52 protein-coding genes and 9 pseudogenes (1 of these 61 only partly in view) are annotated in these 55,616 nt (G+C 60.9%); 29 read left to right on the top strand and 32 right to left on the bottom strand.

Features of this window, described 5'->3' with window-relative positions:
* The 3 genes from DEIPE_RS19535 to DEIPE_RS19525 form a co-directional block, all read left to right on the top strand.
* Positions 1-52, top strand: the 3' portion of a protein-coding gene (locus DEIPE_RS19535; RefSeq protein WP_015231302.1) for a dipeptide epimerase. Its footprint begins 998 nt before the window's first position; only the last 52 of its 1,050 coding nucleotides appear in the window; its start codon lies off the left edge, out of view; its stop codon occupies positions 50-52.
* A gap of 153 nt (positions 53-205) precedes the next feature.
* Entirely contained in the window at positions 206-1,021 is an 816-nt protein-coding gene (locus DEIPE_RS19530) for a MurR/RpiR family transcriptional regulator (protein WP_015231301.1), read from the top strand.
* 49 nt (positions 1,022-1,070) lie between these two features.
* Positions 1,071-1,937, top strand: a complete 867-nt coding sequence (locus DEIPE_RS19525) for a serine hydrolase (RefSeq protein ID WP_015231300.1) — start codon at positions 1,071-1,073, stop codon at positions 1,935-1,937.
* A 120-nt stretch (positions 1,938-2,057) separates the two neighbouring features.
* Here DEIPE_RS19525 and DEIPE_RS25135 read toward each other — a convergent pair.
* Positions 2,058-2,195: pseudogene (locus tag DEIPE_RS25135) on the bottom strand (IS4 family transposase); the annotation flags it as partial.
* A 396-nt stretch (positions 2,196-2,591) separates the two neighbouring features.
* On the opposite strand from DEIPE_RS25135, the gene DEIPE_RS19520 reads away from it, so the two are divergent.
* The 3 genes and pseudogenes from DEIPE_RS19520 to DEIPE_RS22655 all read left to right on the top strand — a co-directional run.
* Complete coding sequence (locus tag DEIPE_RS19520; RefSeq protein WP_015231299.1) at positions 2,592-3,887, top strand: IS701 family transposase; 1,296 nt, start codon at positions 2,592-2,594, stop codon at positions 3,885-3,887.
* Positions 3,888-3,929: 42 nt separating this feature from the next.
* Positions 3,930-4,310, top strand: coding sequence for a hypothetical protein (locus DEIPE_RS19515; RefSeq protein ID WP_015231298.1), 381 nt, complete (start codon positions 3,930-3,932; stop codon positions 4,308-4,310).
* 119 nt (positions 4,311-4,429) lie between these two features.
* Positions 4,430-5,224, top strand: a pseudogene (locus tag DEIPE_RS22655) (IS5 family transposase); the annotation flags it as partial.
* A gap of 368 nt (positions 5,225-5,592) precedes the next feature.
* Here DEIPE_RS22655 and DEIPE_RS19505 read toward each other — a convergent pair.
* On the bottom strand, positions 5,593-6,048 hold the full coding sequence (locus DEIPE_RS19505) for a sensor histidine kinase (RefSeq protein ID WP_245557677.1): 456 nt from the start codon (positions 6,046-6,048) through the stop codon (positions 5,593-5,595).
* Between the two features lie 85 nt (positions 6,049-6,133).
* Between DEIPE_RS19505 and DEIPE_RS19500 the strand changes: the two genes are divergently transcribed.
* On the top strand, positions 6,134-6,769 hold the full coding sequence (locus DEIPE_RS19500; protein ID WP_015231295.1) for a plasmid pRiA4b ORF-3 family protein: 636 nt from the start codon (positions 6,134-6,136) through the stop codon (positions 6,767-6,769).
* Here DEIPE_RS19500 and DEIPE_RS19495 read toward each other — a convergent pair.
* From DEIPE_RS19495 to DEIPE_RS19485, 3 genes are all read right to left on the bottom strand, one after another.
* On the bottom strand, positions 6,758-8,383 hold the full coding sequence (locus tag DEIPE_RS19495) for an ISL3 family transposase (RefSeq protein WP_015231294.1): 1,626 nt from the start codon (positions 8,381-8,383) through the stop codon (positions 6,758-6,760). The two genes, DEIPE_RS19500 and DEIPE_RS19495, sit on opposite strands and share 12 nt — an antisense overlap.
* A 61-nt stretch (positions 8,384-8,444) precedes the next feature.
* Positions 8,445-8,762 (bottom strand): hypothetical protein, encoded by a 318-nt coding sequence (locus DEIPE_RS19490; protein WP_015231293.1) that lies wholly within the window; start codon positions 8,760-8,762, stop codon positions 8,445-8,447.
* 596 nt (positions 8,763-9,358) lie between these two features.
* Positions 9,359-9,775 (bottom strand): IS5/IS1182 family transposase, encoded by a 417-nt coding sequence (locus DEIPE_RS19485; RefSeq protein ID WP_052326837.1) that lies wholly within the window; start codon positions 9,773-9,775, stop codon positions 9,359-9,361.
* Between the two features lie 163 nt (positions 9,776-9,938).
* On the opposite strand from DEIPE_RS19485, the gene DEIPE_RS23360 reads away from it, so the two are divergent.
* The 4 genes and pseudogenes from DEIPE_RS23360 to DEIPE_RS19465 form a co-directional block, all read left to right on the top strand.
* Positions 9,939-10,418: a GNAT family N-acetyltransferase gene (locus tag DEIPE_RS23360; protein WP_041231787.1), complete on the top strand. Its 480-nt coding sequence runs from the start codon at positions 9,939-9,941 to the stop codon at positions 10,416-10,418.
* Between the two features lie 177 nt (positions 10,419-10,595).
* Positions 10,596-11,030 carry a helix-turn-helix domain-containing protein gene (locus tag DEIPE_RS24200; protein WP_157449097.1) on the top strand — a complete coding sequence of 145 codons (435 nt, stop codon included), beginning with the start codon at positions 10,596-10,598 and terminating at the stop codon, positions 11,028-11,030.
* 349 nt (positions 11,031-11,379) lie between these two features.
* Entirely contained in the window at positions 11,380-11,694 is a 315-nt protein-coding gene (locus DEIPE_RS19470) for a transposase (RefSeq protein ID WP_015231291.1), read from the top strand.
* Positions 11,672-12,301: pseudogene (locus DEIPE_RS19465) on the top strand (IS3 family transposase); the annotation flags it as partial. The gene DEIPE_RS19470 and the pseudogene DEIPE_RS19465, both read left to right, overlap by 23 nt.
* A gap of 17 nt (positions 12,302-12,318) precedes the next feature.
* Here the strand turns inward: DEIPE_RS19465 and DEIPE_RS25130 are convergent.
* Positions 12,319-12,714 (bottom strand): annotated as a pseudogene (locus DEIPE_RS25130) (transposase family protein); the annotation flags it as partial.
* On the bottom strand, positions 12,641-12,979 hold the full coding sequence (locus tag DEIPE_RS25125) for a helix-turn-helix domain-containing protein (protein ID WP_245557687.1): 339 nt from the start codon (positions 12,977-12,979) through the stop codon (positions 12,641-12,643). The pseudogene DEIPE_RS25130 and the gene DEIPE_RS25125, both read right to left, overlap by 74 nt.
* 208 nt (positions 12,980-13,187) lie before the next feature.
* Between DEIPE_RS25125 and DEIPE_RS19450 the strand changes: the two are divergent.
* The 3 genes and pseudogenes from DEIPE_RS19450 to DEIPE_RS19440 form a co-directional block, all read left to right on the top strand.
* Positions 13,188-13,484, top strand: a pseudogene (locus tag DEIPE_RS19450) (transposase); the annotation flags it as partial.
* A gap of 932 nt (positions 13,485-14,416) precedes the next feature.
* Positions 14,417-14,869 carry a DEAD/DEAH box helicase family protein gene (locus DEIPE_RS24560; protein ID WP_169316627.1) on the top strand — a complete coding sequence of 151 codons (453 nt, stop codon included), beginning with the start codon at positions 14,417-14,419 and terminating at the stop codon, positions 14,867-14,869.
* Between the two features lie 11 nt (positions 14,870-14,880).
* Positions 14,881-18,786 carry a UvrD-helicase domain-containing protein gene (locus tag DEIPE_RS19440; protein WP_169316626.1) on the top strand — a complete coding sequence of 1,302 codons (3,906 nt, stop codon included), beginning with the start codon at positions 14,881-14,883 and terminating at the stop codon, positions 18,784-18,786.
* Between the two features lie 68 nt (positions 18,787-18,854).
* Here DEIPE_RS19440 and DEIPE_RS19435 read toward each other — a convergent pair whose 3' ends face one another.
* Positions 18,855-19,073, bottom strand: a complete 219-nt coding sequence (locus DEIPE_RS19435; RefSeq protein ID WP_015231290.1) for a hypothetical protein — start codon at positions 19,071-19,073, stop codon at positions 18,855-18,857.
* A 229-nt stretch (positions 19,074-19,302) separates the two neighbouring features.
* Between DEIPE_RS19435 and DEIPE_RS23355 the strand changes: the two genes are divergently transcribed.
* The 4 genes from DEIPE_RS23355 (at position 19,303) to DEIPE_RS24195 (ending at position 21,370) form a co-directional block, all read left to right on the top strand.
* Positions 19,303-20,058: a DUF6884 domain-containing protein gene (locus DEIPE_RS23355; protein ID WP_015231289.1), complete on the top strand. Its 756-nt coding sequence runs from the start codon at positions 19,303-19,305 to the stop codon at positions 20,056-20,058.
* A gap of 196 nt (positions 20,059-20,254) precedes the next feature.
* Positions 20,255-20,752, top strand: a complete 498-nt coding sequence (locus tag DEIPE_RS19425; RefSeq protein ID WP_015231288.1) for a GIY-YIG nuclease family protein — start codon at positions 20,255-20,257, stop codon at positions 20,750-20,752.
* Positions 20,749-21,255, top strand: a complete 507-nt coding sequence (locus tag DEIPE_RS19420; protein WP_015231287.1) for a hypothetical protein — start codon at positions 20,749-20,751, stop codon at positions 21,253-21,255. Before DEIPE_RS19425 ends, DEIPE_RS19420 begins: the two co-directional genes overlap by 4 nt.
* Entirely contained in the window at positions 21,233-21,370 is a 138-nt protein-coding gene (locus DEIPE_RS24195) for a hypothetical protein (protein ID WP_015231286.1), read from the top strand. The genes DEIPE_RS19420 and DEIPE_RS24195 overlap by 23 nt, the downstream gene beginning before the upstream one ends.
* 123 nt (positions 21,371-21,493) lie before the next feature.
* Here the strand turns inward: DEIPE_RS24195 and DEIPE_RS19415 are convergent, their stop codons facing one another.
* The 4 genes from DEIPE_RS19415 to DEIPE_RS19395 form a co-directional block, all read right to left on the bottom strand.
* Positions 21,494-22,303 (bottom strand): nucleotidyltransferase domain-containing protein, encoded by an 810-nt coding sequence (locus DEIPE_RS19415; protein WP_015231285.1) that lies wholly within the window; start codon positions 22,301-22,303, stop codon positions 21,494-21,496.
* A 788-nt stretch (positions 22,304-23,091) separates the two neighbouring features.
* Positions 23,092-24,084, bottom strand: coding sequence for an excalibur calcium-binding domain-containing protein (locus tag DEIPE_RS19405; protein ID WP_015231283.1), 993 nt, complete (start codon positions 24,082-24,084; stop codon positions 23,092-23,094).
* Positions 24,081-24,335, bottom strand: coding sequence for a DUF3006 domain-containing protein (locus tag DEIPE_RS19400; RefSeq protein WP_015231282.1), 255 nt, complete (start codon positions 24,333-24,335; stop codon positions 24,081-24,083). The genes DEIPE_RS19405 and DEIPE_RS19400 overlap by 4 nt, the downstream gene beginning before the upstream one ends.
* 55 nt (positions 24,336-24,390) lie before the next feature.
* Entirely contained in the window at positions 24,391-25,203 is an 813-nt protein-coding gene (locus tag DEIPE_RS19395) for a helix-turn-helix domain-containing protein (RefSeq protein WP_041231898.1), read from the bottom strand.
* A gap of 122 nt (positions 25,204-25,325) precedes the next feature.
* On the opposite strand from DEIPE_RS19395, the gene DEIPE_RS19390 reads away from it, so the two are divergent.
* Both DEIPE_RS19390 and DEIPE_RS19385 read left to right on the top strand, forming a co-directional pair.
* Positions 25,326-25,718, top strand: a complete 393-nt coding sequence (locus DEIPE_RS19390; RefSeq protein ID WP_015231280.1) for a nuclear transport factor 2 family protein — start codon at positions 25,326-25,328, stop codon at positions 25,716-25,718.
* Positions 25,705-26,103, top strand: a complete 399-nt coding sequence (locus DEIPE_RS19385) for a hypothetical protein (RefSeq protein ID WP_015231279.1) — start codon at positions 25,705-25,707, stop codon at positions 26,101-26,103. The genes DEIPE_RS19390 and DEIPE_RS19385 overlap by 14 nt, the downstream gene beginning before the upstream one ends.
* A gap of 263 nt (positions 26,104-26,366) precedes the next feature.
* On the opposite strand, the gene DEIPE_RS19380 is transcribed toward DEIPE_RS19385, so the two are convergent.
* Positions 26,367-26,876 carry an endonuclease NucS domain-containing protein gene (locus DEIPE_RS19380; protein ID WP_281168019.1) on the bottom strand — a complete coding sequence of 170 codons (510 nt, stop codon included), beginning with the start codon at positions 26,874-26,876 and terminating at the stop codon, positions 26,367-26,369.
* Positions 26,873-27,118, bottom strand: coding sequence for a PDDEXK family nuclease (locus tag DEIPE_RS25320; protein ID WP_281168018.1), 246 nt, complete (start codon positions 27,116-27,118; stop codon positions 26,873-26,875). The genes DEIPE_RS19380 and DEIPE_RS25320 overlap by 4 nt, the downstream gene beginning before the upstream one ends.
* A 78-nt stretch (positions 27,119-27,196) precedes the next feature.
* Between DEIPE_RS25320 and DEIPE_RS19375 the strand changes: the two genes are divergently transcribed.
* Positions 27,197-28,588: a serine hydrolase domain-containing protein gene (locus DEIPE_RS19375; RefSeq protein WP_015231278.1), complete on the top strand. Its 1,392-nt coding sequence runs from the start codon at positions 27,197-27,199 to the stop codon at positions 28,586-28,588.
* Positions 28,589-28,818: 230 nt separating this feature from the next.
* On the opposite strand, the gene topA is transcribed toward DEIPE_RS19375, so the two are convergent.
* Genes topA through DEIPE_RS19355 form a run of 4 tightly spaced genes read right to left on the bottom strand, consistent with a single transcriptional unit; the run spans position 28,819 to position 33,953 of the window.
* Positions 28,819-30,867, bottom strand: coding sequence for a type I DNA topoisomerase (gene topA / locus DEIPE_RS19370; protein WP_015231277.1), 2,049 nt, complete (start codon positions 30,865-30,867; stop codon positions 28,819-28,821).
* Between the two features lie 21 nt (positions 30,868-30,888).
* Entirely contained in the window at positions 30,889-31,278 is a 390-nt protein-coding gene (locus DEIPE_RS25610; RefSeq protein ID WP_015231276.1) for a DUF7079 family protein, read from the bottom strand.
* Between the two features lie 12 nt (positions 31,279-31,290).
* On the bottom strand, positions 31,291-32,529 hold the full coding sequence (locus tag DEIPE_RS19360; RefSeq protein ID WP_015231275.1) for a DUF790 family protein: 1,239 nt from the start codon (positions 32,527-32,529) through the stop codon (positions 31,291-31,293).
* Entirely contained in the window at positions 32,529-33,953 is a 1,425-nt protein-coding gene (locus tag DEIPE_RS19355) for a DEAD/DEAH box helicase family protein (protein WP_041231895.1), read from the bottom strand. The genes DEIPE_RS19360 and DEIPE_RS19355 overlap by 1 nt, the downstream gene beginning before the upstream one ends.
* 21 nt (positions 33,954-33,974) lie before the next feature.
* Between DEIPE_RS19355 and DEIPE_RS23350 the strand changes: the two are divergent.
* Positions 33,975-34,157: pseudogene (locus DEIPE_RS23350) on the top strand (Y-family DNA polymerase); the annotation flags it as partial.
* Between the two features lie 76 nt (positions 34,158-34,233).
* On the opposite strand, the gene DEIPE_RS19350 reads toward DEIPE_RS23350, so the two are convergent.
* The 8 genes from DEIPE_RS19350 to DEIPE_RS19315 all read right to left on the bottom strand — a co-directional run bounded on the left by DEIPE_RS19350 (position 34,234) and on the right by DEIPE_RS19315 (position 42,949).
* On the bottom strand, positions 34,234-35,001 hold the full coding sequence (locus tag DEIPE_RS19350; protein ID WP_015231273.1) for a 5-oxoprolinase subunit PxpA: 768 nt from the start codon (positions 34,999-35,001) through the stop codon (positions 34,234-34,236).
* A complete protein-coding gene (locus tag DEIPE_RS19345) occupies positions 34,998-36,014 on the bottom strand; it encodes a 5-oxoprolinase subunit C family protein (RefSeq protein ID WP_041231894.1) in 1,017 nt (338 codons plus the stop codon). Before DEIPE_RS19345 ends, DEIPE_RS19350 begins: the two co-directional genes overlap by 4 nt.
* Positions 36,014-36,682 (bottom strand): 5-oxoprolinase subunit PxpB, encoded by a 669-nt coding sequence (pxpB, locus tag DEIPE_RS19340; RefSeq protein WP_015231271.1) that lies wholly within the window; start codon positions 36,680-36,682, stop codon positions 36,014-36,016. The genes DEIPE_RS19345 and pxpB overlap by 1 nt, the downstream gene beginning before the upstream one ends.
* Before the next feature lie 199 nt (positions 36,683-36,881).
* Complete coding sequence (locus DEIPE_RS19335; RefSeq protein ID WP_015231270.1) at positions 36,882-38,831, bottom strand: M14 family zinc carboxypeptidase; 1,950 nt, start codon at positions 38,829-38,831, stop codon at positions 36,882-36,884.
* Positions 38,831-39,691, bottom strand: a complete 861-nt coding sequence (locus DEIPE_RS19330; protein ID WP_015231269.1) for an ABC transporter permease — start codon at positions 39,689-39,691, stop codon at positions 38,831-38,833. Before DEIPE_RS19330 ends, DEIPE_RS19335 begins: the two co-directional genes overlap by 1 nt.
* A 1-nt stretch (position 39,692) precedes the next feature.
* Positions 39,693-40,616 (bottom strand): nickel ABC transporter permease, encoded by a 924-nt coding sequence (gene nikB, locus DEIPE_RS19325; protein ID WP_015231268.1) that lies wholly within the window; start codon positions 40,614-40,616, stop codon positions 39,693-39,695.
* A 9-nt stretch (positions 40,617-40,625) separates the two neighbouring features.
* Entirely contained in the window at positions 40,626-42,131 is a 1,506-nt protein-coding gene (locus DEIPE_RS19320) for an ABC transporter substrate-binding protein (RefSeq protein WP_015231267.1), read from the bottom strand.
* A gap of 53 nt (positions 42,132-42,184) precedes the next feature.
* Entirely contained in the window at positions 42,185-42,949 is a 765-nt protein-coding gene (locus DEIPE_RS19315; protein WP_157449140.1) for an IclR family transcriptional regulator domain-containing protein, read from the bottom strand.
* A 213-nt stretch (positions 42,950-43,162) separates the two neighbouring features.
* On the opposite strand from DEIPE_RS19315, the gene DEIPE_RS19310 reads away from it, so the two are divergent.
* The 4 genes and pseudogenes from DEIPE_RS19310 (at position 43,163) to DEIPE_RS19295 (ending at position 46,914) form a co-directional block, all read left to right on the top strand.
* Complete coding sequence (locus DEIPE_RS19310; protein WP_015231265.1) at positions 43,163-44,065, top strand: proline iminopeptidase-family hydrolase; 903 nt, start codon at positions 43,163-43,165, stop codon at positions 44,063-44,065.
* A gap of 185 nt (positions 44,066-44,250) precedes the next feature.
* Positions 44,251-45,249 (top strand): annotated as a pseudogene (locus DEIPE_RS25425) (MFS transporter).
* Positions 45,231-46,137 (top strand): annotated as a pseudogene (locus DEIPE_RS23340) (IS5 family transposase). The pseudogenes DEIPE_RS25425 and DEIPE_RS23340 overlap by 19 nt, the downstream one beginning before the upstream one ends.
* A gap of 120 nt (positions 46,138-46,257) precedes the next feature.
* Positions 46,258-46,914 carry an IS3 family transposase gene (locus DEIPE_RS19295; protein ID WP_015231262.1) on the top strand — a complete coding sequence of 219 codons (657 nt, stop codon included), beginning with the start codon at positions 46,258-46,260 and terminating at the stop codon, positions 46,912-46,914.
* 19 nt (positions 46,915-46,933) lie between these two features.
* Here DEIPE_RS19295 and DEIPE_RS19290 read toward each other — a convergent pair whose 3' ends face one another.
* Positions 46,934-47,131 carry a hypothetical protein gene (locus DEIPE_RS19290; RefSeq protein ID WP_041231780.1) on the bottom strand — a complete coding sequence of 66 codons (198 nt, stop codon included), beginning with the start codon at positions 47,129-47,131 and terminating at the stop codon, positions 46,934-46,936.
* Between the two features lie 38 nt (positions 47,132-47,169).
* Here DEIPE_RS19290 and DEIPE_RS19285 point away from each other — a divergent pair.
* A pseudogene (locus tag DEIPE_RS19285) lies at positions 47,170-47,928 on the top strand (IS4 family transposase); the annotation flags it as partial.
* A gap of 173 nt (positions 47,929-48,101) precedes the next feature.
* Here the strand turns inward: DEIPE_RS19285 and DEIPE_RS19280 are convergent.
* From DEIPE_RS19280 to DEIPE_RS19270, 3 genes are all read right to left on the bottom strand, one after another.
* Positions 48,102-49,085, bottom strand: coding sequence for an IS110 family RNA-guided transposase (locus tag DEIPE_RS19280; RefSeq protein WP_015231260.1), 984 nt, complete (start codon positions 49,083-49,085; stop codon positions 48,102-48,104).
* Between the two features lie 230 nt (positions 49,086-49,315).
* The gene (locus tag DEIPE_RS19275) at positions 49,316-49,978 is read right to left on the bottom strand and encodes a DUF6766 family protein (RefSeq protein ID WP_015231259.1); all 663 of its coding nucleotides are present in this window, start codon (positions 49,976-49,978) and stop codon (positions 49,316-49,318) included.
* 247 nt (positions 49,979-50,225) lie between these two features.
* Entirely contained in the window at positions 50,226-51,011 is a 786-nt protein-coding gene (locus DEIPE_RS19270; protein ID WP_015231258.1) for an IS4 family transposase, read from the bottom strand.
* 33 nt (positions 51,012-51,044) lie between these two features.
* On the opposite strand from DEIPE_RS19270, the gene DEIPE_RS23335 reads away from it, so the two are divergent.
* Both DEIPE_RS23335 and DEIPE_RS25715 read left to right on the top strand, forming a co-directional pair.
* A complete protein-coding gene (locus DEIPE_RS23335; protein WP_157449095.1) occupies positions 51,045-51,365 on the top strand; it encodes a transposase in 321 nt (106 codons plus the stop codon).
* Positions 51,366-51,654: 289 nt separating this feature from the next.
* Positions 51,655-51,828 (top strand): hypothetical protein, encoded by a 174-nt coding sequence (locus tag DEIPE_RS25715; RefSeq protein WP_245557675.1) that lies wholly within the window; start codon positions 51,655-51,657, stop codon positions 51,826-51,828.
* A gap of 22 nt (positions 51,829-51,850) precedes the next feature.
* Here DEIPE_RS25715 and DEIPE_RS19260 read toward each other — a convergent pair whose 3' ends face one another.
* On the bottom strand, positions 51,851-52,543 hold the full coding sequence (locus DEIPE_RS19260; protein ID WP_015231257.1) for a hypothetical protein: 693 nt from the start codon (positions 52,541-52,543) through the stop codon (positions 51,851-51,853).
* Positions 52,544-52,684: 141 nt separating this feature from the next.
* Positions 52,685-55,357, bottom strand: coding sequence for a winged helix-turn-helix domain-containing protein (locus tag DEIPE_RS19255; protein ID WP_041231889.1), 2,673 nt, complete (start codon positions 55,355-55,357; stop codon positions 52,685-52,687).
* Between the last annotated feature and the right edge of the window lie 259 nt (positions 55,358-55,616).

The following is a 55,616-nucleotide window of genomic DNA, read 5'->3' as shown; positions in this document are numbered from 1 at the left end:
TTGGGGCGTACGCGCCGTCACTCACCACGTGCACGCCGAAACGCTACCCTGACATGCCGTGAATCCCAAGCGCGTTCACGAAGCCGAGCCTTCACGTGACGCCTACCTTTCATTGTGGCAGCATGATTCTCATGCTCAGCGTGCCAATTCAAAAAGCAGGACAAGGCATCCATTCATCGCGCCAGGTTCCCAGAGGCAACGCAGCATGATCCGCGAAGTGGTGAATGAACACTACACGCAATTGACGAGAAGCGAGCAGGCGATCGCGCAACTGCTGCTCGACCGCATGGAAGAAGTGCCTTTCCTGAACGCCACGGAAGTCGCGTTCGCGCTGAATCTCTACCCTTCGAGCGTGACACGCTTCGCGCAGAAGCTCGGCTTCAAAGGCTACCCTGACCTGCAACTCAGCGTCCGCAAAGAACTTCGCGCCGCGCCGCCGCAAGCCAGCAGCGCCACGAGCATCGTCGCGCGCCACCTGAGCAGCGAAACGAAAAACTTCGAGGAACTGCAGAAACTCGACGCTTCGTGCGTCGAACGAATGGTGGACTCGCTGGTGACCGCGCCGCAAGTCTGGATTTTCGGACCGCGCTCCAGCCTCGGCGTGGCTGACCTGATGGCGCACTTCCTGTCCTTCCTCAGGCCCGGCGTCAACCACCTTCCACCGTCCGTCGGGCATTTCCCGGAACGCCTGCTTGACGTCCGTCAAGGAGACGTTCTGCTGATGTTCACCTTGCAGCGCCACTCGACGCTCGCCACCCGCGTCGCTCAGGACGCCACGAACCGCGGCGCGACGCTCCTGATCGTCAGTGACGGCGGACCAGCCCCCATCAACACGCTCGCGTCGCAGCTCCTCACCGTCCCCGTCCGCGGAATTGGGGGATTCGTGTCCCTCACCGCCATGATGAGCGTATGCATCCTATTCGGCGTCGCCTGCGCCGAACGGCTCGGACCGGAACGCCTGCTCGACGCCGAAGCGCTGTGGGACCGCTTCGAACTGTACGAAAAACCGGACTCCCGCTGACAAAGCAAGGCACCACGTTCACATTTTCGAGAAAGAACAGGGTCCCTTCATGCCCACGACTATCCCCAAAACCATCCACGCGCTCCTGTCTCAGCATCCCGGCAAAGTCGCGATCCGCGTCGAAAGCCTTGAAGGACAGTTGCTGCTCAGCGAATCCGACACACACGTGTTCCCGTCCGCGTCCATTATCAAGGTGCCTCTCCTCGTGCGAGCCTTGCAACGCGTGGAACGAGGAGACTTCCAACTGCACGACCGGATCATCATGCGAAGCGAGGAACGCGTGACCGGATCGGGCATCCTGCGCGACCTCGACGGCGACCTCCAACTCACCCTGCGAGACGCGCTCACACTCATGATCATCGTGAGTGACAACACCGCAACGAACCTCGTCATCGAACAACTGAGCATCGACGACGTGAACGCCTTTCTCGCCGACGAAGGCATGCACGATACAGCCCTCATCGGCCTTCTCCAGGTGACACCCAACCGATTCACCGCACGGCAACGCGCCGGTGAACGCAACCGCACCACGGCACGCGACATGACGACGCTGCTGGGAAAACTCGCGCGCGGCGAACTGCTCAAACCCGAACTCACGAAAATTGCGCTGGACATCCTGGCAAGACAGCACTACAAGGACATCCTCGGGAGACACGTCCCCACCGACGAACACGGTGAAGCGGTGTACCGCGTGGCCAGCAAAACGGGATCCCTGCCAGGCGTGCGTCACGACGTCGGCATCGTATGGACTCCGGAACCACTGGTGCTCGCCGTCCTGAGCGAGGGAGGTCACGACCCGCTTTACCACCCCGACAACCACGAAGTGCAGCTTTTGGCGCGAGTGGCGCGCGCATTACTGACCGAACACGGAAGAATGCCCGATCCGCGTGACGGCAAGGCACGCTCAGCGGGATAAGCGGCGCCGGAAAAGCGTCCCTTTCCCAGCCGTTTCAAGTGACTGGCCCCATACGTGAACGCAGGTTCTTCTCAGGCCACGGCATTCTCCTTCTGGGCAACGGTCGTGGCCGCGGCCTAGCTACCCATCAAAACGTGGCATGAGCGCCGCGAGCGCACGCCACGACGACGTCGACGGCTGCAACAGCAGATCCTGCAAGGTATCCAACCCCAACCGGGATACACTCGCTGCCGTGTATCCATGCGCTTTGCGCCGCACGACTTCCCGACCAGTCAGCACCGCGCCCGTCAGTCACGCCTACCTGTACTTCGGCACTATTCGCTTGGGTATGCACTTTGGTCCGGAGGACCGCGTAGGACGTCGAACGTCGCCTTGACCGCGGCCTTTTTAGCTTCACGTGCATCGAGGCTGCACACGGCAGCTACGGAAGCGGATAATGTCATCATTCCCCAGCGCCTGCCGACCCATAACGTCTGGATGGCGGTGTGCAGTGACGTGCCAGCATCGAGTAAGGTACACAACTCGTGCTCAAGCCGCTGGTCTCGATTCGACGAGCGAAACACGGACATAACTTCAGCGTAACTATCTACACCCGCTTGGAGTGCGTCCTATTCATGATTTGTTGTTGTATTGCTCGCACACTGGACTTTTGCCATGCAGCCTCTTCAGTGGAAGACGATGTTCCAGCAGTGGTTTGAGCCCTTCCAGCAAGCTCTCAAACGCAAAGCCCAGCAGAAATGGGCCACCGTCTACCTGCAAGGCTTGTGCAGCAATGCCCACCGCAAAAGCATGCAGCCCATCGCGGAAGAAGTCGCACCTGGAAAGCATGACCGTGTGCAGCACTTCATCACCGACTCGCCCTGGGAAACTGCCCCTCTCGAAGTTGTTCTTGCCAGGAAGGCCGACGCGCTGCTGGGTGGGCCGGACGCCTGCCTGATCATCGACGATACCTGCCTCAGCAAATTTGGCAAACACTCCGTCGGGGTGACACGGCAGTATTCTGGGCAGGAAGGCAAAATCACTAACTGCCAGAGCCTGGTTTCACTAACGCTGGCCTGTAACGACGTTCCTGTGCCCGTGGCACTCCGACTGTTCTTGCCCAAGGAGTGGACGGACGATCCTGACCGTTGTAACCGAGCGGGCATTCCGGAAGATCAGCAACGTTATCGTCCCAAATGGCAGATGGCCCTCGCTGAGCTCGACCAGGTTCGCAAGAACGTCACGTTCGGCGTTGTTCTGGCTGATGCCGGGTACGGGATGAATGCTGAATTCCGCCAAGGGCTATCGCAGCGATGCCTGGTCTGGTCGGTTGGAATCCTGCGGACTCAGAAGGTGTACAGCACGGACGTGCGGCTGAGCCCCTACGAAGTGAAACGCAATGGGCGACCTCCAAAACGGCTTCCGATTCCGTCCGAGCAACGCGAGACGGTGGAAGCTGTGCTGGACCGCGTTGAATGGGAAACGATTACGTGGCGGGTGGGTACGAAAGGGCCGTTGACCGCCAAGTTCGCTGTCGCGCACGTTCGTACGGCGGATGGGGCAATGCTGCGGAACGGGCAGCACCTTCCCGGCGAGGAAGTGTGGATCATTGGCGAGGAACGCAAACCTGGGGAACGCAAGTACTATGCCAGCAACCTTCCCGCCAGCACGCCAAAAGGGCAGCTGGTGGAGATCACCAAAAGGCGTTGGTCCTGTGAATTGATGCACCGGGACGCCAAGGAAGAACTGGGCTTGGATCATTTCGAGGGGCGGTCATGGCGGGGACTGCATCACCACGCTTTGCTCTGCATGATCGCGCTGAACTTCCTGCAATGGCTTCGACGTCAGGGTAGTGAGTGCGCTGATGCCGCTACAGTTCCAGCGGTTCGGTTGCTTCTGAGTCGTGTGTTCAGTGGATGTGGTGGTTGCGCCGCGTGCCCGTTGGGGCCATTGTTTTCACAAGGCCCATAGTGCGTTCCGAACTCCTGTATTCCGCGTAAACTGCGGTTCGTAATGCCGGCGCCCTTATTGGATTCGCAACACCTTGACCTGTTCGGCTTTGTGCCGGGTTGGGTCAGTGTGGGAATCGTCACCCCACCGATTCTCCAGGAGCTCCTGGAGAAGTGGAGCGAGGGAGTAGATCTTAACCCTGAGCATTACCGCTGGGCGGCATTTACACGCTATGTCACACGGCAGAGACCCCTCTCCGAGGAGCTGTTTGATCAATTGTGGCTGCTAGGGGTAGAAGAGGCCGATCGTCCCATGGGTACGTCAATGCTGATGGAGTTGGTTTTGGAGCCCAACTGTCCTCGCTGGCTCTTGGAACGTGCGCTGACGTCAGGACGAGCTTCAGTAGTGAAGAATGCTGTCGCGAAGCTATCACAGTATCACTGAATTGACCTCCAGCTGCTATCCCTGATGAATAGTGCCGAAGTACAGCTACGGCGTGTTTGCAAAGCAGGAGTAATGATGCTCTCAGACGCAGGCGGTAACGTTCAACACCGTGTCAGCGTGACCTTTCAGACGAACAATGGGCCATCCTTCAACCCCTGCTCCCACCCCAACAGCCCAACACCGGTCGTCCCGCCTTTGACCACCGCTCCTTCCTCAACGGCATCCTCTGGATCCTCCGCACCGGAGCGCCGTGGCGCGATCTCCCAGAACGGTACGGCAAGTGGGCCAGCATCTACTCGCGCTTTCGGCGCTGGACGCTCGCGGGAATATGGGGACGCGTTCTGGCCGAACTGCAACGCATCGCGGATGCCAGCGGGTTGATCGACTGGGACAAGCACTACGTTGATGGCACGACCATCCGAGCTCACCAATGCGCTGCAGGCGCACCTGGTGGACAAGCGACACAAGCCCTTGGGCGTTCACGTGGTGGCTTCACTACCAAGATCCACCTCCGAGCCGAAGGTAACGGCAAACCACTGGTGTTCGTCCTCTCCAGCGGCGAGCGACACGAATCCCGCTACCTGGAGTGGCTTGTCGTACTCGGCAAGGTGAAACGACACGGTCCTGGCCGCCCTCGTTTCCGACCAAAGAAGCTCGTTGGGGACAAGGGCTATAGTTTCCCCAGCCTGAGGGACAAGTTGCGCCGGCGAGGCATCACGCCCGTCATCCCAACGAAAAGCAACCAAGAGAAAGACGACACGTTCGATCAGGCGCTGTACCGCGAGCGCAATAAGGTGGAACGGACCATCAACCGCTTGAAACGCTATCGCCGTGTCGCCACTCGGTACGAGAAGCTGGCCTGCATGTACGCAGGCCTGGTCCTGCTGGCATGCGTGCTGGAATGGCTGGCATGAGCTTTGCCAACACGCGTAGTCGGTTTCGGCATATGGTCTTCCTTTCTGAAGACTACGTCCCCTTCAATCCGCCCACAAAATTCTGGTCACCCTCGCAGAATGCTTACTTTGGGCAATACAACACGTCGTCTCCCTGACAAACACTCGTCACCAGCGCTGGTGCTAGCGAAGGACCGCAAACGATACCTGCACCACTGGAGGAACAACCCGCTCACTTCCGCATCAAAAAGTTGAGTGACATCAAGCCGTTCAGTCCTGACTGCCCACGTTTTCCTTGCCACTGACTTTTGCAACACGAGAACGCCGTATTCACCGCACACCCGTGGTCATTGTAAAACCCTTCGTTTCGCGCGTTCTGGAGGGCTCATTCACTGGGTCTGGGCAGCGAAAGGTCGGCTACCGAACTCCCTTGGCAGGCTGAACCAGAACGTCGCACCTTCGTTCGGCTTGCCTTCCGCCCACACTCGCCCCCCATGCCGCGTCACGATGCGCTTCACGTTGGCCAGGCCCAACCCTGCCCCTTCGAATTCCTCCAGGCGATGCAGCCGTGAAAAGGGCGCGAACAGCTTGTCCCCGAAGCGCGGGTCGAACCCTGACCCGTTGTCCCGTACGAACACGACCACCTCGTCCCCCTGCACCTCGGCGCCCACCTCAACCTGCGCCACCTCGTTCCGGCTGGTGTATTTCAGCGCGTTGCCCAGCAGGTTCGCCAGCACCTGCCGCAACAACTCCGCGTCCCCCTGTACGGACGGCAGGTCTCGCACGCACCACGTTACCGCGCGGTCCTCCCAGTCAGGCCGCAGATCCTCCCACGCGTCGCGCACGACCTCCGTCAAACTCACCGGGTCCAGCGAAGGGGCTCTCCCGCAGGTGATGTGCAGCTGAGCCAGGAATGGCAACAATAGAGCTATGCCACGCACCACCAAACCCAAAGGCGCACCAACCAAAGCGGCCAGTTCCCCAACTGAGGTGCATCAACTCAAAATCACCCTCAACGGCAGCAAACCCTCTGTCTGGCGTCGCATCCAGGTGCCCTCCACCTCCACCCTCGGGCAACTTCACGCCGCCATCCAGCTCGCCTTCGGCTGGACCAACTCCCACCTCCATGAATTCGAAATCGCCCAGCAGCGCTACACCATGGACCTGGCGGACGAATTCGACGACTTTGGCGGCATCGACGAAGATACCGTCACCCTTACCGCCGTGCTGCCCAAAGGCACCCGTGCCAAGTACCTGTATGACTTCGGGGATTCCTGGCAGCACACCATCCTCGTCGAAGACATCCTCCCCGCCGACCCGCAAGCCACCTACCCCACCTGTCTCACCGGCAAGAACGCCTGCCCACCCGAAGACTGCGGTGGGTTCTTCGGCTACGCGCAGATGCTTGAAGAGCTCCAGGATCCCGATCATCCGGAACATGAAACCTGGCTGGAATGGCTCGGCGGAGACTTCGACCCCAAAGCCTTTTCGGTCGACGAAGCCAATGCACGCCTGGCGCAGCTGGCCAAGCTACGCAAGGGACGCCGGGCAGCGTCACGCCAGTAATACTCGCGCTCGCAGCAGATCGAACTTGGCGCGTCCGTACATCTGGCGCTTCAAGTACTTCAGCCGTGTCACCTGCCCTTCGGTCTGTCCGTTACTCCACGGCTCCGTGAATGCGGCGAGCACAGCGTCATAATCAGCCGCCAGTCCTTTGGCGAAGCGTCGCAGTTCGGAAGCTACGCTCGCTTTCGCGTCGCTGAGCCAGGCCGCGAATCGTTGCGCATGATCCTCGCCTTGCTGATGGACCAGTTCCACGAAACGCTGCGCCAGGTCGTACACCCCCACTGAGACCGGGATGTTCTCGTGCAGTAACGCCAGGCGTCGAGCCTCGCTTTCACTCAATTTGGGGGCATCGCGAACGAACATCCACATGCCCTGCCGTGGGGTGTACAACCCAGCGAGTTTTGACTCTGGAACGGCAGGTTCGGCGTAACCGGAGTACTCCAGCACACCACGCTTCAACCACTGCACCGCGATATACACCGATGTGCGCGATCCCTGATAGCCACGCTCTTCCAATTCGTTGCACAGTTGATTCACCTGCAAATCAGGCGTGTCCCACCGCTCCACGATGTAAGGGACGAACGCACTCAAATCCGCCAGAGGCTTCTTTCGTTCCGGGAAGTGGCCCAGCGCGAGCCAGACCGTGATGGTCGAGCGGCTCAAGCCCACCTGCCGAGCTATGGAACGATAGCTGAAGCCCTGCTCATACAGTTCAACAGCATGTTCGTATTTGGCAAGGCGTTCTGCGCGGCGCTCGAAGACTGACTGCTGGTGCCGCATGTACCAGTTGTCCGTTGCTTTTTGGGCTTCAGCACCGTCATTTGGGTTGGGAAGAGGCAAGCTTGGTGCATTTTCTTCTCGAACCAGCAATGAACGGCGATGACGGGACAGCCAGTGTTCGACGGCTGTTCCGAGATTGGAGAGCAGATGCCAGCGATCAGCGATCTGCTTGGCGTTGGGTGCACCAGCGGCAATGCCACGGGCAAATTCAGGGCTGCGGTCCCGACTGACGATTTCTACGCCGGGATGGGCTTGCAACCAGGTGGCAAGCGTTTCAGCGGAGCGGTCTTTTAACACGTCGATGACGCAGTGTTGTTCAAGGTCGACGAGCAAGGCACCGAAGGTCTTGCCTTTCCGGAAGGAGAAGTCATCCACACCCAACACGCGTGGGGTGTTGAATTCTGGGAGCGGCTGGGCTCGGATGGCGCGCAGGAGGCTGTCTGGGCTGGTCGGCATTCGAAGTTGAATCAGCAGTCGCGCGGAGGCTTCACCGCCCAGCGCGAGCGCGACGGATGTTTGGGCAGCTTGGAGGCGGGTGGTGCGTTGAGCGTGAGGTTTGAGGAGTTCGGGCCAGGGTTCAGCGAAGGTCTGACGGGCACAGTTTGGGTTGAGGCAGCGGAATCGACGAACGTGCAAGAGCCACTTCACGCGCTGTTCGCCCAGAGGGGCGTCGTCTGGCGCGCGGGTGTAATGGCTATGAATGTGATGGCTTGGTTGCCCGCAGGCCGGACAGCAGACCTGTGTGCTGGTGCCGTGTAGGTGGAGGAGCAGGCCACCGTGATGCTGGTAGCTGCGGTCGATGGACAGCGTTGGGGGGAGGAGTAGAGCGTTCATTGCTCAGTGTTCGCTTTGCTGGCTTGACGTTCAAGCCGCCCATTCCTGGCTCAGCTGCACATCACCTGCGGGAGAGCCCAAGACTGTGGTGCGGCTTTTGGCGAGCGAGCGCGAGCGCCAGCGTCATGAGAAAACCAGCCAGGACGATCCACGCCAGCGCGTCAATGGAAACGAATAGGCGGTACAGGGCTGGGTTAGCCAGTGCAGCCGCGAAATCAGAGTACTCGAACCCGCCGAACCCCGAAGGGAGTGAGTTGCGTTCGGTGGCCGGGAGAACGAGGATGATGAAGAGAATCAAGAGCGCCAGATAGCTGAGGCCAGCCGCGAACGCCCAACGCGAGACGTACCGCAGCCAGTTCGGGTGCGTAGTGTGATCCATTGCTGTTCCTCCTGGAGAGCGAAGTTTCCGTAATCGTTTGTGTTCTGGGGAATGGTGCGCAGTCGCGTTGTCTGGCTTCGACACGTCACCTGCATGCCAGGGGCTTTGTCGTAGACACTGTTGGCGCCGGGCAAGCTCGTTGTGACGACTGAGCTTCTTACCATAACTTTATGAAGGGACGTGTCCCAGCGTCATCAGCGCAGTGTCCTGGCCGAAGTCCTGGTAATTTTGGGACATTGCCGGTCAACAAGGGGGCGGCAAGTCATTGGTGTTCGTGCTCTCAAGTGGCGAACGACACGAGTCCCGTTACCTCGAATGGCTTCTGGTACTCGGGGCCTCAACGGACACCCGCGCACCCAGCCCGCACCTGAGGGGGACTAAAGTGCGTCTGATAAAGCGCTGTTGCGGCGGAACTGTCTCAATTTGAAGGTCTCGTAGCGCAAGTGGGCTGTCCTCCATCCTGGATTGCCGGCAAGGCGTTCCTGCCCTGTTGGGGCAGCTCCCGTCTCCAATGGCGAATGGTCGCTGTAACGACATCAAAGGCGTGAGCAGCCACTCTACGGCCTATAAACGACGCAACGCCAATTCCTGGCGATTCATGCTCTGGCGAGTCGTCGAAGCATCAGCCGGATCATCACCTCGTACACCACCGCTTCAGCAGTTTCCACCAGTGCTTCGTCATCCTTTGCCAACCGTCTCGATTTGCCCAGCCAAGCGAAGGTCCGCTCGACGATCCACCTTTTTTTCAGTACGACGAAGCCAGCAGGAACCTCGATGGGAGCTGGCGCAGGGCTGTTCACTTCAACCCACGTTCCCTGCCACCCAGACCAGGGGTGCTTGATGATTTCCAGCTTCCAGCCCAGCTCTTCTTTCATCCAGTTCGCGAGTTTCCCGCTGTACCCCATGTCCGCGAAGACCACGTTCATGCGGGGAAACGTCGTTTTGAGGTTATCGAGCAGCAACGTGGCGCCAGATCGGTCCTGGATGTCAGCCTTGTGCACCTTCACCCGCATCACCAGCCCGAGCGTGAGTAAAGGGCATGTAGGAGAGCAGAGAAGGGTGTCGAATAACCGCGAATCGGGGTTGACAGGTGTGCAGTTTAGAACCATTCGAGCACTCGTGTGATCAGCGTGAGCAAAAATACCTGCCCGTTGGAACTGCGGTAGAGTCGAGCGCGTGCGCTTCTTCGAACCTCGTGATCATGATGTGTGTCTTGCTCTGCTGGACAGCAATACACCCGAGTTCTTTGCACCTCAGGAACGTGCAGACTACGTTCGTTTCCTTTGCACACATAGGGGACCTTACTTCGTCCTGGAACGGGATGGAGAAGTCGTGGCGTGCGGTGGCGTGGCTCTCTATCCGGATGATGCAGCTGGGGTGCAGCTCGACGTTGACTCAGCAGGGTTGACATGGGGAATGGTGCGCCGGGACCTGCATGCGCAGGGCCTCGGAACAGCATTGCTCGAAGCACGCATGATCTGGCTCAGGACGCATGCGCCTCAGGTTAAGGAGGTACGCCTCTCCACAAGTCAGTTCACGACGAAGTATTACGCACGACCTGGGTTCGAGGTGACGCGCATCACCCATGATGGGTTCGCACCAGGCGTGGACGCGATCGAAATGCGGTATGTGGTTGTGCCTCTGGCACGACCATAAAGTTATCAGGGCCCCGAAACAGCGGCAGGAGACACTGGGGTATGGGCCGCCTCAATTGCGCCTCCCGGCAGCACGATTGGGTGAATCCCCTGAACTGAGCAGTGAGTTGAACACTGTTGTTGCGTGGAACTGGACCAGCCGCACAGTGAGCCGAGCCCGTGTGAGAGAAGACAGAGCATGTCGGATTCGCTCCTTCCCCTGGAAAGCTTTGCCTGCCCTGCACCGCACTGTGAACAACACGGCCAACGCGGTCAGGGCAACCTCCGCGTCCGCAAACTCTACGGTGATGAGCAGCGCCGGCTGCTGAAGTGCCGCTCTTGTGGTACCGAGTTCAGCGAACGAAAAGGCACCCCCCTCTGGAACACCCGCGCTCCAGAAGACCAGCTGGTGAGTGCCGTGGAGCACCTGAGCGCCGGGAACGCCTTGAAGACCACCGCCAAACTGACCAAACTGCATCGCTCCACTGTCCGTCGTCTCGCCATCCTCACTGGTGTCCACGCTCAAGGACTTCATGACCAGCAGGCCAAGAACTCCAGCTCAGCGCGTTGCAGGCCGATGAGCGCTACGGCTTCGTTGAACGCAAAGGCCAGCGGCTCTGGGAAGCAACGGTGATTGAACCCAGGAGCAAGTTCCTGGTCCAGAGCGAACTCGGCCAACGGAACGAGGATCTGGGACGGAAGCTACTGCTTGGCGCTCGGCAACGACTGGCCAATCCCCATGACCTGGTGCTCTTCACCGATGGCTGGGCGGTGTACGAGTCCTTGTTTCCTGAGGTGTTTGGCGTTGCTTACCGTCCGCCTCGTCAAGGATCACAGGGTCGTTTCAAGAAAGTCCGCTTCCGGGTGCCCCGCACGCTGGCGCACGTGTTGATCGTGAAACGGCGGGAGGGGCGCCGGGTGGTGATGGTCTTGCTCGGGTTTGGTGGAAGGGGAGTTGAGTCTCAGCCAGAATGGGGACTGAGATGCCAAGACAAAGTGTCACTCACAGCGCGGAGTTCAAGCAGGAAGCCGTCCGGCTGGTCCTCAGCAGCGGGAAGAGCTGCGCTGAGGTCGCCCGCGACCTGGGAATCGCCGATTACCTGCTGGTCCGTTGGAAGCGACAGCACGAGGCGCGCGAAGCGTCAGGGAAACCCAGCTTCACCGGCCGGGGCGTTCCAGCCCGCTCCGCGCAGGAACTCCGCATCGCCCAGCTCGAACGTGAGCTTGAGATTGCGCGGCAGGAACGTGATGTCCTGAAAAAAGCCGTGGCCTATCTTGGGCAGAACGGACGCCCATGAGGACGCCTGCCCGCTTCTTCGCGAAGGAAAACCGCTAATCTATCGCTTCATCCAGGAACACCGCGATCAGTTTCCCCTGGAGCTGATGTGCCGGGTTCTGGAGGTCAGCGTGAGTGGCTATTTCGCCTGGCGGGGAAGGCCAGAAAGTGACCGTACACGCGAGGATCGGGCGTTGACCGAGTCGATCAGCAGCATTCACCGGCAGAGCCGAGAGACGTACGGTTCACCCAGGGTGCAAGTCGAGTTGCGGGAGCAGGGGAAGCATGTCAGCCGGGCACGTGTCACCCGGTTGATGAAGTCCGCTGGTCTCAAAGTGCGGCGTAAGCGAAAATTCCGCACGACGACCAATTCCAAGCATCGCCATCCTGTAGCCGAGAATCTGCTGGAGCGCGACTTCACGGCTGCGGCGCCGAATCAGAAGTGGTGCACGGACATCACGTATTTACCGACGCGTGAGGGCTGGCTGTACCTGGCCGTGGTGATGGATCTCTTCTCCAGGAAGGTCATCGGGTGGGCCATGCGGGAAACGTTGCACACCGAGCTGGTATTGGCCGCCTTGGAGCTGGCGGAGCAGGCTCGGCAGCCGGGGGAAGGGATGCTGCATCATTAGACCTCCTGCGAAAGTCATGACTGCACGTCAAGGGTGAGGTTGACGAGGGCGGCGATCAGGTGCAGGCGCAGCGCAAAGCGCCTGCGACGATGACGATACGTCTCCTTGAGCACCCGGAAGATCTTCAGCCATCGGATGACATGCTCGATCCTCTGGCGGAAGTGCGCTAGCACGCGGTTTTCGTGCCGCTGCTCTGCGCTGAGCGAGACGCGCGCTGTGGCTTTATGCGGGGTCAGCGAGAGCGTGTGATCGTGGGCGATGCCCTGATACCCGGCGTCGGCGATCAGAGCGGTTTCTTGGTGCACCCGAATGCCCGAGGCGCGCAGCAGCGTGAGGTCATGCGTCGCCCCACGACCGACCGCGACGCACAGGATGCGCCCGGTGAGGGCCTCGATCATCACTTGAATCTTCTGGGTGTGCCGCTTCTTCTTGCCGCTGTACCACGTCCGCTGTTTTTTTGGGTCGCTCGCACGGCACTTCGGACACGTCGACGAGGACCGCGCTGTACACCGTCTCGGTCGTCAGCGCCGAGCGACGCGGCAAGGAGAACTGGCCGCTGGCCAGCAAGGCGGCTTCGACACGCTCGACGGTGCGCAGCACCGTGGTCTCGTGCACGCCCCAGTCGTCGCCGAGGTGAGCTTGAGTGCGATACTCCCGCCAGAATTCCAGTGTCATGAGCAATTGCTCGTCCGGGGTGAGCGCTGCGGGACGGCCCGCCTTTGTCTTGGCCCGCTCGCGCTGATCAAGCACGTCGCGCATCGCCTCGAAGGTTTCGGGGTATACCCCGGTTCGCCGCTTGAACCGCACGCGGTTCAACTTCATCGTCCGTTCGTACCGCTCGTGCGCCATCCCCTACCCTAACCCACCACTTTCGCAGGAGGTCTATTCGGACCAAGGGGTGCAATATGCGTCTGGGACGTACCAGGAGGTGCTGGAGCGTCTGAATGCGGTGCAGAGTATGAGTCGCAAGGGGGAGTGCTGGGATAATGCCGCGCTGGAGAGCTTTTTCTCGACCTTGAAGATGGAACTCGACTTGGATGTAGCCCAGGGAACCCGGCAGTGGACCAGAACGCTGGTATTCGAGTGGGTAGAAGCCTTCTACAACCGTGAACGCCGTCATTCAAGCCTGGGGTACGTTTCGCCTCAGAAATTCGAAGAACAGTGGGCCAGACTCAACTGACCTTCCACGAAAGCCTTGCAATTCCACTTCGTCTCCAGCGCGTTGCAGCTTGTCTTGCGTGGGCAGGGCATGGTGCTCTTTTACAATCATGATGTACCCTCAGGGTACCCTGCTGGCCCCTCCATGCGGGGAAATAGAGAGCGGCCGTCCTTCCTATAAATGAGAAGCGTCGAAGTTCGAGAACGTTGCTTGTGTTCGCGCGGCCTCTCCTATAACGCGAATCTCGAATGGGGCTCTGATCCAGACTTGCGATAATTTATTTCTTTCGCATCTCGTGCTCCCTGCGAAGCACAAGTGTTGTTGGAATTTTGTGAGGGAAAATACATTATCTTTAAGATCAGCATGTCACTGAAGGACCCGCGCGTCCCGACCGTAGTTCCCATGAACCACGCGCGTCTTCCTTTGGCTCGCACGCCCGCTCCTCAAGTGCTGGGGAAGCACCCTGGTCGAGGTGCCCTGTGACAACAGCGATGACGGCGATGGTCGCGCTTGACCTCGAATTCGTGGGAGAAGATTTTAAGGTTGGTGCGCTTGTGTCAAGTGGAGGAGCGTGGACTTTCACGCTGGCGGACGTTGAGCACGCCGCTTACGCTCTTGAACAAGCAGGCGTCATTGTCGGACACAACATCCGCAAGTTCGACTTACCACGCCTCGCGCAGCTGCGTGGACGTCCGTGGCATCCGGGCTTAGACGCACGTACTCTCGACACACTTGAGTTGGCGAGCCTCGCCTTCCCAGGCCGTCCCTCTCAAGCGCTCGATAAGCTATATCGTGAGCACCATCACGCAAACGACCCAATTGCTGACAGCCATGAAGCCCTTGCTTTGGCAGAAGAAGCAAAGCGATCACTTGCGGACCTGCCTGCTGTCGTCTGTGCTGTTGCCCGGCGGCTCCTGCCGCTCGGGGCTTTGCGGGATCTACTTCCTGAGGGCGTGTCCGATTGGACGGCCGTGCAGGAGGCCCTCGGGGAACGCTCGGCAGACCGTTTGCGCGCGCACCTGGATACCCTTCCACCCGGTCAGCACGAGAATCTCGGCGCGGTTGTCTACCTTTACTGGGCCCTGCACCGGCACAGTCCGGATTGCCGCCGCCCCGCTTGGGTGGAATTAACCTTCCCCTCCTTCCGTGAAGCGGAACGCGCGCTCGGCCGGTTGGACACCTCCCAGGAAGCCCTCACCATGGAGCTCCGCTCTTTCTACGGGCCCACGTACGACTTCCGGGAGGGGCAACTCGAGATCGTGCAGGGCCTGTTGCGTGGCGAATGCGTTCCACTTGGTTTGCTCCCCACCGGTGGTGGGAAGAGCCTCACCTTTCAGTTCCCAGCGCTGCTGCTCAGCAAGCATTACCGTGCCCTCACCATTGTCGTGTCCCCCTGCAGGCCCTGATGGAGGACCAAGTGCTGAACTTGCAGGTGGCGTTACCCGGCTGGGGCGAGCGGGCCGCGTTCCTCAGCGCCGCGCAGACACCCGTGGAGCAACGAAAGGTCCTGGACAGCGTCTGGGAAGGCCGTGTGGATCTCCTGTACGTCAGCCCTGAACGCCTCCGCAACCCGGGCGTCTTACGCCTCCTTCGGCACCGCCGCCCTGCTCTGTGGGTGCTGGACGAGGCGCATACCTTCTCTCAGTGGGGCATGGACTTCCGACCGGACTTCCTGCGTCTCGCGCGTGCTATCCGTGAAATTCACGAAGGTGACGAGGCACCCCTACTCGGCCTCGTCACCGCAACCGCCACACACCGCGTTGCCGCAGACCTCGAGGGGAAGCTCGTTACGGTCCTGGGGGATGTTTTAAAGCGCCCCATGCGGCGCATCCCGCAGGACATTGAGTTTCAGTGGCGCGCTGAGATTCACACGGAAGTCGAGCGGCTCCCCAGAACGGAGCGCCTCGCGGCGATTCGGCAACGCCTGCAAGCCACTCGGGGGGAAGGCGTCGCAATCGTCTACGTGCAGAGCCGCAAACTCGCAGAGTCCTACGCGGAGCAGCTCGAGAAGGCCGGCTTCCGCGCCGCGGCATTCCATGCACGTGTCCTAAGTGGAACGAAGCAGCTGGTCCTGCAAGCCTTCAAGGAAGGAGAACTTGAGGTGGTCGTCGCGACCAGCGCGTTTGGGATGGGCATCGACCGTGCTGGGATTCACAGCGTGTATCACGCGGGGCCACCCTCCACGCCCGAATCATACCTGCAAGAGATCGGACGTGTCGCCCGAAAGACGGGAGAGCGAGGCCGGGCCGTGCTGTTTTGGGACGAGCAGGACTTTCAGTTCGCCTTTGACTTCGAACGGCAAAACCGCGTCGGAAACGAAAAGAACCTCAAGGACGTTTGGCACCTCGTCCGCAACCGCCTCAAGGAAGCCCCACCCGCCCGTTGGGTGTCGAGCTTCGAGTTCGCGCATGCCCTCTCGCAAGACGACCCGGAGGACCTCGTCACACAAGCGCGCGTGGCCCTCTACGCCCTTGAAGCGTTCGACCTGGTCCGCGAAGGCGAAAAGCAACCTGCCCGGTTGCACCTGCGCGTCTTGCAGAGTGATGAGCCGCCCGGTGTGGAAGGTGCGCCTTTGCTCGCTCACCTGCGTAAGCGCGGCGCTAAGCCCGGCGAGGAACTCGAGTTGGACGTGCGCGAAACGGCCCTGTTGGCGAGTTTGCGGCCCAGCAAAGTTGTGACCGCCGCCCGGCAACTCGTGAAGACTGGGCACGCTGCCTGGAGTTACCCAGTCACGTTGCGAGCCCGTTATGGGGGCCGGAAGGCACTCGACGTGGCCGCGGCCAGCTTGCGGGCATTTCTTGCGCATCTGGCGGAACACGAGGATGTGGACCTCAGCCGCATCCACCTACAAGCGGTCGAAGCGGACCTTGTACGCCGCAATAAAACCGCGCGCCTGGTTACCGCCTTCCGCGCCATCGCCGCACTCGGCATCGCCCGCACCCGCCGTGACGCTTTTACCGGGCATCTCGTTCCGAATGAGCATGCACCGCTCAAAGAGTGGACTTCGGAAGCGGAGCAGCGCATGCGTGGTCTGCGCGCCCTTGGTGACGACGTCCTCGCCGCACTGAACGAGCAGGCTGAGGGAGGCGTCGTCACGTTGAACGCCGTAGAACTTGATGCGCGCTATGGGGACGCCCTCGACGGACTCAACGCCATTGAGGGCCTGCTCGCGCTCGCGCAGCTCGGCGTGATTGATGTCGCCCGCGGGGATAGCGAGCAGGGCGGGGTGTTCTACCTGGAGCGCGGAGGAACCCCCAAGTACTCCCGAAAAGCATACGAGCCACTCAGCGCACACTACGCGGACCGAGCACGGCGACTGCACGCCATGCGTCACATCCTCCTTCAACCTGGGGAGGTCGAACGCGTCCGCATCATTCGCGACTACTTCACCCTCACCTTGAGTGAGTTCTGCGAGCGGCACTTCCAAGACCCAGAAGCGGCCAGCATGCCGCAACTGCCTGAGTATCAGCACCGCATTCTCGACGAGCTCAGCGACACGCAACGTCGTGTTGTGACGGATGACGAGAGTCGCGCGATCCTGGTGCTGGCCGGCCCGGGCTCCGGGAAGACCCGCACGGTCGTGCACCGCGTCGCGAATCTCGTCGTGCTGCGCGGCGTCCCCGCCGACCGCGTGCTGGTCCTGGCGTACAACCGTACGGCCGCTGCGGAAGTCCGTGAGCGCCTCGCAGCGCTCATTGGCCCCCTCGGCGTGCACGTCGACGTCCTCACCTTCCACGGTCTCGCTCGCAAACTTACCGGCCTCACCGACGGGGACGCGGTCGACACCACAGGACGCAAACTGACCGGAGACGCGGCGCACGCGTGGCTGCTCGAGCAAGCCATCACACACCTCGATGAGACACCGGCTCCGTACCAGTACGTTCTTGTGGACGAGTACCAGGATGTCGACGACCTTAAGTACCGACTCGTGACGCGCCTCGCCCGCTTTAACGCCGCTTCAGGTGACACTGCAGAAGGTGAGGATGATCGAGAGCAACCCGGGTACCTCGTCGCCGTCGGAGATGACGACCAGAACCTGTATGGCTTCCAAGGGGCGGATATCTCGTTCATCCGCCGCTTCCAAAGCGACTACGCAATCACCGACGAGAATGTCGTACTGCTCGTTGACAATTACCGGTCTCGTCCGCATCTCGTTGAGACCGCCAATGCCTTTATGGCCTCCAGTCTTTCGATTGAACAGCGCCTCAAGAACGCCGATCAGCAGGTGCGTAGCGTCCGCACCGACATGCTGGGGGAGGTGTTCTTCGGGCGGTACACGCGCCGATACCACGCGGCTCTCGCCGTCGCGCAGGAAGCGCGCCGCCTTGTGGATACGGGCACGCCCCCCCACGAGATCGCGGTGTTGGCCCGGCAGTGGACGCATTTGGAGGAAGTGCAGCACACCCTACGCGAGGTGGGCCTCGCCTGCCAGCACTACGAAGTGGATGATCAACTGCGCCCCGCGCGCAGCCTGGTCGGGCAACGCGTCCTACAGGAGCTCCTGCGGACCCCCGACGCATTGAGCGAGCATGTCCCCACCACCCTCGAAACCGTTCGCACCCTACTGGGGCTCAGTGGGGAGGATGCCAGTTGGCCCGCCTTGCTCGCGGCCGTGCATGACCAGTGGAACCTGACATTCGAATCCATAGCGTTACGGCTCGAGAGCGCTCGCCCACTCGCCCGCGGCGGCGTGGTGCTCAGCACGTACCATACTGCGAAAGGCAGTGAGTTCACGGCGGTGTTCGTCTTGGACGAACGCGAATTCGAAGTGACCGACGATGACACCCGCGCGCTGTACGTCGCCCTAACCCGCGCGAAGGAGCAGCTGTACCTGCTCCGCAACGTGCATGCATGCCACCCCACCTTTAAAGCCACAACGTTCATGCTCCGCCTGCAGCAGCTTGGCGTAAAGCCCTTGCTCATCCCAACCAACGCACCCCTGCCTGAAGTGATCGAGTACCAACTGCGCGCCACACCTGGCGACTTGTACCTCAGTGCGCCGGTACTCCTTTCCCAGGAGGGGCGTGACGCAGTGGAGCATTACGCACGCAGATGGGGGGAGTTGTCCCTCTCAGACTTGCGCGTGAGAACAGCGGGTGGGTGCGTTGCACAGTTCGTGCGTCCTCGTAGCGACCGCCAGAACAAGCTCTTCACGCAACTCCAACGTCTCCTGCAGGGAGGCGCGCGTATTCAATTGCATGGTCAGACGGTGATGCACGTTCCACGGGATGACGAGTGGTACGCGCGTGCTGGGTACAGCGGACCGGAAACGCATCACCACGTGGTCGTGCCCAGCATCCGGGTGCGTCGTAATTTAGGGTGAGGGGACGGTACCAGCGCAGGTTGGAAAGACAGATCGTCGTGCCGCTCCCCTTGTCAAACAGCCCTCGGTCACTGGTGGATGGGCGCGTCTTCACGCATAAATGGCCAGTGGTACGCGGTCCAGAACTCGGCGTGCAGTCGGAGAGGCACGGCCACACTCTTCGTGCCTGTCACGTCAAGGTACGACAGCCGCACATCATTCAATGCGCGCACGAACGCAATCTTGTCCGTATTCTGCTTCGCGTCGTGCCGCAAGATCGACGCGAGCAGCGCCTGACCGTTTCCCATGTCGCCTTATGCTACTCAGGACGGCTCCTTGACTCACACGATCCGTGCTTTGTTCGCAGGTGATCCTCGACCACAAAGGCCAGCCGCAAGAAGGCGAAGTATGGCGCAAAGAGCCAGAGCGGCGTGGAGGATGACGCCTCTGGGAATTGAGAACGGCTTACGCTGATGACACCCAGAAACGCGTGGCGGCGAGCCTTGAAAGAGAAATTTCTACGCGAAGGAGAAAACGATGACCAAGGAGCCCCCGAACTGGGTCGTTCTGAAGGAATGCGCGGAAGAACTCACGCACCGTGGGCTGACTCCCTTCACTCGGCAACAGCTCATCACGGCCGTCCAGTCGCGCTTTCCAGATCGGAGCGAGAGTTCCCTCAACCCCATGATTCAAGGCATGACGATCAACCTGAAAGGTGGAGCGCCAGGCGGCATTGGTAAAGAAGTGTTCCGCTCTGTCGGGCGTGGGGTATTCGAATTACGCCCTCAATCCGCACGACCACACGGTGCCCCCGACGTCTCGACGACCGCCAGAGAACCCGCACGAAAGCAGTATTCCGTCGTTCCCAGCGCACCCACGCCCACAAACGACCTGCGTCCACTGATCTTGGTTTCATGCGTCAAAAGCAAACGCAACCAGCCTGCCATCGCTGAGGATTTGTACACCTCGGCCTGGTTCGTCAAAGCGAAACGCTTCGCGAAAGCCCACGGTGAGCAGTGGTTCATTCTGTCTGCCAAATATGGGCTGGTCGAACCAGAATGCGTGCTCGAACCCTACGAACTGACCCTCAACGAATTACGCATCGCGGAACGCCGCGAATGGGCAGAACGTGTCATGCAAGCATTGCGCCCCCGCTTGGTGCCGGGACGACACGTCATCCTGCTGGCTGGAAGTCGGTATCGAGAGTTTCTGATGCAGCATATCGAGCAACACGGCTGTCACGTCGAGGCTCCTCTGGCCAGCATCGCTGGTTTGGGACCACAGCAGAACTGACTGGAGAACGCCATAAAGAACCGGACGTGACCTGCCAGTTATGGATGAGACGCCATGGAGTTTAGGAGCGGTTGAGGAACAGACCAGCTTGGGCGGATCACATAATTGCCCGGATGGCAGCGTGGTTAAGTTTGGGTACGCATGGGTGGGTATAGGCTACCCGGCAATGCCATCTTGAAACTGCGAAAATCATGTCGTGACCTGGTCTGCTGACGCGATCCGCAAGCGCGCCCTCTTCGACGGTTGGTTGGCCGCTCATCTCGACTTCCTGGTACCGCTCGCCTCAGCCGGAGAAGAGATCGACCGTCGAACCGTGCAGGCGCGTTTGACTTCACTGGTGGGTCGCCAACAAGCGCCGGAGTACGTGTACGTGTTGCTGGAAAGGCGACCCGCGGAGATGACACCGGCGTATATCGGCAAGGCCCTTTCACCTCGGGAGCGTTGGACGCAACACCTGATAGGGTTGGCGCGGGGTACGGGCAGTTACGCACGCTGGCGGACACGTCTACTGCGTGAAGGACACGAGTCCGTGCGTTTCGATCTGCAACTGCTGGTGGTGGGGGAACCGCAGGTACAGTTCCCACCCATTCCGGATTTCCCCATGACGATCGGCGCGGTCGAGTACCAGCTGGTGGGCCTCGCGGCAGACGCCTACCCGCTGCGACTGCTGAATCACGAAGGGCAAACGCGATGACGACACTGCAAGCCTGGCTCGACAACTTTCCCAATCTGCGTGTCGCGCCGCTCTTCGAAGTCGACGGGTTGACAGTCCGCACGCATCCACGTGGCTCAACAGGAGAGCGGCGCGTCCTGACGCGCTCTGCGGAGTTCGACTCGGCAATGATCGACCTGGTGGAGGCGGGCCTGAAGGATGACCGTTGGCAAGGTTTGGTGTACCTGATGGGTTGGGGTGAGCGCGCGGCATTCGTTCCGCTGTACATCGGCAAAGCCGAAAAACGGGGGAAAAGTCAGACCATCAGCGCGAACCTGAAGAACTTACGGTCGAACCATGGCTTTTTCGCACGTTGGGGGTACAACACTGATTACCACGTGGGAGACCTCAGTCACGCGATATTCGAATGGACTGCTTACCGACCACCCACCAAGAAGTACCGCCGCTGGGCGGAGGTGTTGTTCGCTTCGTACGATCCGCCGGTGTTGCGCGCCGGTGACGATGCTGCTGCTGCCGTGGTTTGAGGACAGCCGGGGCCCGAGTGGCTTCATCACGTCAGTCGCGGCAGCGGAGAAGGAAATCATCGCGCTCACGTCAGGCTTGCACGGCGAACACCTGCTCAACATCGATGGCCGGTAAGACCCTCACCATGCGTGTGTTTGTCGGCATCACTGACAGGGATTGGTACCGTCACCTTTCCCAGCAACCGGGCTTGGAGGAAGTGAGCTTCTGGCGTCCAGCGGTAGAACGCGAGCATTCCAGTCAGCGGCTGACCTCCGCACTCAAGGATCGTAAGCCTTCCAGGTCCAGGGTGGACAGCGCCGTCTGGATTCTGCTTTCAAAGTCTGGCGGCGCGTCTGGGACGTTGGCCGCTGCGCGAACTGCGCCTTTCTCGTTCGTCAGCCACACGCCGTGCCGCGCGCATAACGTCTGCGCCATGGCCATCACAGCCTGATACGCACAGCCTTGCAGCCAGTGCACGTCCCCACGGGCCTGACCCTTCACTGCGCCTTCCAGCCAGAATTGCGGCTGCCAGGCGTAGTGACGCTCCAAGGCCACACGTAACGCCTGCGGGTACGCACCAAGGCGTTCCTTCAGCTCCTTAAGCCGCCCGTGCGGATCGAGGAGCACGACGCTCAGCGCCAGTTCCGCCGCGTAGTGATGGCTGTGAATTCCATGCGGATGACCGACTTGGGCGTGCAGGATCACCTGGCCGGCCAGGGCGTCATTGATGCTGATTTCAACTCGACGAAGGTCACGGTAAATGAAGTCAACACGCTGTCCTTTGATCGTCAGCCATGCTCCGCCATCTACCCAGGGTCCCCATTCACCGGGCAGCGTCGCCTGGGCGACGCCGTCGTCGTCGATCTGGCGGCACAAGTCGTTCAGCTGCGCCGCGTCAAGCGGCCTGGAGGGGTCGTAATACAAGCCCAGGTCCAGATCAGAATCGGGGTGGGCAGCGCCACGCGCGTGCGAACCACCCAGGCTCACGGCGATCACGCCGGGAATGCTCACGAGGCGCGTGGACAAGCGAGAAGCCAGGGCAGGAACGGGCATCACGTTAATGGTCACGCTAGCACTCTGCACAGCCTGAGCGCACTCCACCAGGCGGCTTTGGGTGGCGCCTGCGGAGCCTCTGGCAACAGCTTCTGGGCAATTTCAGTACCGATACCACAATGCTAGTGGAAGGCCGAAATGCACGGCTGGTCGTGTGTCATGCAGGCCTCAGCAGCCACTCCCGCATCAAGTTCAGCGCGGCCTGTCAACGCGAAGGCATCCTGTACACGCCGCACCGCACGAAAGCAGGTGTGCTCACCACAACTCTCATCCGAGCGGTCATAAAACGTGCACGTGACCTGGACCATTTCAAACCTGAGCTGCTGCCGGTACGGTCGCTCGCCACGGCCAGGTACCTGCAGGATCGGTACGGAGGCTACCTCAAGATGGAAATCAGAAATCACGTCAAATGCATTGCGGCGCCACCCGCGGCTTTGCTACGTGACCTGGCCATGATGTACGCCGCGGACTGCCGACGCAGTTTCTCGCTGCGTATGAAGTGGAACATGACCCCAGCCTGAACGTTCAAATGCTGTACGGAGAGCCGAACCTATTCGAGTATGGGCTGCTGAGCGTCAGCCGGTGCCTCTCCCCGTTTGTGGAGTCAACGGTCAGTCCAGCCCTTGCGCTCACTTGATTTACAACGACAACAGCGGGCGGGTGCAGGTGCTGCGCCAAGCGAAAGACGTGCTGCTGCCTTCGTCCGTACACTCTGCCGCGGCACTTCCCCGCTTCAGGACTGGACGCCAAGGGTCGTTAGATTATCTCTGACAATGGAAGTGAGCCCTTTAGACCTGCGTCATTCAACGTTCACAGGCGACACCGTCACCATCCCGGTCCATGGCGCTACGGTACCCGCTTTCGCCACGCTTGATGTTGGTGTACCCGGCGTTGCGCGCTTCCGCGCAATTGCGGAAGTACACCTCCGTCGTAGGTGCTGGCGTGGTAGGAGCAGGCGTAGTCGTCCGGGTGGTCTTCTGCGTACCCAGTCCCTGCTCCGCGGTGACAGTGTACGACCCGTCGGGCTTCACGCTCACCGTGACTGTGCCGTTGAGGTCCGTGCGGAACACCTGCGCATTCACCATCTTATAGACCGCCAGCGCCTCTGAGGAAGGATGACCGTAGTTGTTCTTCCCCACCCCGATGACCACCATCTCGGGTTTCACGAGCTGTAGGAACTCCAGGGTGTCGTTGTGTTTGCTGCCGTGATGCAGCGCTTTGTACAGCTGCACATTCCGAAGCTGTGACGCGTACCGCTGAGCCCAGCCTTTCGTCGTGACGGGCTCGGCGTCCCCACCGAAGAACACCTTGAAGGATCCGTAGCTGAGCAGCACCCCGACGCTGTTCGCGTTCTGATTGGTCTTCGGTACCCCCAATGCTGGCAGCACCTGCAGCTTCACCTGCGCGCCCAGATTGATACTGCGCTCCGTTGCCCTCAAACCCTGACTGCCCGCCTGTTCAAATGCGGCCAGCACCCGCGCGTACGTCTGCGTACTTTTCGCGAGTCCATTGTTCAACACCGCTCGTGGTTTGAATTGCTGCGCGACCGCTTCGAAACCGCCGATGTGATCCGCGTCACCCTGGCTCATCACCGCCAGGTCGAGTTGCTTCACGCCGTACCGCTTGAGAAGCTGCGCGGCGGTGGTACCTCGTCCAGCGTCGTACAGCATGCTTTTGCCATCCGGGGTGGTGACGAGCACCGCGTCCCCTTGCCCGACATTCAGAAAGCGGATCTGCAGGTCAGCAGCGGAGGCGGCGCAAAGAAGCAGTGGGAGCATCAATAACAGGCGTTTCATAAGTCAAGGTCTCCGCCGTCGTCTTTCGCGTTCAGCGCATTGAGGGCCTGTTGATTCGCCTGCAGAGCCTGCTGGGTCGCTGCGGCGTCGATCTCGAAAGTCACGTGCCCGTCTTTGGCGATGACCTTCAGATGGTCACCTTCCTGAGCGGCCTGGGGCAACCACACACGCGGCAAGTCCAACGAGCGATCGTGCCACTCGATGACAACCAGGTCTTCCTCGAAGCGTTCGATGACGAAACGGTCAGCCATGTTCTTCCTCCGTCCTGGCACGCTAGCACTCTCCTCACCCTGAGGGCACCCGAAATCAAGCGCCCAAAGAGGCAGGCAGCGCGCCATCGTCCGCCAGCAACTGCAAGGCCACTGCCGTGACAGCGTCTGCCGGCAGGAACGCCTCAATCGCCAGTTCCGAGAGCGTCACGTCAACGGGCGTCCCGAAGACCGTGGTGATGCTCAACAGCGTCAACGGACCGAACGATGAAGCCAGGCGGATCGGCACGAACACTTCCGCCGGACTGACGTTCACCTCATTCGCGGCGGGCGTGAAGTACCCGGAGAGTTCCTGGTGAAGGGCACGCAGAGTCGCGTCTCCGCTCGTGTCGATCTGCCGGCGGAGCCGCGCGAGGACATGCGCTCGCCATTCGCTCAAGTTGAGAATGCGCGGCGATAAGCCGTTCGGGTGCAAACTGAGGCGCAGAACATTGAGGGGTGGTGTCAACAGGGAGGGATCGAGGCCGTCCAGCAACCGCAACGCCGCACGGTTGGCCGTCACGAGCGTCCAATGACGATCCACCGCCAGGGCCGGTGACGCTCCATACCCGCTCAGGACCGCGTCGATCGCAGCGCGCACCGCCTGCATGGCAGGATCGTCCAAAGAGCGTTGCGGGTACAGTGGCGCGTACCCCGCTGCCTGAAGCAACACGTTGCGTTCCCGTAAGGGCACCTCGAGCTGCTCGGACAAACGCAGCACCATCTCCCGGCTGGGCACGGCACGTCCGGTTTCCATGAAGCTGACATGCCGCGCGGACACGCCACTTTCACCGGCCAGGTCAAGTTGGCTCAACCGGCGCTGCTGACGCCAGCCTCGCAGCAGTTCCCCGAAGGTTGGCGTGGCGTTCATGCCCTGAGGATACCCGCTGCAGCGCAGACTTCCGATTACCTGCCAGGTAATCGATTTCAGTGCGTGCACGGTACATGCTCAACGGGAGTTCGGTTTGACGCCGGGCCAGAAAGGTGGAACGCATGCTGGGAAATGATTTGACAGACCTTTACCTCGCAGCCTGGAATGCAGCGGATGAAACCAAGCGAGCCACGCTTTTACGTCAGGTCTTCACCTCAGACGGTCGTTACATCGACCCGCTGACGGAAGCGCACGGTGTGGCGGACATCAGCGTCATGATCGGCCGGGCAAGAGCGCCCTTCGCGGCGGCGCGCTTTCAGCGGTCCGGTGACATGCAGGCGCATCATGACTTTTTGCGCTTCAGCTGGGAATGGCGCACTGAAGATTCCGCGTCGGTCGTGCGAGGAACGGACGTTGCACAGCAGCTCAACGGGCGATTCCAGCTAATGGTGGGCTTCTTCGATCAGCTTCCAGCGGCCCGGCAGAGCACGGAAGGTCTGCATGCGGTGGTCTGAGGCTCTCTTGCTGCGCCGGGTGCTCGCGGTGGACGCAGTCGCCAGCGGGGTGATGGGTGTAGCGTTGCTGGTGGGTGCTGAAGTCCTGCCGGGGCTGCTGGGCGTACCGGAGTCGCTGCCGACACCCACCGGCTGGTTTCTGCTGGGGTACGCAGCGGCGTTGGGTGTGATGGTCGCCTGGCGTCGTCCGGTGCCACTCCCCGTTTGGGCTGTCGTCATGCTGAACCTCACCTGGGTGGTGCTCAGCGTGGCGGTCACATTCTTGTGGCCGCTGACCAGCTGGGGCGCCGCGTTGGTGTGGCTGCAGGCCGTGCTGGTGGTGGGCTTCGCCTGGCTGGAGTTCCTGGGCCTCAAGCCTCAAGCCCGAACCGCCCAGCTGACGTAAGTTCGGACTGGAAGACGCTGAATGCGGGATGGCACGGCAGATCAATGGGTATTCAGTGTTTTCGCGTGAGATTCGGGGAGTGTCGGGCGTTGGAAATCGAAGGGCCTGACCCTTCGTTCACGTCCCTTCAGCCCCTGGCGAGTCCAGTGTGCGGTCCTGTCATAAGGTCACCGCGAGGTCCGCCTCAAAGCGTCGATCGAAGAATCGGTCCGTCATGCCGTACAGGCCAGTCAACGAGCATAACGTCGCCTCGCCTGATGGGCTCAGAACAAGGCGGGTTGCGCAGCAGCCTCTTCGGGTTTCGGGAGCGCCTGAATTTCCTTGAATTCCAGTTGCAGGCGTTCAAGTTGCACCCGCGCCGGATGCGTGATCGCCGGAGCGGCCAGAATTCCTCGCACAGCATTCGGGACAAGAGGCTGCACGGCCTGCACGTACCGCTGTAACTGATGCACGGCTTCCTGGGTGGCTTTGCCGCGTTTGAGTTCCACCACCACGAAACGTCCCTCGGAATCGCGCGCGTACAAATCGATGTCACCGACGCTGCTGATTAGCTCGCGATCCAGTACCGTCAAACCCTCTTCGATCAACTGTGGATTCCTCGCCAGCGCACTCTGCATGTCTTTCTCGCTGCCGGTCAGCACGAAGCCGACTTCTTCCTGCAGTTCGAGCGCCATCGCGATGCTCGGCTCGAGGAACGCGACACGGACCGTTTCCTCCGGGCTTTTCCGGTAAGCAGTCAGGACACACCGACCCTCCTCTGTTCGTGCGCTCATTCATCCGTGCGTGGTTGCCAGTTGATGGGTTTCACGCTTTTCGGGCCGTGCACCATGACACTGCCGTCGCATTTGATGATTACTAGGTAATTTCCCGCTTCGGCCATGCTCATCGCGCGGCCGTGGTAGAGCACTTCGCATTCCCCGGCGATCTGCACGAGGCAGCCACCGACGCGCAGGTGCAAGTTCAGGAAGTCCGACAGTTCATTGGGCGTGGGCCGCAGCAGCTGGTCACGCAACATCCGCACAGGATAGCGTCCCGAGCAGGCGAGGCCGGATCGCCCTCCTTTCACGTCGGTTATGCTTCGCGTGGAGGTTTCATGACCCACCCTGTGCCTGTCACGCCCTTGACTCTCGATCGCACGCAGCTTGAAGCCCTGGCTGAACGCACAACCAGCTTGATGGCGCAGTACGCCGTTCCTGGCGTGACGCTGGGTCTGCTTACCCCGGGCGGGCAGCACGAACTGAGTTTCGGTGTGACCAGCATCGAGCATCCGCTGCCTGTCACGCCGGACACGCTGTTCCAAATCGGGTCGGTCACCAAGACCTTCGTGGCGCTGGCCATCATGCGCCTCGTGGAACGCGGCGACCTGCAATTGGACGACCGGGTCCGTGAGTACCTGCCGGACTTCAGGCTGAGCGATCAGGACGTCGCGGCTCGCGTGACGGTCCGTCAACTCCTGAATCACACGGCGGGATGGGCTGGGGATCATTTCGAGAATACCGGTGAGGGTGATGATGCCCTGGCGCGCATGATGCTGAGTGTCGCGCAGCTCCCCCAGGTAACTCCACTCGGGGAAGTCTGGTCGTACAACAATGCCGCGTTCTACGTGGCGGGACGCGTGATTGAAGTCGTGACACGACAGACCTTCGAAGCGGCCTTGAGGGACCTGGTGCTGACACCGCTCGGCCTCGATACTTCGTTTTTCTTTCCGGATGAAGTGATGACGCGGCGTTTTGCGGTGGGACACGTCATCCAGGGAGGCGAGCCGGTCGTGGCCCGCCCGTGGGGGTTAGGACGCAGTGCCAACGCCGCAGGTGGTCTGGCGTGCAGCGTGCGTGACCTGCTGCGCTACGCTCAGTTCCACCTGCGGGACGGCACGGCCATAAGTGGTGCGCGACTGCTGTCACCGGACAGCATGCAGGTGATGCACACACCCACCGTCGCAGCAGCCGGTGATCGTGCGATGGCCGTGTCGTGGTTCGTGCATGACGAGAGCGGCGTACGGACGTTGATGCATGGTGGTGCGACGAACGGGCAGATGGCTACCTTCCAGCTGGTACCCGAGCGAGGATTCGCCTTCGTGGCCCTCACCAATGGCGATCAGGGAGAAGCGGTGTATGCGGAACTGACCCGCTGGATTCGTCAGCACCTGTTGGGCCTCGTTCCAGTGCAAGAAGAGTACCTTCAGGTGAGTGCTGACGTGCTTCATGAGTTAGTCGGGCGGTACGTGATGGCCGGAGCGGGGGACGTGATTGAGGTGACAACGGACGCTGAGGGGTTGCTGCTGCGGATGATTGAAGGGGATTACTCCAGCATCGCGTCCGTTCCGAGTGATCCTCAACCGCCGTACCGAGCTCGTTTTTACGCGCCGGACAAGCTGGTACTGGTCGATGGACCGTACCGGGGGACGCGCGCGGACGTGCTGCGTTTTCCGGATGGCCGGTTGCGCTGGTTGCGGAAGAGTCGCGTGTACGTGCCGCAACATTGAGGTGCCTTGCGCGCCCTGGCGGGTCTTCTTCCTCGGAGGAAGTCCTAGGGGTGAAGCTGGTAGAGGGAGATTGCTTCGTTCTGCTTTCGTCGAGCGCTTCTTTTCGATGTTCAAGCGGGGATTCCTGATTATGAGCGTAATTTTCAGGCATCAAGAGGAGCGGTCGCAGGTTTTCGAGCATGAGGAAGTGCTGTTCAGTTGGCCTCACTGGCATTTTCATTTGGATCCGCTTAGGGTGTAGATTTCTTGGATACCCTGGCTTTGCCGGGCTTGGCTTGCCTGGTCGTGGTGCGCTTACCGGACGTGGTTTTTGGGTGTGTACCAGCCTGGCGAGATGTGAAGGACGCTTTCCGGCCGGCTGGAGAGGCACTCCAATGTCCGGCCAGGACAGCCTCGACGACTTCCAGGTTCAGCTCGTCGGGTGCGAGCGACTCGGGAAGCACGACGTGCCGTCCGTTCAGGCTGAGTGTCGGGATACCACCGCGGGCTGAGCATGTCGCTCCGGGTACTTTCGGAATGCCGAGGATGGGTGCTCGTCTGGTTGCACCAGCAATCGTGCGTTCCAGGCCATTCGTCCAGAATGCCTCCAGGTACGGTACCCGGCCTTGCTTTCCTTCCGCGATGGCGTCGAGGTCCGCTTCCATCTTCGCCGTGAAGTCCTTACTCACGAGGTTGTCAAAGGCGGCCGTGAGGTACGTGCTGACCAGCAGCCCCAACCAGGTCACCGCGAGCTGGCGACCTGCGGGTCGCATGTACCCGCGGGCCTGCAGGGTCGTGAGGATCTGCGCGTACGTGCTGGGCCGACCAATACCCGCGCGTTCCAGCGTCTGAACCAGGCTCGCTTCGCTGTACCGACCGGGAGGGGTGGTGCGTTTCTCCTCGGTCTTGACGTCCTTCAGCGGGTACTGCGAGGCAGCTGGCAGGGAAGGCAGCGTCTGCTCTTCTTCCAGGTCTTCCTGCGCGTCCTGGTACGCCAGGGTGAAGCCCGGGTACGTCAGGCGCTTCCCGGTCGCCTGGAGTTTCACCACTCCCGCCTGCAGCACCACCACGGTCTTTTCACCTTGCGCGTCGTTCATCTGACAGGCGATTGTTCGGCGGTAGATCAGGTCGTACACGCTGAGCAGTTCACCATTGAGGTCCGTTTCCTTCGGAGTTTTGAAATCCGTTCCGCTGGGCCGGATGGCTTCGTGGGCTTCTTGCGCGTTTTTTGCTTTCGCTTGGTACTGCCGGGCGCGCTCGGGAAGGTGTTGCGCTCCGTACTGCTGCTCAATGGCTTGACGGCTGGCGTGTTGCGCTTCGCTTGAGAGGCTGGGGCTGTCCGTGCGGTGGTAGGTGATGTACCCTCCTTCGTACAACGTCTGCGCGAGCTTCATGGTCTGCTCGGCCCGGAGGCGCAGTTGCCGGGCTGCTTCCTGCTGCAAGGTGCTGGTGGTGAAGGGCGCGGGAGGTTTTTGCGTGAAGGGCGTGGTGGTGACCTTGTCAATCACACCTGTCTGCCGTGACAGGTACGTCTTGAGCTGCGCGGCTTGCTCGGTCGTCATCAGCAGCACGTCGTTTTTCAGTGTGCCGTTCGCGTCGAAGTCTCGTGGGAGCGCCAAGGGGTTTTCGCGTACGTGCGTGACGGTCGCGATGAAGGAGGGTGAGCTCATGACGTTCGCGGTGACCCGCCAGTAGTTCGCGTTGGTGAAGTTCATGCGTTCCTCTTCACGGTCCGCGAGGATCTTCAGGGCAGCACTCTGCACCCGACCGGCGCTGAGTCCGGATCCGATGACATTCCACAAGAGCGGGGACACACCGAAACCCACCAGCCGGTCGATCAGCCGTCTGGCTTCCTGCGCGCCGACCAGGTGGTAATCGAGCGTCCTGGGGTTCTGCGCGGCCTGGTGGATGGCGTCTTTGGTGATTTCCGTGAAGGTCATGCGGGCGAACTGCCCGTCCTTCAGGTTCAGTACGCGTGTGAGGTGCCAGCCAATCGCTTCCCCTTCCCGGTCCGGGTCAGTGGCGATCAGCACGCGGTCAGCGTTCTTCGCGGCCTCGCGGAGTTCCTTGACGACTTTGGCTTTCTTGCGGCTGATGACGTAGAGCGGTTTGAAGCCCCCCGCGACATCCACGCCGGTGCGCGCCCAGGGTGCGCTTCGGTATTGTTCCGGAACGTCGTTCTTGCTGGCGGGCAGATCACGGATGTGCCCGAGGCTGGCGCGCACCACGTACGCGTTGCCCAGCAGGCTCTGGATTTTCTTGCCTTTGCTGGGTGACTCGACGATCACCAGGGTACGCATGCGTCTTTCCGGCACGTCACCTTACCGCGCGCTTTCTTCCGGCAGGCACATCAGGACGCACTGCCACGCCGGCCGTACCAGTCGCCTTTGCCACCATCGCCGAAGGCGAAGCCAAAGTGGACACGCAACGTGTTGCGTCTGCCGTGTAGCCTGCCCAGACAGCCACGCGTCATCAACGCCACTCCACACGCCGGCGGGGGCGATGAGATTGCTGCCCACGACAGGCGTGACCTCGTCACACAGGATGTGCGTGAGTTCCTGGGTGCTGTACCCGGAGTTCGCCAGAACACACGCGATGTGCCGATCATCGGCTTCGCTGAGTTCGGTATCCAGGAACAACTCCGACAAGGCGGTCCATACTGGCTGGCAGCGCCGTCGATCTTCCGGGGACAGTCCATCGCGTGCGCGCATGCGTTCATTTCATCAGATGCGGGGTGGGGCAATATGTTCCGCGACTTCCAGCACGTCCTTGGGTGGCAGCACGCCTTTGAAGAAGATCACCCGGCCTTCAAATTCACTGGGGTCCACGCCGGCTTTCTCGAGGTTCAGGCGTTCACTGACGGCGATGATGACGTCCTGACGACCGGATTTCTTCAGCAGCGCGAATTTCTTCTTGAGGTAATCCGGACGCCAGTACCCGACGATTTCCAGCAGCACCGCGCGGTCGTCTTTCACCAGCCGGAAGTCCGGGATGATCACACCACCCGGGACGGGGACGAGATCCACTTCGCGTTCGAGAATCCAGTCAGAGCTGGCTTTCTCGAAGCGTTCCGCGAAGGCAGATTCGAGGGCACTATCGAAGTCCGCTTCTTCCTTGTAGTGACTGACCAGACCGCTTTCGCTGGTGAGTTCGAAACGCCATTCTTCATCGTTGGATTCGATCCAGGCGAGGTCCTTGCGGGGTTTCAGGGTGGCGGTGAGGTCCCATTTGGTGACGTGCAGCAGGGCCGGCAGGAATTTCGCCATGCTGAGTCCGTAGCGGGTGCTCTGCTTGAAGAGACTTGTCGGTCCGTCCAGGACGATCGTGAAGCCGTAATCGGCGTCGCCTTCCACGGTGGCCATCAACCCGAAGAGCTTGAGGTACTTGAAGAGTTGTTTGTAACGGGCGGGTTCGTTGCGCCGGGCGGTGATGACGAGTTCGTACGCGCGGTACAGTGCTCCCTGGGATTGCGCGAGGTTATAGCGGTCCATCAGTGCTTGTACTTCAGGGGCTTGGAACGCCACGAGTTCCTGGTTCTCCGGCAGGTCCGCGTACAAACCATCGAGGATGTCTTCTGCGCTGAGGGTGGTGTCGTGATCGCTGAGTTCCGTCGCGGCCTGCTCGAGGACCACCTGCCGTCGTATCCGGCTGGGCGGGCTGTGCTGCGCGAGCGCGAAGACTTTCTCGCGAATCCGGGCGGGTTCGGTTTTCGCGCGGGTTTCGAAGGTGCTGTGGTCACTCGCGAGCAGGTGAGAAAGTCCGCGGATGACCTTGAAGTCACTGCGGCCTTCTTCGAGTTGCGAGAGGAGTTCGTTGAGGGTGCGTTTGCGTTCACCGACGTTGAAGTCGTACAGCTCGATCAGCGCTTTGGCGAGGCTGCGGTTCTTGTCGTTGTTGGGCAGCTTGCGGGGGGTCAGCATGCCCGCTTCGACTTTGAAGCTGAGCAGTTCGGTGGGCAGCATCAGAGGTTCTCCCAGCTGGTTTCCTGAATGTCATACGCGAAGGTCGTGCGGGGTTGTTTTGCGGTTTGCTGGAATTGACCTCGGCGGCGTTGACTGACGTGCTCTTCACTGGTGCCTTCCGTGACGAGTTCGTACAGCACTGCTTTCTTACCGGTGACTTTGCGCAGGATGCGGCCGAGTCGTTGGATGTGCTCTCGTTCGGTGGCCGTGCCGGAGAGGACGATGGCGATGCTGGCTTCCGGGACGTCGACGCCTTCGTTGAGTACGCGGCTGGTGACGATGACGCGGTACTCGCCTTTCCGGAAGGCTTCGAGGAGCTTGTGGCGCTCTTTGACGGGGGTCTGGTGGGTGATGCAGGGAATCAGGAAGTCATGACTGATGCGGTACACGGTGGCGTTGTCGTCCGTGAAGATGATGGTGCGTTCCTGCAGGTGTTGCTGCAGGAGTTCTTCGAGGACGCGGAGTTTGCCGTCCGTGCCGTACGCGAGTTTGCGGGCTTCGCGGTGCGCGAGCATGGCGCGGCGTCCTTCGGGAGTGCCGCACGAGGCGATGAACTGCTTCCAGCCGTCAAGGCTGCCGAGTTGAATGCCGGCCTTCGCGAGGAATTTGTTGCGGGTCTGGATCAGTTCTGCGTAGCGTTTCTGTTCGCTGGGGCTGAGTTTCACCAGGATCTTGACTTCCTGGTACTCGTTGAGGGTGTGCCCCTGGAGTTCTTCGGGCAGGCGGCGGTAAGCGACAGGACCGATCAGGTCGTCGAGGTCTTTTTCACGGCCGTCGCTGCGTTTGGGGGTGGCGGTGAGACCCAGGCGGTACGGGGCGATGCTGTACTCGGCGATGACGCGCATGAAGTCCGCGGGAAGGTGGTGCGCTTCGTCGAAGACCAGCAGGGCGTACTGGTTCCCAAGTTTTTCCGCGTGAATGGCGGCGCTGTCGTACGTGGCGATGAGGAGGGGGGTTTCGTCGTGGCTGCCTCCGCCGAGCAGGCCGAGGTTGGCGTCCGGAAAAGCGGCGAGAAGGCCGGAGTACCATTGGTGCATCAGGTCAAGGGTGGGGACCAGGATGAGGGTGGTTCTGGGTGTGTCACGCATGGCGAGTTGCGCGACGAGGGTCTTGCCGGCGCCGGTGGGCAGGACGACCACACCCCGTCTCCCCTGCTGCTTCCAGGCGCTCAGGGCTTCCTGCTGGTGTTTGTACGGAGTGATTTCGCGGCTGAAGCCGAGTTCGAGTGGCCCGAAGTCGGCGGCGCTGTCGATGATGTTGATTCCGCTCGCGCGGGCGGTTTCCATGACGGTGCGGTACTGCTGGGCGGGCGCGCGATTGGTTTGTGTTCGGGCGTCCCAGGTGAAGAGGCTGGTGAGCACAGGGGGAAGGATGTCAATGGTGAGGGTGCCGCGGTCGAAGCGCAGCGTTGGGGGACGCGGCATATCCATTATGATAGCAACAGAATGAACGGACGGGCCCGTAGCCCCGCTCAAGAACGAGGTCACGTCCGCAAGATCATCCACGTCGACGCCGACGCTTTCTTCGCGTCCGTGGAAGTGCGAGACAAGCCAAAACTGAAAGGCCAGGCCATGGCGGTCGCCTGGAAAGGCCCGCATAGCGTCGTCACCACCGCTCCGTATGAAGCCAGTGGAGCGCCTCGAATTCAACGTGAAGTCGTGGTCGTCTGACCACTCACCTACCTTCAAGACGGTTCAGTGGGGCTTACTTCGGTCTTCCTGGCGCGATCAGCTGCACACCCCGTTGGATGAGCGCGGTGTGGAGGTGTGACACAAACTCCAGGGCGTGCTCACCATCACCGTGAATACACACGGTATCCGCTCGGATCGAGACCATCTCCCCATCGGTTGCGCGGACCTTTCCATCATTGACCATGTGGAGCACCTGCTGTACGGCGAGCGCTGGGTCATGCAGCATGGCGTTCGGTTGGGTTCGGGGGGTCAGTGTTCCGTTTTGCTGGTACGTGCGGTCCGCGAAGACTTCATGCGCAACCGCCAGACCTTGTTTTTCTGCGGCGCGTGTCATTTCCGAGCCTGACAGCGCGTACAGATGCAGTGTGGGATCCACGGCCAGCACTGCTCGGACAATGGCGGCCGCCAGGGGCTGCTGTACAGCTGCCATGTTGTGCAGCATTCCGTGAGGTTTCACGTGCCTCAGAGTGCCGCCAGCGGCCCGCACGAATCCCCATAAGGCCCCGATCTGGTACACCACGAGTTCGTACACTTCTTCTGGGGTCAGCTCCATCGCACGTCGGCCGAAACCCTGCAGGTCCGGGAAACTCGGGTGTGCGCCGATGGCGACGTCATGCTCTATCGCGAGGTCGACGGTGCGCCGCATGGTACTGAAGTCGCCCGCGTGAAATCCACAGGCGATATTGGCTGAGGTGATGAACTTCATCACTGCGGCATCCTGCCCGAGGGTGAAACGACCATAGCTCTCGCCCATATCGCAGTTCAGATCCAGTGGTCTCATACAATCCCCCGTGAAGAATGTGTGTGTGCGTGCAGAGCAATTGCCGTTTGAATAGAACGGAGGGTTCGTTCCTGCTGAAGCAGGGCGTGACGGGCCTGATCTTCATCGACCAAGTGAAAATGCACGTGGTCACCGGGTTGGAGTTGTGCGATGAGGGGTAAGTCCACCTGAGTGACCTGCGCGATGCGTGGGTATCCACCGGTTGTCTGAGCGTCTGCCAGCAGTACGATCGGTTGTCCGGTTGGTGGTACTTGCACCGTTCCGGCGGTAACAGCAGTCGATAACAACTGCTGCGCAGACTGAAGTGTCAATTCAGGACCTTGTAAACGGTAGCCCATCCGGTCTACTTGCGGTGTGGTTCGGTACGGATGCACAAAGAAGTCATGGCTTGCTGACCCGGTGAACCACCGATGCTCTGGCCCAATCATTGCGCGCACGGTTGGGCGGTTGGTGTAGGCTGGCCGGAACTGCTGCGCGATGAACCATTTCGTCCAGGCTGCGCCAGCCGTAGTGTTACGCAGGTCGTGCAAGAAGCGTTGAGCTATCGGGGATGAGTTTCCCACCCGCAGTTCATCACCTTGCTTGAGGGCGCGTCCTTCATGACCGCCGAAGTTCGCGCGGAGGCACGTACCACGACCATTGAGCACGAGTGGCACGTCCACTCCCCCAGCGACGGACAGGTACGCCCGGCATCCCCGGTTGGGACGATCAAGTTTCAGGGTACTTCCTGCGGGCACTCGGACTGGACGCCAGTTGGGAACAGGCTGTTCATTAATGCGAACGGGGAGGGATGCACCGGTCACGGCGATCAGGGCTTCTTCTTCAAAGTAGACGCTCAAACCTCCTAAGGTCACCTCGAACGCAGCGGCATCTTTGGTGTTGCCGACCAGCAGGTTTGCTGTTCGTAGGGCGAAGGCATCCATGGCGCCTCCGATGGGAACACCGAGGTGTTGCATGCAGTACCGTCCGGTGTCTTGCAGGGTGGTGAGCACCCCAGGCCGTATGATGCGCATCACCACGGGGACTCCTGGAATTCCCGGTAGGATATGGGGATAAACCGCACTTGATCGCCTGGCTGTAAGAGGGTGGTGCGTGCTGCGTAAGGCTTGAAGAGCTTCACGGGAGTTCGTCCGATGATGTGCCAGCCGGCGGGCGTCTCGAATGGATAGATGACCGTGTATCCGTTGGCGATGGCCACTGATCCTGCCGGAACTGAGAGTCGGGGGGTTGTTCGGCGGGGAAGGTTCAGGGTGCTGGATGGGGACCTGAGGTATGGCAGGCCGGGTGCGAATCCCAGGAACAACACCTGGTGTTCGGTCTTAACGTGCAACCCGATGACGTCCGCTGGGGTCATTTGGCAGTGGTCGGCCACGTCAAGCAGGTCGGGCGCGCAGGGCTGCTCGTAACACACGGGAATGTCCACGCGCGTCGTTGAAGTGCGCGTGAGCTGAGTAAGCGAGTGAAGCCGGGTGAGCAGGTCGGCACGCACGTCACGCCCGGCAATTTCGGTCGCTTGATAGTAAACCGTCAGGGTCGTGTAGGCAGGAACACACTCGGTGAAGCCCGAAAACGGCTGGGCTTGTAAGTGCTGCATGAGGCTGAGGATCGTTTGACGTTTAAGGTCACTGACCGGCCCGCCGAAATCAACGACTTGTGCCACTTCCCCCAGGGGGTAGCACACGGGTCGCAATTCGCTGGAGCTGGGTAATTCCTGCTGTGAGGGCGGTGGGGTGGATGGGGAACGTCGAGGTAAATTCAAGTGGTCCTTGCCGCGCCTCTTGTGCCGGGGTGCATGGACGCCACGCCAGACGAAAGCGCCGGTAAAAGAGGAGCTTCGTGTCAGATGACCTATGCGGATTTTCTGCTGACGTGGAGTTTCGCTATGGTTGCGTGTGATAATCCAGCGCAGCCTGGCAGACGGTCAGGTGCGCTTTGACGAACATGCGGAACAACTCACCGTAAATGGTCTCATCTGGCGCTTCGGTGATCACGGTGAGGGGGCACAGTGCGGCGGGTTGTTCACTGAGGATGAATGGTAGCCCGTGAATCAGCTCGTAGTGCGGCTGCAGCAAATGCGTGGAGCTGATGTGTGAGGCGCGCTCCGCATGTCGGGCAATGTCTGGTTGTTCTTTCAGCTGCCCAGCGATCACTTCTGCCAGGGCTCGCGCTTGCGCCTGATGCCCAGGCCAGTACCAGATGATCGTCAGGAATCCGGCGGGTAAGGCCCACGATTCAAAGCCATGCGGCGCGTAACCGCTGTATGGCCGCACCCACTCATGCGCGGGGTAACCATGCAAATTGAGGTGCAGAGTCGCGTGTACTTCCTGCTGAGCCCACACGCGCGCACGCGCTTCCCAGCGGGGTTGTCCCTGGCGTACCCGGGCTTCCAGGTCATCACCAAGCGAGGTGTAACGTGCCGCGTGGTGCATGTGGTCTGGAGCGAGCTGAATCAACGTGCGGTGCAGGTGCGCGCCATCAGGATTCTCGAGTGGGAGAACAGCGAAATTCACCTCGCTGGCTGCCAGTGCGGCGATGAACTTCAGGGCGGCCACTGGACCTGTGGTTTCGTTGGCGTGCTGGCCAGCCGTGACGATGATGCCGTCGGGTGTGACCTGACCGGACCGGATGACCGTCGGTACTGGGCGACCATCGACGCTGGCTGCCGGGATGTGCCAGTCGAGGCCATGCTGATTGGCCAGCTGACGCGCGGTCGCCCAGATGTGCGTGGGTGGGCAGGGTCGATCGAGCAGCGTCAACGGCTCGTCCAGCAATGAACTGTCCAGGCGGGGTGGCTCCTGGATTTCCAGCGGACGTTCACTCCACTCGGTCAGCACGACGCGTACTCGGCCTTCCTGCCCGGGCGTGTTGTGAACGATGGGTACGATCCTGCCCGGCGTGAGGGTGCGCGCCGCCGTTGGTGTCTGCGTATGTCGTTTCAAGGCGTCCAGCGTACCGAAGTACACTTCCTCCGTGAGGGCCTCGGTCATGCTGACGCGTTCCTCGAGCACTTCCAGCGGGAAATCGGGTTCCGAGAGATGCGCGCTGACGGATAAATTCTGGAAGACCAGCCCGTCAGCGCGTTCATCGGAAAGCTGCAGGACGCGTGGAATCACCGTGGCGCAGTACCAGTCCCAGAACAACTCACCATCCGTGGCGATGCGTTCGTCGTACAACTGCCGGGTGCCTGACTGCACGCTGAGCCAGCCAGTGGGACCTAGCACGTTCCTGCCGTCCGGCGAGACGCGCGACTGCAGCGGCACGAAACATTCACCTCGCCAGACTTCCCGGTCACCCTGCCAGAGGATCGCCTGGTACGTGCGGTGCGGGGTGTGAGCAGGCTGGTACTCACCGTGAAGTCCTTCGCGTTCCAGCACGGCCGCAAGCGGGTAGAGTTCCTGCAGGAAACGCCCGGGGCTTTCGTTGCTGAGCTGCGGGTACGTGAGCGTCAGGCGGTCCGCCTGCGCGCGCCGCCAGATAGGCCGGAGTTCTTCAGTCACCCAGAAGTACGCACTCTTGTACGCACTGCGGACCTGCGCGCTGCACGGCACTCCGCGGGCCTGCAGGGTGCTGGTAATGGCGGCCTTGAGGAACGAGCGAATTTCTGGTGATTCCGAGACGTACGCCAGCACACGGACCGGTTGATCGGGAGTTGGCAGCGTCTGAAGCTGTTCGAGGAGGCGCTGGCCTTCCCAGGGAAAGTGTTGCTCCCATTCGGTGCGTACCCCCCGTGAAGCGTGACGAGGCAGCCTGACAGATTGGGCGTTCAGTTCGTCTTGCGCGCCTTGAAGCGTAAGTTGTTCTGGGTTGAAGTCCGTGGGTTGAATGCCCATCACCGCCTTCCGTGCGGATCGAGATGATCACGAAGCCAGTCGCCCAGCAGGTTGAAGCCGAGGACCGTCAGGGTAATGGCCACTCCTGGGAAGACCGACACCCACCAGGCACTTTGCAGGTAGGTGCGACCGTCAGCGAGCATGCCTCCCCAGGAGGGCACTTGTGGATCTACACCCAGCCCCAGGAAGGTCAAGCCGGATTCCAGCAGGATGTTGTTCGCGACATTCAGTGTCGCGAGGACGACAATGGGACCGATGGCGTTCGGAACGATATGGCGGAACATCATGCGGGCGTTGTTCGCGCCGAGGGCATGCGCAGCCTGCACGTACTCGCGTTCTCGCAGGGAGAGCACTACACCCCGCACAAGTCGCGCGTACTGCGCCCACTGCGAAAGAACCATCACGGCAATCAGCTTCCATAACCCCGGTCCGATGATTGCGATGACGGTGATGGCGAGCAGAATAAAAGGAAACGCGAGTTGAATATCCGCAAGACGCATCAGAATTGAACCGAGCGAAGCGCGGTAGTAACCGGCGATCAGTCCGATCAGAGAGCCGAGCAAGGCGGACAGCGCCACCGAGACCAGACCGACAATCAATGAAATACGTCCTCCATACACCACGCGGGCGAGCACGTCACGACCGATCGGATCAGTCCCCAGCGGATGCGTGCCGCTGAACGTCGGGGGTTGCAGGCGCGCATTGAGGTCCATGACGTCACCTCCGGCGGGGAACAGCAGGTTGGCGAACAGCACCAGCAGTAAAATCGTGCCGGTGAGCAACGCACCGAAAATCAAATCTGCTTTCCAGCCGGTGAAGCGGCGACGTGCCTTGAGGGGCGGGGTGGTCGGGTGCGTCATGTTACTCCATCCGGATGCGCGGATCGAACCAGCCGTATGAGAGGTCCACCAGGAAATTCACCAGCACTACCATGACGGCCAGTACCGTGACGGTGCCTTGCAGTACCGGGTAATCACGATTGGCGATGGCCTGAAGCGCCAACGACCCCAGGCCTGGCCAGGCGAACACCTGCTCGACAACGACCACACCGCCGATCAGACCACCGAATTGCAAACCGATGAAGGTGATCACCGGAATGGCGGTGTTGCGCAGCGCGTGCTTATAAAGCACCCGGCGTTCCGACAGGCCTTTGCTGCGCGCCACGGTGACGTACTGACTGCCGAGCACTTCGAGCAGTGAAGCGCGCAGCAACCGCACGGTGGTGGACGTGAGGATCAAGCCGAGGGTGACGCTGGGCAAAATCAGTGAAAGGGCGCTCTCGTACCCTGACGGCGGCAACCAGCCGAGGACCACCCCGAAAATCAGGACCAGCATGATGCCCAGCCAGAAATTCGGGAAAGATAACCCCAGCAACGAGAACATCCGGATGAACTGGTCAGCCCAGCGGCCCTTGTGCACTGCCGCGTAAATACCGAGCGGCAGAGAAATCAGGATGGAGATCAGCAGGGACGTCAGGGCCAGCAGCAAGGTGGGTGGCATGGCTTGCCAGACCAAGGTACTGACGGCCGTTTTGCTGCGAAAGCTGATTCCGAGGTTGCCGGTCAGCAGCCCGGAAAGGAAATTGCCGTATTGCGTCAGGAATGGCTGATTCAAACCGAGTGCCTGGCGGATTTCCTGCAGTTCTTCTTCCGAGGGGGCCGAAGCCCCCTGGAAGAGGGCGACGGCCGGATCTCCGGAGAAGCGCAGCATGACCGCGACAACCAGCGTCACGAATACGATGACCAGCACCGCTTGCAGGAACTGGGAGAGGAGGTACTTGGCCATAAGGCAGCGTCACTTCACGCTGACATTTTTCAGGTTCAGCAGGTTATCACTCGGTGCTTTGAAGTTCTGTACGCGTTGACCGACACCCCACAAATCCTGCTGGTTGTACAGCGGAATTTCGATGGCTTCATCATGCGTCATTTTGGCGACGTTGCGCAGGATGGTGAGGCGTTTCTTTTGGTCGCTGAGATTGTGCTGCTCGTCGAGCAACTTGTCCATCGCGGGATTCTTATAGTCAGGATTCCAGAACTGTCCGCTGTGGTAGAGCAGGTAAGCCGTGTTGTCGAAGTCGAACGTCCAGCCTCCCCAGCCCATCTGGTAGGCGTTGCTGGTTTTGTTTTTCGGGATGATGTCGCTGTAGAAGGTGTTGGTTTCATAGGTTTTGAGTTCGGGTTTGAGCCCCACGGCCTGGAAGAATCCCGCGACAGCCTGCGCGACTTCACGGAATACCGCGTCAGTACCGACGAAGTCAATGCCGATGGTCGTGCCGGGCTTCACTCCCGCTTCCTGCAGCAGCTGCTTGGCTTTGGTGGGATCGTACGGGTAAGGTTTCAGATTCGGATCGTACCCGAACGATTTGGCACCTTGCAGTGAAGCGATGGGCGTACCGTAGCCTTGCAGGATGCTTTTGATGATGGCTTCACGGTCAACTGCGTAATTCAGTGCCTGACGCACCTTGAGGTTGTCGGTGGGGGCTTTGCTGGTATTGAAACGCAAGCTCATGGCCGTCGGGCTGTCCACTGCCTGCAATACCAGCTTGTTGTTCTTCTTGATGGTTTCTGCCTGACTGACCGGGATGCCTTGGGCGATATCAATGCGTCCCGCTTGCAGTTCCGCAACTCGCGTCGAAGGCTCCTCGATGAAGCGGTAGGTGAGGTTGTCGACTTTGGGCGCGCCTCCCCAGTACTCCTTGAAGGCTTGAAGTTTCAGAGATTCGCCGTTCTTGTAGGAAACGAATTTGAAGGGTCCGGTGCCGACCGGATGGGTGTTGAAGTAATCTTCGCCTTTTTCCTTGAGGTACTTGGGAGGAACGATCATCGCGCCGTACCCGGCGAGTTTGGTGAGCAGGACCGGATCGGCCTGCGAGAGGATGAAGTCCACCGTGTATGGATCGATGACCTTGACCTCTTTGATGGCGTTGTAGTTGGCTTGTTGCGGACCTTTCTTGCCTTCGGGGCCCAGCAGGCGGTCAAAGGTGAACTTCACGGCAGCAGCGTTGAAGGGTTCACCGTTATGAAATTTCACGTTCTTGCGTAAGGTGAAGCGCAAGGTTTTGTTGTTGTTCAGCGCGGTCCATTTGGTGGCCAGTCCCGGCTGCAGTTTCAGGTCGGGGCTGCGGATGACCAGCCCGTCGTAAATGTTGTGTCCGACTTGGCCCCAGGCCATCAGGAACGTGTCGATCGGGTCCCAGCTTTGCGGATCCTGGCCGGTCGCGACGGTCAGGGTCGTGCCCTGAGCGTGAGCGGCGCCGACGGCGAGGGTGAGTGTAAGCAGCAAGGGTTTGAGTGCTTTCATGGCGTTCCTCCGGGTTGGGGTAAGAGGTGAGGCGTTTCGGGCTGTCGGGGCGTTCAAACGAGTGTAGAGGGAGCCGTGGGTGCTCCAAGTTGCTTTGACAATTGTTGGGCGGCGTGGCGTGTCTGATGGGCCAGGAACGGAATGCGTTCTTGTTGAAAGCGGAATTCAGGTCCGGAGAGGCTGATGCTGGCAGCCACGACTCCGTTGGCTGCGAAGACGGGGGCTGCAACGCCGGCGGTGGCGTCTTCGAGTTCTGAGTAGCTGACGGTGAAGCCAGTGGTGCGGTCGCGGAGTATTTTCTGCCAGAGAGTCGTGGGGTCGGTGATGGTGCCGCTCGCGTAGGGTGTAAGCGGCGCGTTTTGCAGATAAGCGTGAATCTCCTGGTCCGTTCGAAAGGTGAGAATGGCCCGTGGGCAGGCGCCAGCGTACAAGGGTGCGCGTCGTCCGATTCGCGTGTAGGTGCGTACGGGCTGGGTGCTTTCGAAGCGTTCGACGTAGATGGCTTCGGTACCGTCCTGCAGCACGAGGCTGACGGCTTCTCCTGTCGCTTCGAGCAGGGTGCGCATGGGCGCCAGGGCGAGCTGGCGGATGTTCACGCGTTCAGCCACCAGGTTTCCGTAATGCAGGAAGCTGTAACCGAGCATGTAATGTCCGTTGGTGGCCCGTTGAAGCAGGCCAGCTGCCTGCAAGGTCGTCACGAGTCGATGCGCGGATCCTTTGGGCAGCCCAGCGAGTTCACTGATTTGTTGCAGGCTCAGTGATGGATGGTTGGTGAACAGCTCAAGGAGGCTCAATGTTTTGAGTACAGTGCTGTTCAGAAAGCACCCATCCTTCCTGGTTCCAATTTATGGAACCTTGTTCCACTTCTTGTTGAGTTGAGAGTATTGTAAACACAGCACCCCGAAGATGCAAACGACCACCCCTATCAACTGATCTCTTCGTCCTGAAAGCTGCACACCACAAGCCCGCCCATCGCCACACGCCGCGCCAGGAAGCCCTTCTTCAGCCACTCGGCACGTCAGGAGTGCACCATGACCCGCCACAACGACCCGGTCAAACGCGTTCAAGTCGACGGCCAGTATCACGTCTGGACAAAGAAAGTCGGACACGGACCGGTCACGCTCCTCTTGCTCCACGGCGGGCCAGGCTGCACCCACGAATACTTCGAGTGCTTCGAACAGTGGCTCTCTCCCGACAAATACACCTTCTACTACTACGACCAGCTCGGCTCGTTTTACTCTGATCAGCCTGACGACCCCAGCCTATGGACCGTCGAACGCTTCCGGGAGGAAGTCGAGCAGGTACGCCAAGCCCTCGGTCTCGAGCAGTTCTACCTCTTCGGTAACTCCTGGGGCGGCATGCTCGCTCTCGAGTACGCCCTCAAATATCAAACGCACCTCAAAGGCCTGATCGTCAGCAACATGACGGCCAGCATCGCCTCATACGTCGCCTACATCAACGAGTTGCGCGAACAACTTCCCGAGGAAGACGTTGCGCGTATGAAGCAACACGAAACGAGCGGCGAACTCGACCATCCTGAATACCAGGAATTACTGATGACGCTGTACAACCGGCACATCTGCCGCGTAGTGCCCTGGCCGGAACCCGTGCAACGCATGTTCAGTCACCTCGCGACTCCAGTCTACAACACCATGCAAGGTCCCAACGAATTCGTGGTGTCCGGAAACTTCAAAGACTGGAACCGCTGGGAGGACCTACACCGCATCACCGTACCGACCCTGCTGTCCGTCGGCCGGCATGACAGCATGAACCCCGCAGACATTCAGGAAATGGGCCGACGCATGCAGAACGCCACAGTATCCATCTGCGAGAACGGCAGTCATCTCAGCATGTGGGATGACGCCAACACCTACTTCGGTGCACTCGAGCAGTTTATCCACGAGGTCGAGCAGCAAGGGGTAGCTCGCCCTTGAATGCGAGGTTTTGCGTTTCATCGATGGAACCCTTAGCGCTCAGTGGTCATCCAAGCTGCTTCAGGGTGTCGCATGACGTCAAGCGGTACCTCCAACAGCACCCCCGGTGTGCGTGCCCTGACCATCACGGACAAACCCGCAGCCTACACCTCACTTGAAACACCACCGAAAGTCGCTTTTTTGTCTTGACCACGCCTCAGCTGTCTGACCTCACCAAAACCCGCGGACTCGCGGCGCTTCTCATCACCACCTTCTTGATGAACGCCGGATTCTTCATGGTCATACCGCTCGTGACGGTACATTACGTTTACGTGCGCGACCTGGGTTGGGCTGCCGGCACGGTGGGCTTGGTGCTGGCCGCGCGTCAGATCACCCAACAGGGCCTGACGGTTTTTGGTGGCGCCCTCGCTGACCGGGTTGGACCGCGCAGCTTGATCCTGGCGGGCTTGCTGGTGCGCGCATTGGGATTCGGCGCGATGGGCTGGGCGAATGACTTCCCCGCGCTCCTCGCCGCCGCCGTTCTTTCCGGGGTGGGCGGCAGCCTGTTTGACGCACCAAAAAACGCGGCTGTAGTGGTGTTGACATCCGTGGTCGGGCGTACATGAGCCTATAGCCTGATGGGGGTAGCGGACAATTTCGATATGGTGATTGGCCCACTGCTCGGGGCTTTGCTGATTCGGTCTGACTTCAAGACAGTCACGCTGGTCTCCGCATCAGTTTATGTCGTCGCATTTGTATTCCTGATCCTCAGCCTGCCAAAACTCCACGGGACCTCACCGACAGGTGGCCTCTCAGGACTCGGCGTGGTGACACGCGACCGCCGCTTTGTCCTGTTCACCATGCTGATGATGGGCTACAGCGCCCTGGTGGTACAGCTGAATGTCGCGGTAACCTTGAAAGGCAACGCGCTCGCTGGAGAGGCGGCTATACCTTGGCTGTACGGTATGAACGCTGGCCTGGCCATCGCGCTGCAGTATCCATTGCTGCGGCAAGCCGAGCGGTGGCTGGCGCCGCCGCTGGTACTGATTCTTGGGGTGAGCTTCGCTGCACTCGGCTTGGCCGGCATGGCCTTGACCGTATCCTTTCAGACGTTGCTGGGCTGCGTTGCGGTCTTCGCGCTAGGGTCTGTCTGGCGGAACTCATGGGGAGTAGGTAGGTTTTTGGGATGCACCGGACGGACATGACGAAAGCGCAGTGGGCAGCGCTCGAACCCTTGCTTCCGAGCAATCCGAGACGTGGTCAGCCCTACAACCCACACCGCAAAGTCATCAACGGCATCCTCTGGCGCCTCAAAACTGGCGCTCCCTACTCGCCCTGACAGCGCGGCCAAAAGCGGTTTTGGCCGCTGGGCGATTGGCGTGACATTCCGCGTCGCTACGGTTCCTGGCAAACCTGTTACGACCGGTTCGTGCGCTGGTCGAGAGACGGCACCTGGCACCGTTTGCTTCAGACCCTGCAAGCTCATGCTGACCAAGACGGCCTCATCGACTGGGAAGGGGCCGCCTTGGACAGCACCCACATCAAAGCGCACCGCAGTGCCACAGGGGCAAGAAAAACGCTTACCAAAGCAGAAAAAAGGGGCTCATCGCAGACGAATGGCTGGGATCCAGTCGTGGGGACGCACCAGCAAGATTCATGTCCTGAGTGACGGACTCGCCCGTCCTCTGGCCGTGCTGGTTTCGGTCGGCCAAGCTTCTGATCCAACCTTTCTGGTCCCACTCCTTGATGAGATTCGGGTCCCACGGGACGTCCCAGGTCGGCCCCGCAAACGTCCGACCACGTTGCGTGTTGACCGAGCCTATGGGGCACGTTGCTATCGACGTCAACTGCGGGCCCGAGGCATTCGCTGTGTTTGTCCTGAGCGCGAAGATGCCAAGAAGGCCCGGCTCAAACGAGGCTCAAAGGGTGGACGGCCGCCCAGGTTTGATGCGAAAGCCTATAAGGGCCGCAATGTGGTCGAGCGTTGTATCAATCGGCTCAAGGATTTCCGCGCTGTCGCCACCCGCTATGAAAAACGCGGACGGCATTTCCTCTCTGCCGTCCATCTCGCTGCCATCATGCTCTGGCTCTGATCCGCCAGACACACCCTAGACGTTGGGCTACAAGACCCCGGTAGAATTCGAGCAGTTCAGGGAACGCGAGGCGGCGTAACTGAAAGTACGCAAAACCGAGGCAGGCTCAATCGGCGGCAAATGATCCTGCCAGCCGAAAAGGCAGGAATCTCGGTGCGCCGCCAATGTCAGTTGCTGAAGGTGAACCGCGCCAGTGTGCACTACCAAAAGACCCTGAAAAGGGAAAGAACTCAAGGAATCAATGACGACCAGCTGCGCCAGGAGATCGAGCAGGTGATCCTCGACTGCTCAGGTTACGGGTACCGGCGAGTGACCCATGAGCTCGGTCGGCGTCATCGGCAGGTGAATCACATGCGGGTCCGCAGGGTGATGAAGCAGCACCAGTTGCAGTGCCGGGTGAGGCCTCGCAAGAAGAACACCCCTGGCCTTCCAGCGGCTGGCATTCCGAATCTGCTTCGGGACGAGAAGATTGTGCCCAGTGGACCGGATCAGGTGTGGATCGAGGCGCGACCGGGGCGGCCCTGTCCCGGCGAGCCGTTGGCATGCGGACTTCACCTTCGTGCACGTCCTGACGGGTTTCGTGTACCTGGCCTGCGTACTCGACGGGTATTCAAGGAAGATCGTGGGCTGGGCTTTGTCGTAACGTCCGGACGCGCCGCTGGTGTGTGCTGCATTGAAGATGGCAATCAGCGAGCGGGGAGCGTGGCGGGGCTGATCCACCACAGCGATCAGGGTTCGGTGTACCAGAGTGGCGCGTATCTGGCTTTACTCGACTAGTCCAAGGCCACAGGGATAGCTAGGGCTGTTCGAGTTTGGGGTAGAGGCGGGCGAGTTTAACGCGTGCGTCCTGGGTCTTGAACTGCCAGTTCACGGTGATATTTCGAGCGTTGCGCTCTTGCTGCCACGCCTTGGTTTCGCGCTCCAGGCTCTTGGTGTCTTCGATGCGCCGCTTCAGACACTGTCGTTCCAGCGCCGACCATTCGATTTCAGCCATCTTGGGCAGAACGGACGCCCTTGAGGACGCCTGCCCGCAACTGGAAGCTGGGGAAGAAAGACGTGAACATCCTGCTGCTGTCCGCCACCTGGCAGTCATTCAGCTTCCCGCTGCTCTGGTCCCTGCTCCCACACGGTGGTGCCAGCGCGCAAACCGACCGGAAAGCGCTCCTGCAACGCTTGCTGGCTGTGCGGGGTGAGCGCAACATCGCAGGAGTGTGGGAGTTCGTGGGCAAGGGCTGGTTCGCTTTCCTCGATCAGCACGGCATTGCCCCCTGCATTCGACTTCGCGCTGATTCCCCACTGAACGGTGTCCCAGTGTGGGCCTGCTTTCGTAAGCTCAAGGGCGGCGAGTTGCGTGTGTGGCACACCACGTCGCTGGTTTATGGGGTGCGCCTCCGTGTTCTGGCCACCAAAAACGCGGCTGGCGAAATGTTGTACTTGGCTTATCGTGGTTGGGGCCGCAAGAATCTGGTTCGCTACGCCCACAGGTGGCAATGCGAAAACCTGCACTCGGCGCTGAAATCCCGAGGCTTTAACATCGAAGACACGGGTTTAACGAACGCGGCCCGTGTCTCGACCCTCTTGGTGGCCGTCTCGCTTGCCTTTGTATGGGCCTGCCTCACCGGAAGGCTTGAGGCGGCCAGGCAGCACCTGAAGGCCAAGAAGCACGGCTACAACCAGATCAGCGTCTTCCGGCTCGGCCTCGACACCCTGCAAGACCTCCTGCAACATCCTTCGCCTGCGTCCTGGCGCGCTCTCGGAGCCCTCATGCCACGTTTTGAGCAGCTGTCTTGAATGTCAAGGTGAATCCTTCGGGGCGTTGGCGTTTGGCGACCACAGGACGTGTCCTGTGGTCGCCAAACGCCAACGCCCCGCTCAAGCTATTGACAACACAAAATGCCGACCTCGAACAAGGATCCGTGTCGGACCGGCACGAGCTCTGTTGGCTCACTTCGAAGTCGGCTCCTCTAGCTTATGCTACCGACCGACTCATCGGGTTTCATTGCTACGCCGGGCTGGTCGCGCCACGGTTCATCAGCTCGAATCATGGCGTTCAAGTGGACAACGAACTTTCGCAGGCAGGCGATCAGTGCCACCATCTTTGGTTTCCCCCTGGCGACAAGTTGCTCATAGTGCGCCTTGATGGTTGGATTGTGCCTCACGGCGACGGTGGTTGCCATGTACAGCGCGGTGCGGACTTCTGCCCGGCCACCCCAGGTTGTGCGTCTTCCCCGCATTCGTCCGCTGTCCCGATTGAGTGGGGCGACCCCCACCAGCCCAGCAACCTGCCCTCGGGACAGCATGCCAAGTTCCGGCAACGCTGAGAGGAGCGTCAGAGCGACCACTGGACCGATCCCTGGCGCACTGCACAGCAGCTCGAAGCGGTGCTGTGTCGCTGGGTGAGCCTGCACTGCGTCCAACAACTCTCGGTCCAGGTCTTTGCGGAGCGTTTGGAGGTGGGCAATCAAGTGTTCGATATGAATTCGGACGCCTTGATCGTGGGTGGCCCCCAGCCGGTTTCGTTCTGCCGTCAACATCGTGACGATTTGCCGGCGCCGAACGGCGAGCGCTTCAAGATGACGGATCTGTTCGTCACGGACAAGGCGCACCTCTGGCCGCACAGCCTGCGCGAAGTGAGCGAGGATCAGGGCATCGAGGCGGTCGGTCTTGGCCAGCTGGCCTGTCGCTCTTGCAAAATTGCGGACCTGCCGAGCATTCACGACCGCGATGGGCAGGTGTGCGAGCGTGCTGGCCAGCACGACTGGGCGCTCCATTCCACCGGTGGCCTCACAGACGATCAGCGTAGGCGACAACGCGGCCAGGCGGGTGCAGAGCAGCTCAAAGCCGCCTTCGTCGTTGGTGACATGGAAGGTCTCCCCAGAGGGGTGGAGGGCGACATCGAGACGCGCCTGGGAAACATCAATACCGACGAAGAGTTCCGGGTTCGTCATATAGGACCTCCCGGGACGTGTTCCGGCCGAACCCAACCTTGCAGAAACGAACTTGGAGATTCACGCAGCTGTACGGGCTTTGGGGCCGGGACTGGGCGACGTGGCGACGCTTGCTCAAAACCGGTTTTGGGCACCCAGAGTAGTTCGGTCTGCCACGTCGTGTCCCATACCTAACTTACAAAGAGTAGTCAGGATCGAAGCACTCGCGTTGATTGTGTACACCCTGTAGTTCATTTACCGGTTGAGGAATGCGGCGCAGCAACTGGCTTGGATTCCGGCGAGCCCTTCTGGCGGAGCCAGATGGACAGTACGACAATGCTCACCACCGCTAGGAACTCGCTCTGCCAGTTCTGAAGTGATTGGAACCAGAAGGTGGGTGACTGCAGATACTCCCCGAGTGTTTGCAGTTCACTCCCGTGCGCTGATGCTTCCTGATTGTGTTCTTTTAAACTGCTGATCGCGTGCAGCACGAACGATACCGCGAAGAGCGCGAAGAATGCCATGGACAGAGAGTTCTGGTAAAGCCGCAGGATCATTCCACCCTGACGAACGGGGCCAGGTGCGTCTGGACGACTGCGGGCCGTGTTGGGATCTTCGTCAACGGGTTCTTCCTCATCAACTTTCTTCGACTCTGAGGAGCCCTTCTGTCGCAACCACACGGTCAGCAGGACGTATGCGCCCATTTGCAAAAATTCACTTTCCCAGTTCTCGGTGGTGGCTTCCCAGAAGTGCGCGGTGCCGAGGTAATGCGCGTAGGTGAGGGGATTTCCGCCGTGGTCTTGGCGTTCCGTATTGAGTTCTGCCCAGCCCGCCAGGGACTGTCCAATCCAGAGCAGAAGAAAGATGATGGTCATGACGATGCTCAGATTATTTTCACGCCAGTAACGCTTCATGTTCGCCTCCGGTATAAGGATTTTTGTGTGGAACTTTATGGCATGCGCTTGATTCGGAACGGGCAAATGTCAATAAATTGTTCCAGAAACCTGAAGGCGCACGAATTGCATGCCGTCAGATGATGACCAGCGGGACAGCGGGGCAGAAGGTGTTCAAATTATCTCTTGGTCATTGTGGGACGGCTTGACGGGGCGTTCAGGCTGCTGCATGATCGAAGCCTCAGTACCCCACATTTTGAGGTGAATATCATGCAGGAGCGGGAAAAGGCTGCATGACGAGACCCAGCAGTGCGGCTTGGTCGTCTGTCTGCCAACGTAGAGCGGCAGCGAGGCGTTCAAGGTCGTACCTCACGAGGCTCACCGCCCTTCGACCGTGCTGTTTGCGCTTGATCGGTCGAGTCGCGTGACACCACACCCCGACTCTCAGGCACCACACCAGCGCCAGCGTCACCACGCCGAACAAGCGCTCAAGTCGATCCGACCTTGTCATCGCTGAACCCTCCAAGTCAAAACCCCTGGATTTTTGCGAGCTGAACGTACGTTCCACCGTCCACCGTAAGCGGTACATCGCTCTGGTCTCGTCAATTTTCAAGTCTGTCGCAAGCGCCAGCAGTTCGCCATCTGGGGTGCGCGTCACGACCAGTTGCATGATTGAGCCGAAGATGTTGGCTTTCTCCAGCAGGCCAACGACCTGTCCCGGCTCGACGTACGCCCAGCCCTCATCGAGCCGCAGACCGTCGATCTGCGTGTCCGCCCGAATGCGCAGGCACCGCTTGATCTTGCGACGTCGCAGAAACGTGAACCACTCGCTGCCGATAAATTCGCGGTCCGCGACCAGAGCGCACCACCGCTTCGCGGGCAGCACCTTCAAGAGACGGGCGACCAGACGAGAACGAGCCGCCGTGTCGCTACTCCCGCCGTGCGGCAGGGCCGTCCACACCAGCGGCAAGGTGAAGCCTTCGATGACCACGCCAAGCACAAGGAGGTTGAGATCCGTCTCGCCGTACTCCCAGTTGCGGGCAGGCGTCCTCATGGGCGTCCGTTCTGCCCAAGACAGCGGCAGGTAGTGGCGCTGTTGTTGTCGACGTTCCCTGAGCTGGCTGAGCTTTGTCGTTTGACCAGGACGCTCGTGCGGGCACTGCTGGAACGTACTCCGGAACTGTTGGGAAGCTGGCGTGACGAGGTGGAGCAGAGCGGCTTGAAATCGCTTCAGGCATTCGTGGACGGCTTGCGGTATGAATGGTCCGCCCTCGTCGCAGCCTGCTCGACGTCGTGGTCGAACGGCCCCACGGAGGGCGTGGCGAACCGCTTGAAGCTGGTGAAACGCCAGATGTTTGGTCGGGGATCATTCGAGCTGCTGCGTAAAAAGGTTCTGCTGGCCGCCTGACTTCAGCACGCAGATTGCGGAAGAGCCACTTCCCTTGACACCCTCGCGCTCCGAGGTTCCACGCGTCATCGTCCCTTCGATGATGACGCCCTTCCAGCGACAAGCCCGCCAGTTGAAGTGCTTCGTGCATCCCCAGCTTCTTCCTGAGATCAAACGTTCGCGAGAACGCCGTCTTGGCGTTGGTATATTGCGACGAGAAGGGGAACGGGACGCGCTCGACCCGGCACTGATGCTCGAACTGCTTGCGGTCGTACTCCCCCCAACTCACCCATGAACGCGAAGAAGCGCGATGCTGACGTTCAAGCGTCATGCAGGCATCCCGGAAGGTCAGGCCGTCCTCCACGTCCTGCGGCCGCAAGCCGGTGAGTTGGGTGCAGAAGGGACTGATGGTGGAGCGTTGCGGACGCACGAGCAGCCGGTGTCGTTCGACGCGTTCCAGGGTGAAGGTGTCGATGACGCATAACTGCCGTCCCTGCTCCGGACGATCAGGCACTCCATCGCTTCGAATCAACCTCGCCGCTGTCTCGATCATGGACGCTTCCGGTCACCTCAACACGCCGCTCCCACCACAACGCCAACCCCAACCAGAGCAAACTGAGTCCCATTGGGACCGCCGCGATGCGCTGAAAGGAGTGCGGCAGAACCGACACCGCAAGTGGCGCCAGCGCCGCCACTACCAGCAACCCGCCCGCCCCCCGCGGCAGGACACCCGCGCGGATCGTCGCCACGCCGAACCCGAGCGCTCCCAGAATGTACAGCACCCCGGATAACGGCCCGGCCGCTGCAAGCAGTCCGAGGTCCATCTCCCCAGGTTGACCACTGAAGATCCCAAGAACGGCCTCCACGAAACGGGGCGCGTCTACCACTAACAGCGGCAGGATGAACGCCTCGACGAATGTGAAGGCCGAAACGAGCACCAGCCACGTGAACAGCAACAAAAACCCCACCAACCCAACCCAGCCTGCGCGCCGCGCGTGACGCGCATACACTGCCGAGACACCCAACAACCCCAAAATTGCCATTAGCATCGTCAGGTCATGTACGACCGCCCAGCGCGGGGTGGCGACGTTCGTGACCACCTCGGCCGGGTGAAGCGTCTGCACCATCATGAATAGCAGCCCAGCGGTCGCGGCCGCGGCTCCTCCCGTGCGCAACAGTCCTGCTTGTGTGATCGTCATATGCGTCCTCCTTGCGTGGCCCGTTCCCTTGACCGCGAACGCACGATAGGTAGCGACATGGTGACGTGGCGTCACCACATGTGGTGACCGTCACGGCAGAGGCGCCCTGCCTGGGTTGCGCTGCCGGAGACGGCGTGTCGATCAGATGACGTTGAGGTCCCGCGCTCGGCGGACGGCCCCGCGTCGGTCGTGTACACCGAGCTTGTCGTAGATTCGCTTTGTGTGCGTTCGTAGTGTGTTGAGCGACACCCCGAGCTCGCGGGCGATGTCCGGCCCGCTCAGGTCGGAAGCGAGCCAGCGCAGCACAGTGAGCTCACGGTCACTCAGCGTTTCGCCCGTGAATGCAGCTGGGCGGGGCGCAGGGGTGGTGGGGTCCAGCGCGGCGAGCAGGTCACGAGCGTACGAGGGCGTGATGCCTCGCTTTTTCGCTCGATTGAGGAGCCCCGTCATCCTGGCGCCTTCCCTCAGAAACAAGCGTGCGTAGCCCTCTGGTTCGGCCAGTTCGAGTGCGCGCCCCAGCGGAATCAGCACGTTCGCGCCCTCACCCTCAGCGTCGAGCGCAAGCGCCTGAAGGACCAGAATCTCGATCAAGCTCCCGTTGCGGCCACCCTTCACCGCCGCCCGCTCAAGGCGCGTCAGAAGATCTTGGATGTCGTGCGGTGTGTGGTTCACGACGTCCGTTTTGGCGCGTGCGAGCAGGACGCGTGCCAGCGTGACGAGTTCGAACTCACGGACGTAGGTCACGTCATCCTGCGGGGTCACACCCGCGGCCCGCACCCAGTCCTCCGCGCCTCGCAAGTGGCCGTGTACGAGCAGTATCTGCACCTTCATGGCTGGTATGGGGCGGACGACCGGGAAGAAGTCGGGTACGTACCGCCCTTGAGCTTCGTCGAGCAGACGCAGCGCGTCATCCAGCTCACCCTGCGCCGCGTGCACGCCCGCAAGAGCCACGCGGGCACGCCACTCGTGCTGCGGCAGCCCCAACAGTGGGCCAAGCATGTCATTCCGCTGGAGGTGCTGCCGTGCGGCCGTCAGGTCGTTCCACTCCCGGTAAAGTTCGCTCATGCCGACGTGCATGTCCGCCGAGCCCCGTACGATCGCCTCGCCGGCCGGATGCGCCACCTGAAGGCCACGCTCGTATGTGTGCAGCGCGTCACGCAGACGACCCTGCGTGACGAGGATGTCCGCCTGGACGCGCACAGTGCCGATCGCATCTGGAGTGTGCCCGGCGCGAAGCAGGTGCATCTCCGCCTCCGCCCACCAGCCCCGCGCCGCCTCAAGATCCCCGGTGTGAAGGGCGGTCAGGCCGAGGAAACCGCTCGCGGCGCCACGCGCGAGGTGGTCCTCGTTGGGCGTGAGGTGAAGCGCGTGCTGCGCGTGTCGTTCTGCCTCACCGACCGTGCCGAGCGTCATGGCCGTCGCAGCGCGGTACACGGCGATCTCGGCCGGGAGACGCCGGAACTCGGCCTCGTCCACGACAACCATGTCAGGTGCGCCCAGCGAGCGTTCCGCCGTGCGGAGCTTGACTTCAACCTTGTGGAGGTCTCCGGTGCGCAGCAGCGCCTTGGCGTGATGCACACTCAGGACCGGCCGGTCACGCAGAAGATCATCCGGCAGCGCGTTAAGCCACCCCAGGATGGCCTCTTCGCGCAGACTTCGACGCAATTTGGGAACGGCCAGTTCGATCATGCTCGCGGCACGCTCGAAGTCCTGAGCAGCAAGAGCGTGCCGGATGGCGTCCTCAGGCAGGTCGTGCTGCTCGAACCAAGCACTGGCGCGGCGGTGAAGGAAACGCGCCTGCCCGGGTTGCTCGGCGTGGAGGCGTGCCCGTAGGGCCTCGGCGAACAAGTGGTGGTACCGGTACGCGTGACGCCTGCCGTCGAGAGGAACGAGGAAGTAGTTCTGCCGTTCGAGCGTCTCCAGCTGCTTCTGGCTTCCTGTCTGCCCGGTGACGGCGTCGCACAGGGGTCCATTCAGGTGGTCCAGCAGGGCCGTGTGCAGCAGGAACTGCCGGACGGCTTGGGGTTGATGCGCGAGGACTTCGTCGACGAGGTACGTCAGCACGAGGCGGTCATTCCCGGCGAAGCCCTGCACGAAGGCCGAGCGGTTCGGTTGGTCACGCAGGGACAGTGCGGCGAGTTGCAGGCCTGCCACCCAGCCTTCCGTGCGGGCGCTGAGGGTCGCGACGTCTTCCAGCTCCAGGTTGACGTGCATGACGTCGTTGAGGAAGGCCGCGGCTTCTGTGGTAGTGAAGTGCAACTCGGGCGTGCGGAGCTCGTTGAGGTCGTTGCGGACGCGGTGTCTGGCGAGCGGTAAGGGTGGGTCCTCGCGGGTGGTGAGGAGCAGGTGGAGGTGCGGTGGCTGGTGCGCGAGGATGAAGTCGAGCATGTGGTGGACCGCCTCGCGGTGAATGACGTGGTAGTCGTCCAGCACCAGGACGAGCGGGCGTGCGAGGCGTCCAACGTCATTGAGCACCGTCGTGAGGATCTCTACCGTCGGTGGTGAAGCCGTCCGTGCCGTGCGCTGCGCTTCATCGCCGATTGCGGCCACTTCGCGCAGCGCGGCGATGAGGTACGTCAGGAACCGCGTCGGGTCGTTATCGTCATGGTCGAGGGAGAGCCACGCGACGGGAATCGACGATGCGGCCGCCCAGGTGCTGATAAGGGTGGTTTTCCCAGAGCCAGCGGGAGCCGAGACGAGGGTAAGTTTGGCGTGTAGGCCCGCGTCGAGCCGATCAAGCAGTCGGGATCGCGACACGAGCGAGCGACGCGGCCAGGGAACACGGATTTTGGACTCGATAATTGGATTGGTCACGAGGAGATGAGCCTCGCTGAGGAACGCGAGCGGCATGCTGTCGTTGCACCGCTGGGCACGGTAAGTTCAGGGTACCGCACAGTGGCCGTCAAGGTGATGGTCGGTCAGTGACTACGGCAAACCCCGAATGACACTCGGCGGCCATACCCAAGAGAGTGGTCCGACCACAGGCTGGCATTGCGGCAGGTGCCTGCGTGAACGTTCGGCGTCCTGGTGAGCCTGTTCCGGGCCGTAGCGGCGATATTCGGAGTGGTACTGC

The organism is Deinococcus peraridilitoris DSM 19664 (assembly GCF_000317835.1).
GTDB classification, from domain to species: domain Bacteria; phylum Deinococcota; class Deinococci; order Deinococcales; family Deinococcaceae; genus Deinococcus_A; species Deinococcus_A peraridilitoris.
The sequence above is the reverse complement of the archived record's forward strand: the minus strand, read 5'-3'. Positions and strand labels throughout refer to the sequence as shown.

What these genes read in the sequence shown, in the direction of transcription:
- DEIPE_RS19375 (WP_015231278.1), top strand. Translation starts at nt 27,197, where the DNA reads ATGACCCACCCTGTGCCTGTCACGCCCTTGACTCTCGATCGCACGCAG.
- DEIPE_RS19405 (WP_015231283.1), bottom strand. Translation starts at nt 24,084, where the DNA reads ATGAAACGCCTGTTATTGATGCTCCCACTGCTTCTTTGCGCCGCCTCC.
- DEIPE_RS19395 (WP_041231898.1), bottom strand. Translation starts at nt 25,203, where the DNA reads ATGAACGCCACGCCAACCTTCGGGGAACTGCTGCGAGGCTGGCGTCAG.
- DEIPE_RS19515 (WP_015231298.1), top strand. Translation starts at nt 3,930, where the DNA reads ATGCCGGCGCCCTTATTGGATTCGCAACACCTTGACCTGTTCGGCTTT.
- DEIPE_RS19320 (WP_015231267.1), bottom strand. Translation starts at nt 42,131, where the DNA reads ATGAAAGCACTCAAACCCTTGCTGCTTACACTCACCCTCGCCGTCGGC.
- DEIPE_RS19470 (WP_015231291.1), top strand. Translation starts at nt 11,380, where the DNA reads ATGCCAAGACAAAGTGTCACTCACAGCGCGGAGTTCAAGCAGGAAGCC.
- DEIPE_RS19350 (WP_015231273.1), bottom strand. Translation starts at nt 35,001, where the DNA reads ATGAGACCACTGGATCTGAACTGCGATATGGGCGAGAGCTATGGTCGT.
- DEIPE_RS19290 (WP_041231780.1), bottom strand. Translation starts at nt 47,131, where the DNA reads ATGGCTGAAATCGAATGGTCGGCGCTGGAACGACAGTGTCTGAAGCGG.
- DEIPE_RS24195 (WP_015231286.1), top strand. Translation starts at nt 21,233, where the DNA reads ATGCTGCTGCTGCCGTGGTTTGAGGACAGCCGGGGCCCGAGTGGCTTC.
- DEIPE_RS19500 (WP_015231295.1), top strand. Translation starts at nt 6,134, where the DNA reads ATGCCACGCACCACCAAACCCAAAGGCGCACCAACCAAAGCGGCCAGT.
- DEIPE_RS25715 (WP_245557675.1), top strand. Translation starts at nt 51,655, where the DNA reads ATGCTGACGTTCAAGCGTCATGCAGGCATCCCGGAAGGTCAGGCCGTC.
- topA (WP_015231277.1), bottom strand. Translation starts at nt 30,867, where the DNA reads ATGCGTACCCTGGTGATCGTCGAGTCACCCAGCAAAGGCAAGAAAATC.
- DEIPE_RS19280 (WP_015231260.1), bottom strand. Translation starts at nt 49,085, where the DNA reads ATGACGAACCCGGAACTCTTCGTCGGTATTGATGTTTCCCAGGCGCGT.
- DEIPE_RS19385 (WP_015231279.1), top strand. Translation starts at nt 25,705, where the DNA reads ATGCGGTGGTCTGAGGCTCTCTTGCTGCGCCGGGTGCTCGCGGTGGAC.
- DEIPE_RS23355 (WP_015231289.1), top strand. Translation starts at nt 19,303, where the DNA reads ATGACCAAGGAGCCCCCGAACTGGGTCGTTCTGAAGGAATGCGCGGAA.
- DEIPE_RS19525 (WP_015231300.1), top strand. Translation starts at nt 1,071, where the DNA reads ATGCCCACGACTATCCCCAAAACCATCCACGCGCTCCTGTCTCAGCAT.
- DEIPE_RS19275 (WP_015231259.1), bottom strand. Translation starts at nt 49,978, where the DNA reads ATGAAGCGTTACTGGCGTGAAAATAATCTGAGCATCGTCATGACCATC.
- DEIPE_RS19530 (WP_015231301.1), top strand. Translation starts at nt 206, where the DNA reads ATGATCCGCGAAGTGGTGAATGAACACTACACGCAATTGACGAGAAGC.
- DEIPE_RS19495 (WP_015231294.1), bottom strand. Translation starts at nt 8,383, where the DNA reads ATGAACGCTCTACTCCTCCCCCCAACGCTGTCCATCGACCGCAGCTAC.
- DEIPE_RS19310 (WP_015231265.1), top strand. Translation starts at nt 43,163, where the DNA reads ATGACCCGCCACAACGACCCGGTCAAACGCGTTCAAGTCGACGGCCAG.
- DEIPE_RS19345 (WP_041231894.1), bottom strand. Translation starts at nt 36,014, where the DNA reads ATGCGCATCATACGGCCTGGGGTGCTCACCACCCTGCAAGACACCGGA.
- DEIPE_RS25320 (WP_281168018.1), bottom strand. Translation starts at nt 27,118, where the DNA reads ATGTTGCGTGACCAGCTGCTGCGGCCCACGCCCAATGAACTGTCGGAC.
- DEIPE_RS19435 (WP_015231290.1), bottom strand. Translation starts at nt 19,073, where the DNA reads ATGGGAAACGGTCAGGCGCTGCTCGCGTCGATCTTGCGGCACGACGCG.
- DEIPE_RS19360 (WP_015231275.1), bottom strand. Translation starts at nt 32,529, where the DNA reads ATGCTGCCCACCGAACTGCTCAGCTTCAAAGTCGAAGCGGGCATGCTG.
- DEIPE_RS19335 (WP_015231270.1), bottom strand. Translation starts at nt 38,831, where the DNA reads ATGGGCATTCAACCCACGGACTTCAACCCAGAACAACTTACGCTTCAA.
- DEIPE_RS19420 (WP_015231287.1), top strand. Translation starts at nt 20,749, where the DNA reads ATGACGACACTGCAAGCCTGGCTCGACAACTTTCCCAATCTGCGTGTC.
- DEIPE_RS19260 (WP_015231257.1), bottom strand. Translation starts at nt 52,543, where the DNA reads ATGACGATCACACAAGCAGGACTGTTGCGCACGGGAGGAGCCGCGGCC.
- DEIPE_RS19355 (WP_041231895.1), bottom strand. Translation starts at nt 33,953, where the DNA reads ATGCCGCGTCCCCCAACGCTGCGCTTCGACCGCGGCACCCTCACCATT.
- DEIPE_RS19485 (WP_052326837.1), bottom strand. Translation starts at nt 9,775, where the DNA reads ATGCGGGTGAAGGTGCACAAGGCTGACATCCAGGACCGATCTGGCGCC.
- DEIPE_RS19520 (WP_015231299.1), top strand. Translation starts at nt 2,592, where the DNA reads ATGCAGCCTCTTCAGTGGAAGACGATGTTCCAGCAGTGGTTTGAGCCC.
- DEIPE_RS24200 (WP_157449097.1), top strand. Translation starts at nt 10,596, where the DNA reads ATGTCGGATTCGCTCCTTCCCCTGGAAAGCTTTGCCTGCCCTGCACCG.
- DEIPE_RS25125 (WP_245557687.1), bottom strand. Translation starts at nt 12,979, where the DNA reads ATGACACTGGAATTCTGGCGGGAGTATCGCACTCAAGCTCACCTCGGC.
- nikB (WP_015231268.1), bottom strand. Translation starts at nt 40,616, where the DNA reads ATGGCCAAGTACCTCCTCTCCCAGTTCCTGCAAGCGGTGCTGGTCATC.
- DEIPE_RS19390 (WP_015231280.1), top strand. Translation starts at nt 25,326, where the DNA reads ATGCTGGGAAATGATTTGACAGACCTTTACCTCGCAGCCTGGAATGCA.
- DEIPE_RS19270 (WP_015231258.1), bottom strand. Translation starts at nt 51,011, where the DNA reads ATGAGGACGCCTGCCCGCAACTGGGAGTACGGCGAGACGGATCTCAAC.
- DEIPE_RS25610 (WP_015231276.1), bottom strand. Translation starts at nt 31,278, where the DNA reads ATGCGCGCACGCGATGGACTGTCCCCGGAAGATCGACGGCGCTGCCAG.
- DEIPE_RS19295 (WP_015231262.1), top strand. Translation starts at nt 46,258, where the DNA reads ATGATCCTGCCAGCCGAAAAGGCAGGAATCTCGGTGCGCCGCCAATGT.
- DEIPE_RS19490 (WP_015231293.1), bottom strand. Translation starts at nt 8,762, where the DNA reads ATGGATCACACTACGCACCCGAACTGGCTGCGGTACGTCTCGCGTTGG.
- DEIPE_RS19330 (WP_015231269.1), bottom strand. Translation starts at nt 39,691, where the DNA reads ATGACGCACCCGACCACCCCGCCCCTCAAGGCACGTCGCCGCTTCACC.
- DEIPE_RS19380 (WP_281168019.1), bottom strand. Translation starts at nt 26,876, where the DNA reads ATGAGCGCACGAACAGAGGAGGGTCGGTGTGTCCTGACTGCTTACCGG.
- DEIPE_RS19400 (WP_015231282.1), bottom strand. Translation starts at nt 24,335, where the DNA reads ATGGCTGACCGTTTCGTCATCGAACGCTTCGAGGAAGACCTGGTTGTC.